The sequence below is a fragment of the Indolivaga macrotermitis genome (assembly GCF_900128985.1).
GTDB classification, from domain to species: Bacteria; Bacteroidota; Bacteroidia; order Bacteroidales; family Dysgonomonadaceae; genus Dysgonomonas_A; species Dysgonomonas_A macrotermitis.
On sequence record NZ_FQUC01000005.1, the window covers coordinates 115,343 to 173,013 of the forward strand.

The following is a 57,671-nucleotide window of genomic DNA, read 5'->3' on the forward strand; positions in this document are numbered from 1 at the left end:
TTACAATATTCTACAGATAGGTCGTCTCTAACAGATCCACCCGGTTGTATTACTGCCGTAACACCTTCGTTTCCTGCTATTTCTACACAATCGGGGAAAGGGAAAAACGCATCCGATGCCATAACCGCGCCATGTAAGTCAAACCCGAAGGCATGAGCCTTGTCTATAGCCTGTCTTAAAGCATCTACCCTTGAAGTTTGTCCGGTACCTGACGCTAATAGCTGATTGTTCTTTACCAGAATAATCGCATTAGACTTTGTATGTTTTACTAACTTGTTTGCAAAAAGCAAATCAGTTAATTCACTACCTTGCAGTTGCCGATTAGTCGCTAATTTCAGATCCGATTCTGTTTGGATACTCAAATCTTTATCTTGAACCAAAACACCATTCAACAGAGAACGGAATTGCTTGGTTTCGGTTAGTTCTTTCTTCTGTACTAAGATAATACGATTTTTCTTCTGTTCCAAAATTTCCAGAGCATCGGCATCATAAGCCGGAGCAATGATAATTTCGAAGAAGATTGTATTTATCTCTTCGGCTGCAGCTTTGTCTATTTTTCTGTTTGTTACGATTATACCACCGTAAGCCGAAACAGGGTCTGCCGCTAAAGCATCTTTCCATGCATCCAAAACAGTACTTCTGGTCGCAATACCACAAGCATTATTATGTTTCAGTATAGCTAATGTAGGTTCTCTGAATTCGCCGATTAGAGAAACAGCTGCATCTACATCCAGCAAATTATTGTATGAAATTTCACGTCCGTGCAATTGTTCGAACAATGCATCGAAATCTCCATAGTATGCACCCTTCTGATGTGGGTTTTCACCATAACGCAAAGATTTCAAGTTATCTTCTGTTTTGCGGAAAGCCGACTTTTCTTCACCATCCATATAAGTGAATATTGCAGAGTCATATGCCGACGATACAGCAAATGCTTCCTTTGCAAACCATTTACGGTCTTCTATATTGGATACACCTTCTTTTTCATCCAATAATTGGGCTAATGCCGGATATTGTTTTTTTGAAGGTACTATCACTACATCATTAAAGTTTTTGGCTGCGGCTCTTATCAGAGATATTCCACCAATGTCTATCTTTTCGATAATATCTTCGTCTGAAGCTCCCGAAGCTACAGTTTCTTCAAATGGATAAAGGTCTACAATAACCAGATCTATATCCAGAATATTATAGGCTTTTTTAGTTTTTACATCTTCCTGTAAATCACGTCTGTTCAGAATACCTCCGAATATTTTCGGGTGTAATGTTTTTACACGTCCTCCGAATATGGAAGGATATTCAGTCAGTGCTTCCACGGCGGTACATTCGAACCCTAAAGACTCTATAAATTCGCGGGTTCCTCCGGTTGAGACAAACTGAACACCGAGACTATTCAATTTTTTAAGAATTTCATCCAATCCATCCTTATGAAAGACAGAGACTAAAGCAGTTTTGATTTTTCTAGAAGAAGGCATAATAAGTTACAGAAAGTATATTAATTGTATTTTTTATTTAGTTATCTACAAAGTGATGCATTTCATATAGCAACTAACTAAGTATAAACCTTATATAATTGTATAGCTTTTACGGCTCACAAAGGTATAAAATCTATTTATATAGTGGGTTTTATTAACTAAAGATTTTTTTGATTTTTAGGGTTGTTTATGAAATAAAATGCTCTTACAGTATATTCTACTGCAAGAGCCATTTTTATGACGTAGAGTTTTTCTCTTAAAAGTCTTTCACTTCCCAACCTAATGCACTGGCACCTAGTACTGCTGCATCGCTTTCTTTCAATTCGGACATCAACAGTTTTACTTTGTTTCTGAATATCGGCAACATGCTTTCTTCCATATGGCGTTTTACCGGATTGAAAATCAAACTGCCGGCCTTAGTAAGGCCTCCGAACAGGATAATCGCCTCAGGACTTGAGAATGCAACAAAATCGGCAAACGCTTCTCCTAACAACTGACCTGTGTATTCGAATATTTCTTTAGCTAAAGCATCACCTTGCTGAGCAGCTTCTGCCACATCTTTAGAAGTTATGTCTTCTATATTGATATTACGAAGAATACTTTCATCTTTACGTGAAGCTAAAAACTCTTTAGCTGTACGGGCAACACCTGTAGCAGATGTATATGTTTCAAGACACCCTTTACGCCCACAACCACACAAGCGTCCGTTAGTACGGCGGATAGTAGTATGACCAAGCTCTCCGGCAAAACCATCGTGTCCATATACTAACTGACCGTTAACAACTATACCGCTACCGACACCGGTACCCAGTGTGATTACTATAAAATCTTTCATACCACGGGCTGCGCCATATGTCATCTCACCGATAGCAGCTGCATTGGCATCATTGGTAATGGCTACGGGCACTTTCAGGCGATCCGATAACATCTGAGCTAAAGGAATCAAGCCTTTCCATGGTAAGTTCGGTGCAAATTCGATACATCCTGTAAAAAAGTTTGCATTGGGTGCACCTACCCCGATACCTTTTATATTAGCGATACCACCAACTTGATCTATAACTTCCTGAACGGCCGCTGAAAGGGCTGTTACATATTCGTTTATTTCTTTATGTGCAGCTGTTTTAATAGAGCCCTGGGCTATAATGTGCCCTCTCTTATCAACTACACCAAAGACAGAATTAGTGCCGCCGATATCAATACCAATCGCATATGGTTTCTCCATGATAATTTTATATATTATAATTCAACAATGACTAGTTTCGATCTATGAACAAGAATTACTTATTATATTATACCGGATTTCATAATAGTAGGAAATTGTAAAACCCGGCTCTTTTTATAAAAGCATACAAATATAAATTTTTATTTGCTATAATTAAAGCTTTAATGTCATAGAAATGTGTATGTTTTTACTCTTTGAAGTATGTATTTAACACTTTTTTGGCAGCAACAAACGAACTGATCTGCGAATTTAAAACTTGTTGCTCACATATTTTCAGTTCATTCTGTATCTCCGGGTTATTGTAAAATTTAGATTTTAACTGTTCATTTATTGTTTCATACATCCAATATTTGGACTGTTCGTTGCGCCGGTGTTCAAAATATCCGTTTTTACGGGTAAACTCGACATAGTCGCCAACCATATTCCAAATCTCTTTAATACCCGTACCATAATACCCCGAGTAAAGTAATACTTTAGGTGACCATCCCGATTCGGGTAAAGGAAACAGATGTAAAGCATTTCTGAAATGTGCCTGAGCCAATTTGGCTTTTTCTATATTATCACCGTCAGCTTTATTTATAATAATACCGTCAGCCATTTCCATAATTCCACGTTTGATACCTTGCAGTTCGTCTCCTGTTCCTGCCAATTGTATCAACAGGAAAAAGTCGACCATAGAATGCACGGCTGTTTCGGACTGCCCTACTCCCACGGTTTCTATTATAATCTTATTGAATCCGGCTGCTTCACATAGAATAATCGTTTCCCTTGTTTTCCGGGCAACACCACCTAATGATCCTGCTGATGGCGAAGGGCGTATAAACGCATTCTTGGCAACACTCAATCGCTCCATACGGGTCTTATCACCCAGTATACTTCCTTTCGACACCTCACTCGAAGGGTCAATAGCCAGTACTGCTAGTTTTTCTTCCGGATTGTTATCCAAAAGATACATACCAAATGAATCTATTGAGGTACTTTTTCCGGCTCCGGGTACACCTGTCAAACCAACACGTAACGAGTTACCCGAATACGGCAAGCATTTTTCTATTATTTCCTGAGCTGTTGCCTGATGTTCGAACTTCGCACTTTCGACAAGGGTCACAGCCTGACTCAGTAAGGAGATATCGCCTTTGACAATTCCTTCGACGTATTCACTTACTGTATATATTTTCTTTTTGAAGCGTTTAAAGTCCTTTAAATAAGGATTTACCATAGGCTTATCCGATGTTCCTTCGTTTACTTGTAACGAGTGGAACCGGCAATCATTTTCGGGATGTTCCATACTAAATTAATATTAATAAGTAACGATATACAAAAGGGTTCAAACCCTACTTATATGTAAAGATAGGATAAAAATAAAAAAGACTGAAAAAGTTTGCACCTTATTCAGCCTTTTTAAATATGTTTTACCGTAATTACTTGCGAGGCAATACTTCTCCTTTTATAGACAAGGTGTATACCTGATCAGCTTCGTTTGTAAATACTGTTATGCGTTTGTCGAAACTACCTACACGGCCTGTAGTAGAATAACTCACCTTAATAGTACCTTTTTTACCGGGTAATACAGGATCTTTGGTATAAGATGGTGTAGTACATCCGCAAGTTGTTCTGATATCCTGAATAATCAAAGGTTTGTCGCCTGTGTTTGTAAATTGGAATTCAGTAGAAGCCGAACCAACTTCTTCTGCAATTTTACCAAAATCGTGTGTTAATGATACGAATTTAGCATCACCGTTTTTTTGGGCCATTAAACAAGTGATACTTACCACCATGGCTATCAATAACAAGCTCATTTTTTTCATAATTGTCTTCTTAATTAGTTAGAGTACTGCACAAAGTTATAAATAATAGATTAAGCAATACATTTTTTAAATATTATTTAGATATATATCTTGTTTATAAACTTCTTTATAAATAGTATTCTTTACCTTTTCGAAATCGGTCGGGAAATTTAAGTCCCTGTATGTAAGCATCAACATCGGTATACTATCATATCCTTCCACATAGGGCGGCTGGGCATATTCCATATCCCATATCTCGAAACCAAGCTTTTCATAGAATCTGTATCTCCGGGCGGCAAAGTCAGATGACCCAGGCAATTCTATTTCGCCAACCAATGGTTGTTTTGTTCCGGCTATAAGTGCCTGCATAGCTTTACTGCCCGATCCACTATTCCGTTGCTCGGGACTGATGGCAAAGTGCTCTATAAATAAAAACGAATTTAAATCCCAAATTGTTACAAACCCTACACGAACTTCTTCTTCGTTCACTAACAGAAAAACCGAAAACCGTTTGTCTTCGTCCATAACGTGGTGCATCTCAAGCACGGGACGCCGTTCGTTAGCCGGAAAACTTTCGATATACAGTTTCTCCACAAATTCCAAATCCGATTTATTTTCAATAGTTACTTTTCGTAAAATCATGTTCTATCTATTTTAATCTATTTGAAAGTAAGTTTTTACACTTACCCGAATAAAAAGTGAGTTTTTAATTCGAATGCTGACCAGCGGATGAAGATAGTATAACTTCTTTCATCGACCCGTCGTCACACTTGATAATACGTCCCTGAAACCGTTGGACAATAGCATAATTATGTGTAGACATTATCACGGTTGTTCCCTTTTGCGATATCTCATGCAATAGTTTTACTATCTGGGTACCTGTTTCGGGATCTAAGTTGCCGGTAGGCTCATCAGCTAGAATCAAGTCAGGCGAATTGAGCAGAGCACGTGCTATTACTATACGCTGTTGCTCACCACCCGAAAGTTCATGAGGCATCTTGTAACCTTTGTTTTGCATACCTACTTGCGTAAGTACTTCTCGTATACGGTTATTTATAGCATCCTGACTATCCCAACCTGTTGCTTTAAGCACAAATTCAAGATTTTTTTCAGCGGAACGGTCTATCAGAAGCTGAAAGTCCTGAAATACAATTCCGATCTTTCTTCTGAGGAATGGTATTTCTTTCCGCTTCATATTATTGAGGCAATAGTCGAGAATATATCCGGTACCCCCATCAAGAGGTACTTCATGATACAGGCTTTTCAAAAAAGTACTTTTACCTGATCCTACTTTCCCGATCAGATAAACAAAATCTCCGGACGAAATCTGAACATTCAGGTTTTGTAATATCTGATTTCCGTCGCGGCTAAGCCCTACTTCCTTATAATCGACAATGATGCCCATAACCGTTTATTTTTTATGTCTTTTTTGCAATTCGCGAGACAAATCTTCGATGCTCAACCCTTTTGATGTAAGCAATACAATAAGGTGGTATAACATATCAGCCGATTCATAGATCAGACGGTCATCCGTACCGTTACAAGCTTCGATAACCGATTCGATGGCTTCTTCGCCTACTTTTTGAGCCATACGGTTTACCCCCGATTGAAATAGGGATGTGGTGTAAGATCCTTCCGGCATTTCTTTATAGCGTTTTTCTATAAAATGCTGCAGATACTTAAAGAATAACACATCTTCTTTGTTCTTTTCATCAAAACAGGTATCACTGCCGGTATGACAAACAGGTCCTACAGGATTTACCTTTATAAGAAGCGTATCGCGGTCACAATCCTCTTTTATACTTACCACATTCAGATAGTTGCCACTCTCCTCTCCTTTTGTCCAAAGTCGTTGTTTGGTACGGCTGAAAAATGTCACCTTTCCCAATTCCTGGGTTTTAGCTAAAGCTTCTTCATTCATATAGCCCAACATCAACACTTTAGATGTTTCATTGTCCTGTATGATGGCGGGAATCAATCCTCCTGTTTTTTCAAAATCCAAATTCATCGGTTTCTCTGTTATATACGATATTATTGTATCTATCGTAGATTCGTCTTTTAGTAAACAACTTATATTATAAAAAGATCAGTCGCAGCCGAAAAAAGCTCGGCTATTACTTCCTCTATCTGACACTAATTCCTTCAGTACGAAGGTACTGTTTTAAATCTTTAATTGCAATTTCTCCAAAATGAAATACACTGGCTGCCAAAGCGGCATCTGCCTTCCCTTGGGTAAATGTATCTCTGAAGTGCTCCATAGTTCCGGCTCCTCCTGATGCTATAACCGGAATATTGAGGGACTCCGATAAACGGCATAAGGCTTCGTTCGCATACCCTTGTTTCACTCCGTCATGATCCATACTGGTAAACAATATTTCACCGGCACCACGATCTTCGGCTTCTTTAGCCCATGTAAACAAATCTTTATCTGTAACATTACGTCCTCCACTGGTGTAACACATCCATTTGCCATTATCAAAACGGGCATCTATGGCACACACGCATACCTGCGAACCAAAATTGGTTGCAATATCATTAATTATCTGAGGATTGCGCAAGGCTGTAGAGTTAACCGAGACTTTATCTGCTCCGGCTCCCAGTAAACGGGCTACATCGGACAGTTCGTTAATTCCGCCGCCTACAGTAAAAGGAATACTGATATTCAAAGCGATACGTTCTACCAGATCGGTAAAAGTTTTTCGACCTTCGTGTGTCGCGGTTATATCCAGAAAAACGAGCTCATCGGCACCTTCTGCACTATACTTTTTAGCTAATTCAACAGGGTCACCTGCATTTCTGAGATTAACGAAATTGATACCCTTAACGGTAGTGCCATCTTTAATATCAAGACAAGGTATTATTCTTTTTGCTAGCATTATTCTAAGTCCATTGTTAAACGTATCATATGAATACATTCTATCCCGTTTTCAAATATGGGTTCGGGGCAGTACTTTCTGAAAAAGTTATAATCGACAGATGTAATTGCAAAGCCGCATTTCTGATATAAAGCCAATTGTCCTATTCCGGCATTGCCTGTGCCTACTTCCATTGTTTTATATCCCCTGCTGCGGGCAACTTCAATACTATGATAAACTAACTTCTTCCCATAGCCTTTTCCCTGATATTTCTCATCAACAGCCAGATTTACCAGTTCAATAGTAAAGGGTCGTGTCGGTAAAAGAACATATTCGCCTATAGCTTCATTATCTGAATATCCAACGAAGCAATCTCCTCTGTTCAGGTAATCTTCAACAGCTTCTTTATTCGGATCCGCCAATGATAGCAAATCATAAGGAATCTTTCCGGTTGTTTTGTCTAAGATTTTAATATCCATCCTGGAAGGAGTATTATCGATCCTGCAATTCTGCCAGTTCTTTTAATGTTATCTTATTTTCGTAGATAGCTTTCCCCATAATAATAGCAGGAACACCTGCCGCTTCCAGATTCAGTATATCCTGTTTGCACGACACTCCGCCACTTGCGATCAGGTAAACCCCTGGAATATGTTCCAGAATCTTTTTATATAGTTCAACAGCTGGCCCTCCCAACATACCGTCTTTGGATATATCGGTACAGACTACCTTTTGTACTCCGTATTGTATATAATTAGAAATGTAGGGAACAACAGCCAGACTGGTTGCTTCCTGCCATCCTGATACCGCTATCTGGTTATTCTTGCTATCGGCTCCCAGTATGATTTTATCGCCACCGTATTTATTTACCCACGATACAAACAATTTGCGGTTCTTTGCCGCAACACTACCTCCTGTAACCATGGCCGCACCTGCAGCAAATGCAATATCGATATCTTCGTCGCTCTGAATACCACCGCCAAAATCTATAACCAAAGATGTATGTGTGGCGATATCTTCTAACACTTTATGATTGATAACATGCTTGGCTTTAGCTCCATCGAGATCTACAAGATGCACACGGTGGATACCGGCATCCTCAAATTGCTTAGCAACTTCGAGAGGATTTTCGTTATAAATAGTTTTTGTATTATAATCTCCCTGAGACAGCCTCACGCATTTACCATCGATAATGTCGATAGCCGGAATTATTTCTATCATAACTTTAAGAAATTAGTTAATATCTGTTCGCCTACACTTCCACTCTTTTCGGGGTGAAACTGTGTTGCGTAAAAATTATCTTTGTGTAGCGCAGCACTAAACGGTAAAACATAATCCGTTACGGCTGTGGTATATATGTTAAGCGGCACATAATAACTATGCACAAAATATACATATTGGTTCTCGAGCGACGGATCAAACAGAGGTAATTTTACATCCTGTATTGTATTCCAACCCATATGTGGAATTTTGTCTTCATGCCTTTCGGGAATAAACCGTTTCACTCCGGTATCAAAAACACCAAGGCAATCGGTATCTGCTTCTTCCGAATGTTTGCACATAAGTTGCATACCCAGACATATACCTAAAACAGGCTGTTTTAAGTTCCGGATCAAAGTATCCAAGCCGTTTTCATGCAAATATTTCATGGTTGTACCAGCTTCTCCCACTCCCGGAAATATCACCTTGTTGGCACTCTCTATCAGTTTTTTGTCGTCTGTTACAGTAGCTTCTACTCCGAGCCGTTTCATTGCCGAATCGACTGAGAATATATTGCCTGCATTGTATTTTATAATAACAACACTCATTATTTCAAAAGATTATCTATCACCTTCACCATTTCATTAAACTCCTCCGGATCATATAATCTGGTAAGCATTACTATTTTGCCATCCTTACCGATTATAACATTACGGGTAATACCTGCATCCTTTTCGGCATACAGTTCGAATATTCCGGCTTTCGGGTCTAAACCGATAGGATACGTTACTCCTGTTTTCTTAGCAAAAGCCAATACTGTTTCAGCCGGTTCATCCCTGTCAATACCATAAAGGGCAAATTCGGGATTCGATTTATGCTTCTGCCATATATCAGATTCGATAAAAGGCATTTCCTTGCGGCATACGCCACACCAACTCGCCGTAAACTGAAGCATTACTACTTTGCCCCGCAAGTCCGAAAGTTTCATTACCGAACCATCAGGCATCGACATAGTAAAGTCAGGTGCTGCATCTCCTACTTTAACCAGATACTTGCGGTCTCCGGTAGTATCCTGTGCGAAAGTATTGCCCAGCACAGCCAGTAAGAAAACGGATATAAAAATGATATGTTTCATTAAAGACTTCTCTTGATTAAGTAATTCCTGAATATAAAGGCAAAAGGCAAAGCCGATAAAGCCCCTAGGGCATCTGCCAGAAAATCGAACCAGTCTCCCGAACGTGGCGGAAAGTAATAGTGTTGTATAATCTCTATCAAACCACCGTATAGTATCGGAAAAGCAAAAGCAAATACCAATAGTTTCAGCATATTGATATGTCCTCTTTTCGCATGGATATAATTAAAAGCTGTTGCTCCGGACAATCCCATATACATCAGAAAATGTACTATCTTATCAGTTGGTATCAGAAATTCGAATCCGACATCCGGTATGTCATTCGGTGGAATCAGACAACATAAATATAAGATAACAAGCGATATAATAACCGGAACACTAGCGTATCTTAATATTAACTGAAACTTCATTGATTACCTTTTGTACAATTATAACACAAAGATGCTACAAATTATTGATATTTACGTATAATAAATAGCAGTTTTCATTTCGAATAATTGTATTTTTGCACTTCCGGAAATCACTTGAACAATCCGGAACAGCAATTCATTTATGAAACAACAGGCCTGGATAATTAAACTTCATTGCATTACCTGAACAGGTTATCTCCAATACCGGCAGGTATGCATCTCCATGTGAGTCCGGCTTTCATTCCCCGAACTATTTTACGCCCTTTTTTGTTAATGGAGCATACTTGTTGAGTTAATGTTCAACTTAAAACACTTTGTAAAATAAAGAACCCGTAAGTATGTTGTCCGAAAATAGCACCGAATCCGATATATCTCCCAAATTGCCATGGCTGGCAGCGATGGCGATGTTTATGCAGTCGCTGGATGGTACAATTTTGAACACAGCTTTGCCTACTATCGCCCTCGATCTGAACCACTCTCAATTGTCGATGCAGGCGGTTGTGGTAAGTTACGCACTTACCCTGGCTCTGTTGATACCTGTCAGCGGATGGCTTTCGGACAAATACGGAACAAAACGGATATTCTCTATAGCAGTATTCCTTTTCACCCTCGGATCTTTTACCTGTGCTATATCATCTACGTTTAACGAACTGGTTGCGTCGCGTGTCTTACAGGCTATCGGCGGATCGATGATGGTACCCGTATCACGCTTAGCTTTATTATATGCATATCCTAAGAATAAACTGCTGGCAGTGATGAATTTTGTCACCATGCCGGGACTCGTAGGCCCATTAATCGGACCTGTATTGGGTGGGTGGATCGTAGATATAGCTTCATGGCACTGGATTTTCCTCATTAATATACCTATAGGTATCACCGGACTGATATTTGCTCAATATGTAATGCCTAACTTTACCCGTCTGGGCAAGCGCTTCGACCTGATAGGGTTTATCCTCTTTTCCGTCGGTCTCATTTCACTGTCATTGGTACTGGAGGTAGGCGGAGGCGAAACTATCGACTGGGGAGCCCTCGCTGTAATCTTATCCATAGCCGTAGTTTTCGGAGCATTATATATATGGTATGCAAGACGTGTAAATTATCCGATCATCAACCTGAGCCTTTTTAAGATCAGAACATTACGTATCGGTTTGATCGGAAACCTGTGTACACGTTTGGGAATAGGAAGCTTGCCCTTTCTTTTGCCCCAAATGTTACAAATAGCATTCCTCCGGAGTTCTACCGAATCGGGAATGATCATGATGGCATCTGCTATAGCCACTATATTCGCCAAGTCTCAGGTAGTGCCTCTGGTCAAGAGATTCGGCTATAAAAAGGTCTTGATATCCAATACTGTTATATTGGCTGTTGTTATATCTATGTTTGCCTTGCCGGACAAAACAACTCCCATATTCCTGCTGATACCTGTACTGTTAGTATATGGGTGTGTTAACTCGATACAGATGTCGACAATGAATACGATTGCACTCGCCGATCTCACACCCGATGTTGCCAGTGGAGGTAACAGCCTCTTAGCGATTATGCAACAGCTATCGATCAGCTTCGGCGTATCTGTTGGGGCATTGATTCTCCGGTCTACCGAATCTGCATCATGGCTTACAGGAGGAGAAATAGGCATGTCGTTTAAGGCTACTTTTGTAATACTGGGCGGTATGACCTTATTATCCGCCTTAATCTTCACCCAGTTAAAAAGCTCAGACGGTGACGACATTTCGGGACATAAATAAGACTTGCTCAACCTTGGAAGGTGACAAAAAGGTGACACCACTGTAACGTTTGTCACGTTGAGTTTTATTTGTGTATCAATATTTTATGTATTAAAAAGTGACAAGTGACACTCATTTTGCATTTTTTTATTTACCATTCCCGTGCATTCATTCTATAGTATAGATAAATCTGTTTGTCAACCGGCATACACTTATATCCGGTATAAAAAGAAAAAGTGTACCTTTGATTTCAATTCGATAATATACAAAATTGAATGGCAAAACAAGACTGGAAGCCCGGAACTATGATCTATCCCTTACCTGCGGTAATGGTAAGTTGCGGCAGTACCCCCGATGAGTATAATATTATAACTATCAGCTGGACAGGTACAATCTGCACCAATCCTCCGATGTGTTATATATCGGTTCGTCCCGAAAGACATTCGTACGGGATCATCAAGAAAAACATGGAATTTGTTATCAACATTACGACTCAACAGATCGCTTATGCAACCGATTGGTGTGGAGTAAAATCGGGTCGTGATTTCGATAAGTTTAAAGAAATGAATTTAACACCTGCAAAGGCCTCTGTAGTTAATGCACCTATTATAGACCAATCACCTCTTTGTATCGAATGCCGGGTAAAAGAAATAATACCGTTGGGGTCGCATCACATGTTTATTGCGGATGTGGTAAATGTGAAAGCTGATGACCAATATATCGATCCCGAAACAGGCAAATTCGATTTAGCCGGATCGGGGATACTGACTTATGTACATGGTGGCTATTACGAACTGGCACAGAAAACGGGTCACTTCGGCTGGTCGGTCAGAAAAGACAAAAAAGGAAAATCAAAAAAGTAAGTGATAAGATCAACAAATATATCGCAAATAATTATCGCTCAACTTTGAAATATATTAGAAAATAAATTAATTAAGGGGGACTAAAAATCCCCCCTTTTCTCTATTTCAGCGTAAAGACCACATTGACGAATGCGTCATAATTAGGTCGGCTGTTCACCGTATAACTCATCACCCCCGCCTCACTAATGCCCGTCACCGTAATACACGGATCGCAGTACGTAACATAATAATTCAATTGAGAACCATTGAAAAACGGAATCGTAGCCGGCGCACTCGTACTCTTCACCTTCGGAGAATTAAACCCCGTATAATACACATTATAAAGATTAATAGACTGAGTCCCCACCAATAAACTCCCCGAACCATCCGAAGTCGGGATATTCACCGAAGGCATATACAGGAAATGCCTGTTATATAAAGTAAGGCAGGTCCATGAAAAAGTACCCGGATTAGAAGGCGTATCCTTATACTGAGAAACACACCTATAATCCATATCGTATACCATTAAGCCCGAAGCCGGACTTGCAATAGCCAGTTTCTGAGAAGTATTCATCCGTGGAATAAGCAATCCCCTATCGTTATCATACGCATTAATATCCAACACTGACGAACTGCTGGGATTATTCGTATTCACCCCTATCTGAGCCGATATAGATGGATAATATAAACTAATACAGGCAATAATTATAATCAAATATTTCATATTTATTCATTTTCATATGTTTACAAAAGTCATTGTTGTTTCGAGTTAAGAAGTTCCGAACGTGTCATCCGGTTACTTTTGAGGGTACAATATATGACATTAGCTTCCATACTGATTACTTTCGCTTTTGTACCATCTGCCTTATAAGGTGTTACAGTAATTACATACGATCCGGCACCGACATAAGTATGTTGCTGTTCGTACTCTGTCTGGGATAGAGATACAGTCTGACTCACCACGGCGCTTCCGTCTCCGAAATCCCATTCGAGACGAACAGGTGCGTTTCCACCCGATAAATCTATCTCCACTCCGTATGTACGCAGGTGGGCAGCACAGGCAAAAGGCTTCGATTGTGGTTTAATCCGGATAAAACCGGCGGGAAAACTGGGTAGTCCCAGATACGCTTCTTTAATTAAATAATCCGGAAAATACTTCATAACAGTTCCTCCGGCATTGGGATTTGTTATCACATACAAATCTTTGGTCGAAACAACAGCACCTCCGGCAGCAGGCCTGTAACACCTGATTCCGTACAACCGGCCGTCTATTCCGGCTTTTATATTACTGGGTCCGAGAGCGAGAAATGTCGATGCAACACCACTTCTCAGCCCTGCCCATGTATTCCGATATATCTGGGGTGTATTGTAAGCCGATGTAACATATATATAATTTCCATCGGGCGAAAAAGCGGCACCGTAAGTAGTGGTAACAGCCGATATTGTTTGAGTTTGAACACCCGAAATTAACCCTGTGGCAGGGTCGAACACTGCCGATATAACTTGTTGCCCCGACCAGTTAACGGCAAGCAGCTTTGTATAATCCGGCGACACAACTAATTCCCCCAGATTATTGCCCGTACCTGTGTAAATGATACCTGTATTTGTAATTGTTTGATGGGGAGTCGACGAGATACCAGATGCTGTAACCGCATAAACGGAAAATGTTTGGGCGGTTCTGTGCAACAGCCAATAATCTTCGCCATTGTCATTGGGTACTGCTGCAATGTTTTCTCCGACACTTCCTGATTTTATTACAATGTTTTTAGAGGTGGACATAACATCTCCGAGCCCTCCATTCAGACTCATATCTACAATCGAATACCTGATACCATAAGCTGTACTTCCCTGAACAGGCACAGTTACAACATAATACTGGGTCAGGCTTCTGGGTCTGGGGATAACGATTCCCGATTGGGTAGCCGACGGGTCTCCCATCAAGCCCGAGCCGTTGGGCATTATCGCTCCGTTTTTATTATACACAGTAATACCATCCGAGGCAAATAAGAGTTCTCCGTCGTAAGTAGATACGGTAAAACACCCCTCATATGTATTTACATATCCGGTAATTGCCTGAGGCATGCCGGTCAATACCGTGGCGTCACTCGCCGTAGCACTACTCAACGAATTAAAATTCAGCCCGGCATTAAATCCGAAGTGCCACCAGCTGGTTTCCTTCTGAGCATAAGAATTTATCGAAAAGCCTATTAATAGAAGGCATACATATATCAGTTTCTTCATTATTTATTTCTGCTTAATTGGATAATAAAAAGCTCTGTGACCTTACTTAAGTACAAACACCACCGTCATAAACGAATCATAATCCGACTCCACCTTAATATCATACGTCATCACCCCATTATCATTAATGGAGATATTCTCCATCACATCCGTATCATAGTTGGTAATATAATAATACAAATCCGTCCGGTTCGTAAAGTAAGGAATATTCACCGGAGCCGAAGGATTCTTAGTCGGAGCCGTAAACTGAGTCAGATACTCATTGTAAAGATCGATAGTCTTGCCTGTCACTACAGTTGAAGCATCCACCGCAATAGTCGGCATATAAAAAAAGCCATTCTGTGCATCTTTCTGTGATAGGCACACCCAAGCCGGAGAAGCAGTAGTCCCTGCATTCTGCGCAATACAACGCAGAGTTGTGTCATATACCAATAAACCTTCAGCGGGAGAGGTTATAGCCGATTTCTGCACAGTCGTCATTCTCGGAATCAGAATCCCCTTTTCCGTACTGACAATATCCATAGCTGCAGAAGCATTGGGTGTACTTGTGTTTATACCTACCTGAGCCTGTAAAGTTGCCATGCCTGAAATACACAGTAGAATCATAAAATACTTTTTCATTGTTATCTGAGTTTGAGTTGGGGTCGCAGACCCTTTTGTTGTTTTTAAGGTCGCAGACCTATTTGTTGTTTTTATTAAGAGTAATTGTTTCCGAATGTATTCGTTGTAGTAGCAAAGTTCTGCACTGCCCGATAATGTGTACTTTATCACAAAGGTCACAAAGAAGGCACAAAGCGCACTATCTTGTATTTTAGTAGAAAGGATAAAGCTGAACCTTGCCCCAACAGGATATCGTAAAATCCCTTTGTCTCTTTGCGCCTTTGCGTTTAAAATATTATCTATTAAATAATTAATACTAAAACAATAAAGCAGCAAAGTGCATACACTGCACCCTGCTGCCTGTAATAGTTGGCCAAAGCATAACCTGTTACCCGAAATAGTATTCGAACGACAACAAAACAACAATGATCCTACCGGACACAGCCTGCCCGGCCAACTTATTTGGAAATGGATATATACGACAAAGCAAACGAAGACATAAAAAAATGTCCCGTTATTTTGACACAATAGAAAATTTTGTTTAGTTAACGCCCTGTGATGCGTCTGTGTGTGTGTGTGTCTCTCTCTCTCTCTCTCTCTCTCTCTCTAATATTTCAGCACACAAAGACAAATCTAAACTGTTAAAATTTAGAGGGTTGTTTATGTTTTTATGTGTGAAAATATTGGTCATTCCTTATTGGTAAAGGGTTGTTTGATGGGGCAAATATAGGAATTTATTTGATATCAGGTAATATAAACACAAAAACTTGTTAAAAAAAGGAGATGATATTACTCACCTCCCTTTATTCTGTTTTGCTATCCGTATCTTTTTTCTCAAGCAATTCTTCTATCTCAGAATCCTTGATCAATTTAACATTGGTCAACAAGAAACGCTTGTCTACAAAATCGCCCATATCATTACATTCCTTTATAGCCTCTTCCGTATAAGAACGTGGATCGTGCTTAAGATCACACAAGAGGAATACCTTTAGATAATTACCTTTAAAATCAATACTTTCCACCTCGATTTCACTAGCTTCGTACGCAAACTTCAATTCTTTCAGAATTGTTTCTTTCTGGAAATCGGTAAAAGGTGTACGGTCTTTAGAGGCAATTACCGAAAAATAGCGTAATTTCCCGTCACGTCCTCCCAATCCGGTAGACACAAAGAATTGTTTTTCGCCTGACAAATCGGCATCCAGCAGTATCTTACTTTCAGTAAGAGCTAAGGCAGACCAGTTTGCCAGTTCGGGTTCCAAAGGGCTGCTATGATAAGTCTCTATAGCCCTGTATGCAGCTACATCGGCAATTATTGCCAATGCCGACAAATAATACCGTTTGTCTTCGATATTAACATTCGGCGTAAACAGGCGGCCTATCATATAATTACGATCGGGTTGCATACTCGTATCCTGAGACTGTACATATTTTGAATACTGAAAATATTTCATTTGCTCTTCAACAGGCACAATCTCATTCAGCATATGCATATTAGCTTTCATATCACCCGACGCATCTTTCAACTGATTCAGTATTTTATCAAATTTATCCATGGTTCAACTCTCTTTTGGCAAAAGTCTGACTTTGCCGGGTTTATTGTGGATATTGTTCAAAAACCGTACCAACGATCATCAATTTCATTGATAAGGACAATCCCAGAGTATATCTCCATCGATAAAGATGGAGACCCGAAACCTTCATCTTTCTATACCCACAGATATAGGTATATATAGGTTTAACACGGAAAAAGCAAAAAAGTATCGCAAAAAGATCGAAATATTTAGTTAAAAAGATAATTTTATGCAAACAATGCCTTATTTTGGGCTGTTTCATCCTTCAGAACAAATAATACCCTATGAATATATGAAACCTATATTTGAACCTATAGATCTTGACAAATGGGAACGCCGTAAATATTTCGACTATTTTTACCATAAGATCAAGACTAAATACAACCTGACCAAAAATATAGATATCACCCGGCTGATAGAAGTTAAAGAAGAAAAAGGAATAAAGATATACCCTACTCTATTATATCTTATCACACGGGCGGTTAACCGTAACAAAGAATTTCGCATAAGCTTCAATTCCGAAGGTGTTCTGGGTATATGGAACTATGTGAATCCGGCATATACTATTTTTCATGATGATGATAAAACCTTTTCGGATGTATGGAGCGAATACAGCGAGAACTTTGCCGTGTTCTACGCAAATATTCTCACCGATATGGAAACTTATAAAGATGTAAAAGAAATAAAAGCCCGTCCCGACCAGCCTGCCAATTTCTGCCTGATATCGTCCTTACCTTGGCTTAGCTTCGATGGTTTCGGACAGGATACATTTACCGAATCATCGTTACTGTTCCCGTTTATCCGCTTCGGAAAATATTTCGAACAAGATGGTAGAATTTTATTACCTTTGGCTGTCTTTATCAATCATGCCGTAGCCGATGGATATCATACCTGCAAGCTGATCAACGATATACAGTATCTGTCTGACCATGCCGAAGAATGGCTGACCATATGACAGGCTATTACTCTTAATTTATAATAATAACCAAAAGTAATTTTTCAAACAACACATACAAATTATGGGATTATTTGATTTTTTCAAAAAGAAAAAAAACACAGAACAAGTTAAGCCTGAGTCTGAAAGATCAACTTTAGCTATGGCGATGCCAATGTTTAGTGATGGTAAAAGTTTTGATATGAATAAGGTTGTAGAACATTTACAATCTTTCTGGCAACTTTCGGTGACTGACTTTTCAGGAGATAGTAACGAAACTGCTGTTTTCAATGTGGACGGACACTTGGTAGCTTTGGCAGATATGCTTGTGCCTATCCCACTGGAAGAACTTAATGAAATTATCAGATTTACCTATTTATGGAAAAATGCCGGAGAAGAGACAAGCCGCCATACCGGCCATGCATTAGTAACGGTAATGGGTAATAATGGTACAGAAGTTGAAAGGCGTACCCTACTGAGTAAATTACTCTGTTCGATAATGCTTACCACACCCGAATGTATCGGTATATATCAGGGAAACGAGACATTACTACTTCAGCGTGATTTCTACCTGGCGGCTGTAGAAGATTTACAAAACAATCGGATACCTGTTCCGGCATGGATATATATCGGTTTAAGAGGAACGGACAAAGGCATTGACGCCTATACGTTCGGGATGAAGAGTTTCAACAAGCCCGAATTTGAAGTAATAGGTACCCCACTCGATCACGATCAACTGTATACGCTGATACTGAGTATCGTTTCTTATACTCTGGGTAATGACGTAACCTTTGGTAATGGAGATACATTCAGTCTTTCGGAAAATGCCAGTATGAGAATTACAGCATCCAAAGGCAGATATATAGACGATATCACATTGAAACTGGATATGTAAATATATATGTGGGGAAAGAAAGCACCTGTCCATTTCTTAATAGCCTTTCTTCTGTTTTATCTTATGTCTTCTTGCGGATACCGTAAGACCGAAAAGGATAAATATCCTGATATGCCCGTATTTCCTAATATGGAAGGAGGTTCTGTAAAAATGGATACAATCCCTTTCCGTAATATTTCGTTATCAGAAATAGTTTATAATGACAAATATTACTTTGTACCCTATTATACAGACTATAATCATTCGGGTATGGCAATTGTAGATGGAGTCCTGAGCCTGATAAGTAATTGGTCTTACGATAATTCTAACTTCACATATTTAACAGACACTTTGGGTTCGGTTATTGCGATTGACAGGATAAACGAAACGGCATCTAAATACGAAGCACCTTATAACGAGGCTACAGATATTCCTTTTCTCAAAATGGATAAGCTGCGTGAAAGGCTGGGAGAAAAGTATAATTCATTTCTCGAAGATGCCAAAAGAGCAGATTCTTCTTATGTAAATACAGATAACATCTTAGATAGTATATACATGGCGCATCTGCTAGAAAAGCATAAAGGATACACACCATACCTACTTACCGGCGGATCGTATGATTATCCACCTTGTATTATTTTTGTAGATAAAAAAGAGCCGGAAAAACAACTTTTAGCAGAGATTCCGCCATATAGTATAGAACCCGAAGAATGGAATATACGTACATACCCTCTATTGAAAAAGAGGCTGATAGATTTACCAGATACAGAAAACCCATCTTTGGTTAACTTCGATGATGCAGTACTCGAAAACCGTTTCGGAGGGAGCGGAAATCATTTCGTTGCCGATATATCATTCCGGCAATCAGGATATCAATATTACAAACTAACGGAAAACGGAAAAGAACACTTGTTCAAGATTTATCACACCAATTTAAATTTCAGCGTCTTGCAGGAAATCAAAAATCCGTTTAACAATCAGGTATTATTTATCAACAATGAAAATAACAACCTTTATCTGATACGTAAAAACTAATATATTCTTTTATTCTTTCTCCGCCGGAAGTTGAATATTCCCCAGCATTTCTATCTGAGACAGGTCGTAAGGCGTTTCCTGATACAGGTAATAATTCATCCAGTTGTTAAACAACAGGTTACCATGACCCGTCCAGCGCGAGATAGGTTTCTCTGCCGGATTATCGTGCCTGTAATAATGCTTTGGGATATCTATCTCAGCACCTTTTTCCTTGTCTCTCTGATATTCGTTATGTAGAGTATAAAGCGAGTATTCGGAATGCCCTGTCACATAAAATTCACGTCCGCCACGCCCCACAACAATATAAACACCTGCTTCGTCCGATTCGGATAATATTTTCAGGTCTTTGTGTTTTTCAATATCTTCTTTACGCACTTCGGTATGACGGCTGTGCGGAGCATAAAACTCATCGTCGAAACCTCTGAACAGCGGAAAACTGCGGTCGTTGATCGTATGTTTAAATACACCGAATGTTTTTTCGGGTAACAGATGCTTCTTCACCCCATAAAAACGGTACAAAGCAGCCTGAGCCGCCCAACATATATAGAATGTAGAAGTTACATGTACTTTTGCCCAATCGAAAACCGAAGCCACTTCGTCCCAATAGCTAACCTCTTCATACTCCATCATTTCTACAGGCGCACCTGTAACGATCAAACCATCGTAGTTCTGATCTTTTACCTCATGGAATTCTTTGTAGAAAGCATCCATATGTTCGATAGGAGTATTTTTGGACTGATGTCCCGATAGCTTCAGGAAATCGACTTCTATTTGTAATGGAGAGTTCGATAATAAACGTACCAAATCTGTTTCGGCTGCAATTTTTATAGGCATCAGATTAAGTATCAAAACCTTCAAAGGTCTGATATCTTGTTCTTTTGCTCGAAGCTGAGACATCACAAAGATATTCTCCTTCTTCAGTATTTCTATCGCAGGCAGATTATCGGGTAGCGTTACAGGCATATCAATTATTCTAATTTTTTCTTAAGTGTCGAAATGTAAAGTTACAAAAATCAGAATGAAAAATATATACTTCTAAATAAAAATCTATATTTGTGGGAAACAACCTGTAAGAAACAACACCATAAACGATATGAGAAAGCTATTGCTCTTCATTTTTTTAGCTTCATCTGCCTACACATTTGCACAACCTCAAAAGATGTTGCCTAAAGAGATACGATGTGCAGATTTCGTATTAAAATACGAGTACGACGATATGAACAGAATAATAAAAATAACCACCGGATCAGATGGTAAAACTGTTGTAGACTCAATTGTATATGTGCGAACAGAGATAACACCGGGCATATTCTATTCATCTTACAAGATATACGGATACGAAGAAAGCGGAAAAGGCGATCAATACCAGCGAAAAGACAAAGACCCATACGAGTATAAACACGGAAAAGTAAAAAAAGGAGTTGACTATTTATCGTCAGATGACAATGGTATACAATTCGATTATGTATTGGATACAACCATGAGGCCACAGCAAAAAGCCGGACGTTACTGGGACAGGTATTGCGACTGTTATAAGAATGCTAAGTACTTCTATGATAAGCAGGGCAACCTGACCTTACTTACCTCTGAAAAAAACAGCAACCGCGAGGAAATGGCTGATTGGGAGAAGTCCCTGTTCGATGCCGAAATCAGTTATGACCAGCGTAACGGTATCTTCGCTAATATCAATCCACAGTCGTTATGGATATTAAGCGAACCCACAGAGCAATTTTATCCTTATCTGCACCTTTACAATAATGTTTCTAAATTGAGAAAAGATATTAATGAAGATGAAGATATAAACAGCCCCGTTAAGGTCGATTATCTGTATACTTACGACAGTAGAAATTATCCCGAAAAAATCCGGCAGATTATAATAAACGACGAAAATGAGGAAACAGGAAATATTTACACCATTACATATCAAAAGGCACAACAACTGCCTGCCGCACCCAAACCTTTAGCCGAACCGGTTGTATCGTCCAAAAAGCTATTGCCGGAAAAAATATTCACCGAAGGCTTCTCTCTGTCATATACTTATGACAACAAAAACCGGATTACATCTATAAAACAAACAGTATCGGGTGAAGTAGAGAAACACGACAGCATTACTTATTTTCCGGATCATATGGGAATGGTTGTCATAGATTTAACAGACAATGAGGTTTCAAGTATCATGAAATACACTTCTCATAAAGGGAATACTTACGGAATGGAATCCGAAGACGGTACTATAGAATATACTTTCACTCCTTCGGGAAAATTAGAATGGATGATCTCGAAAGATGCCGGTTATAACGAAGAAACCTCTATAGACCCTCCTGTAATGATCGGGTATGTGTATGACGAAAAAGGAAATCTGATAGATATGGATTTACCTAACAATGCTTCGGGCGACAGGGTAAACCGAAGCCTGCAAATGCTTGAATACTGGAACTTAAACTACGATAACAAAAACGGTATATTTAAGCATGTCAGTCACGAAAGCTTTCCTTTTCTGTTCGATATGGGCAATATCCTGCCTTGCTATTATTTCTTTGGCAACAATTTGAGATCGATAACCGAAGGTGATAGTGTTATAACACATTTCTTCTACAAATACAATGAATATGATTATCCGTCGATACTCAGATCAGGAGAAGCCAGCATATCAATAAGCTACGTAGAAGCAAACTCTCATTGAAGCACAATAAAATAAAAAAGGCAGGGGTATTATTCACAAACAATACCCCTGCACTATATTATTAAACCTTTGACCTACCTTCTCAGGCGTACATAATCAACCTGATGATTTTCACTCTTATGAAGAATCAGGCTTGCACGTTCGCGTGTAGGTAATATATTCTTCCGTAAATTCTTACGGTTTATTTCGCGCCATACACCTTTAGCCATTTGGGTGGCACCAACATCGGTCAGTTGCGTAAAATTATAGAAATACGAATCGGGATTGGCAAATGCTCCCTGCCTGAACTTCAGGAAACGCGATATATACCATTCTTCCAGAAGGTCTTCTTCGGCATCTACATAAATAGAAAAGTTCAGATAATCAGACAAAAACACACGGGGCTTGCTTTGCGGATAATCCATACCGCTCTGCAAAACATTAAGACCTTCGATAATAAGTATATCGGGCTGCCGAATTACCTCATATTCATCGGGAACCACATCATAGATCAGATGCGAATACTTAGGTGCTATCACTTCAGGCTTCCCCGATTTCACATCACTCACAAATTGCAGTAAACGATGAATATCATACGATTGCGGGAATCCTTTTTTCAGCATCAAACCATTCTCTTCCAATACTGTATTCGGATAAAGGAAACCATCTGTAGTGATAAGCGCCACTTTCGTATCTTCTTTCCAACGGCTCATCAAAGCCTGCAAAACACGGGATGTAGTACTTTTCCCGACCGAGACACTTCCGGCAACACCAATGATAAACGGTATCTTACTGGGTTTCTGATTCAGGAATTTCATCATAGCCGCCTGCCTGCTGGTTGTAGCAGTTACGTAATAGTACAATAAACGGGTAAGGGGTAAATAAATATCACGTATCTCGTCGATAGACAACTCGTCGTTGATACCTTTCAGTTTGTCTACTTCTTCGGGGGTCAGAGTCATAGGCTCCGACTCACGCAATGCCGCCCATTGCTGCCTGTCGAAAAGCATATAAGGGCTAAGGGGTGAGGTTTCCATTCTTCTTTATTACTCTATTGCGGCAAACCACAATAAATATTTAGACAACAAATGTACAAAAAAGGGTAGACAAAATTGCCGTACCCTTCCCTGTTTTATATATCAAAGCCTTTTTCTTCTTACTTTTTGGCACCTATCCATGTGGCTTTCCGCCAGATACCTTCGAGAGGACCATGACGGTGGTTTTTCATCCACCAGCAGGCAAAAGCATATTGGATAAAGAATAATGCAATACCTACAAAGAACGATGCTGTAATGCTCAGCTTATCGTGCAAGCCAAATCCCCAGTTATAAAATAACAATGATCCCATTATCGATTGGGTAATATAGCAGGTAAGGCTCATCATTCCGTAAGGAGCCAGTTTACCCAGCAGGTTGTGCAGGCTTGTCAGATAATAAGCTGTGATGATTGTAGATACAATGAAGAACATAAAGCATAGATTAGACCACGATTTGATAGTCGTTACCATTGGGGTAAGTATAGCCTTATTTTCTATAAAATCAGGCAGCATATTAACCAAACCGTACAACGGGAAGAAACAAATAATAGATATTACCAGTGTCTTCTTCCAGAATCTGAGATTCGCATCGGTTTTCTTCAATAAACCTGTACGTCCTATAAGCATACCTATCATAAACATAGCTGCCGTTTGGAATACCCTGCCGAATTCCCATGCGTATGTAAGTGAGGCCAATTGCCCGTCATACAGATTCATTCTGACAGTTTCGAAGAAAGTACCGTCCTTCTGAACCACAAAAGCCTGCTCAAAATAATACATGGCAAGGCTTTCGCCCGGTACAAAATCGGGATGCGTTAGCGCATATATCAGTTTATACCATTCGACCGGTTGAAGCATACATATAGTAAGTATCACAAATACAGCCTTATTAGACAACCGCGAAACAGGTATAAGCGCAAAACCTACGATCGAATACAATACCAATACTTCGCCTGTGAAAAACATGGCATTGATATTACCCCATATAAATAATAACACCAACCTCCATGCAAAACGAAGCCGGAAATCATTTCCCTTCAATGTCTGATTATTATCCTGAATAAAGAAACTGAATCCGAAAAGCAAAGCAAAGATGGCATATCCTTTGCCTGAAAAAGCAAAGAATACCGAATCCCAGATAGCTGTATCAAAGAATTTCAGCCATTCGTTTTCTACTGTCGGAAATGAATAAAAATTGAAGTGTTCAATGGTGTGTATAAGAAGTATCGCCATTATGGAAAATCCCCTCAGTACATCAGCCACATCAATACGGTTCGATTCGCTCATGGATTTGTATGGTATTTTAGAGTTAACAAAAAATTAAACTTCTGCAAAAATAAGATATTTATCAGAATAGCCTAAATATAGGCGATTTATTCATAAAAAAGAGCAGAAATGCTTCATTATACATACGACACTTCTGCTCTTGATTATTTATCTTTCGCCGGACATCCTCCGGTTTTTATTGAATGGTGAAACTACAGTTCAGGTTATCGTCCCCTACTGTTGCACCCATCTTCCTGTAAAAATTGATTGCCGATTCGTTCCAGTTAAGTACCTGCCAGTTAAGATACTTCACCTTTTTGTGCTTTGCATAATCAATCAGCCCGCAAACGAGCATTGTTCCGACCGAACTGCGACGATATTCGTCTTTTACATAAAGGTCATCGAGATAGATGGACTTTCCGCTCCATGTATGGAACAGAGTCGAGAATAAGGCATAACCGACAATCTCATCTTTCGAGTTTTCGGCTATCAGGCAGGTAAAATAATCCATCTGTTGCTTAAACTCATCGGGGGTGGTTTTCACCTTTTCTATCTTACCGAGGTAAGTGGCAAATTCTTTGACCAGATTAAATACTGTGGGCAGGTCTTCTACCGTTGCTTTTCTTATTTTGATATCCATGTTCTATAAATTTTATCAGTGTTGTTTACCTAAATAAAGCTATACTTTTTAGAAAGAAATAAAAACAAAAAAATAGTTGGATAAAGCAAAAAGAGATTAAACCTGTAAACAAGCTTAATCTCTTTCGTATAAAGAAGAGCCGTACCGATGGAATATGACGAAACTCCGTAAAACAGGATTTGAGTGCCCCGCCCCCTTTGTAATTCACTGCGCATAAAGCAACCCCGAAGGGTGTGACCCGCCATTAGAAACGGTGAGCTTGTCTCGGAATTTGTTATTAATTGATGAGTTTCCCAATCGACCGATACGACCCCGTATTTTTGCAGGAGGCTCTCCTCCCCGTTTGGTCTTATTTCTTAGTTCAAAATTAGATTATAGAAATGAAAAAAGCAAGATTTAAAGCCATATTTTACTTTCCATGGATTAAAATTTCTAAAATACGATCTCCAACCGATCAAAACGATAGATTTTATTCTTCCTCTCTTCGTCCTTATATACAATTATCCAGTAAATTTCTTTTTGTCTCAGATACTGTTCGTCCACATCGTACCGTTTGAGGATCATGTAATCGTCACAAACCTTGCTCCAACCATATTTTTGTATATTATCCTGATCTATAAAGAATACGGAAACCTTACTGTTTTTAATATCCTTATCAAAATAGTATTGGCAGCGGTCGATTTTAAGTTAGTCGTTGTTAGTCAGTTCAATATAATGTTGTTATAAATATACCTGAATGTTGCCGTAGATATATAAATAAAAATGAATAGAAAAAAAGCGGACAAAAAAAAGCAGACTATATCAAATAATATAATCTGCTTTTCTATAAAAATCGTACTGAAAGATAAAGACGAAACTCCGTGTAACAGGATTTGAGTGCTCCGCCCCTTTGTAATTCACTTGTGCCCTGAAGCATCCCCGGAGGGTGTGACCCGCCATTGGAAACGGTAAGCTTGTCTCGGAATTTATCTATTCATTGATGAGTTTCCTAATCGACCAGTACGACCTATATCTTTAATGGAGACTCTTCTCCTCGATTTCCTTAACTTGTATAGTCAAATATATAGCTTGAATTTGAAATATCCAAATATTTTCGAGGAAAAAATTTCCCCCATATAGTCCCCCAATATTTATTTATCTAATTTACAAGTATTTAAAATCATCACTTCGTTTTCTCGGTTACATGACAATGACAGCTTGAGCATCCGCAGGCTGTTTTGCCCTTGTTCTTCCCAAAGAAAAAAGAATATACTTTATACCCGATCCATCCTAAAACACATAGACCAATAACGGCAACTATTATTTCCTGTACCATAACTTTACTATATAAACAGTTACAAATTCATTAACAATAAGACAGGCTGTTTCGTTCAGTATTCCGTCAGAGCAACAAACTTCCTATCTGGAATACAAGGAATGACAAAACCCATGCCAAAATTGAAGTATATGCAATACTGAACATTCCCCATTTCCATGAGCCCGATTCTTCTTTGATCGCAGCAATCGTTGCCACGCAAGGGAAATATATCAGTACAAACAGTAATAAACTGGCTACAACGAGTGGTGTAAACGTAGGTGCGCCACTGGCATCGGTACTTGCCAACAGGCGGTCTTGCAACGAACCTTCGTCTTCGTCGGCATTACCTGTATAAAGAACACCGAGTGTACTTACCACTACTTCTTTGGCTGCACTGCCTGTCAGCAGAGCAACGCTTATACGCCAGTCGAATCCTAAAGGACGCATCACCGGTTCGATAAACTTACCGATACGCCCGATATAAGAGCTCTCGGTATGGTCTATATTTTTCAGTGATTCTATTTCGGCTATCTGCTCATCTTTTTGCACTTCCGATATACTGTTCGATTCGAACTGTTGTTCTACCTGTGCAATACGGGCATCGAGGCTTTCGACTGTATTTTCGTTTTGCGGAAAATATCCCAGAAACCAGATGGCAATAGAAGCTATAAGGATAATACCCCCCATCTTGCGAAGGTACTGGCGCGATTTATCCCACATATGGATAAGTACCGATTTCACTGTCGGCATACGGTAAGGAGGCAATTCCATAACAAATGGAGCGTCTTCTCCTGCAAACAGGTATCGTTTGAATATCCGTGCCGAGATTACCGCCAATAATATACCTGTAGCATACAATCCGAACAGGACCAGTCCGGCATATGATTTGAAAAATACTCCTGCAAATAACAGATATACCGGAAGGCGCGCGCTACACGACATAAACGGATTTACCAGCATGGTTATCATACGGCTGTTGCGGCTCTCTATCGTACGGGTTGCCAGTATAGCAGGTACATTACAGCCGAATCCCATAATGAGAGGGATAAACGACTTGCCATGCAAGCCCATCTTATGCATGATCTTGTCCATAATGAAGGCTGCCCGTGCCATGTATCCCGAATCTTCCATAAAGGATATAAAGGCGTACAGGATAACGATATTGGGTAAGAATACGATAACGCCCCCTACTCCTCCGATAATACCATCTACAATGAGATCTTTGAGCATACCGTCGGGCATATATACGGATATAAATCCTCCGATCCATTCCACACCTGCTTCGATCCATTCCATAGGATACCCTCCGAGGCGGAATGTACATTCGAACATGATCCACATGAATATGAAAAATAGCGGAAAACCGAGGTATTTATTCGTTACCACAGCATCTATAATACGTGTAGTATCCGACTCTTTCAGTTTTTCTTTATATGTCTCTTTCAGTCCTCCTGCAACAAAACCGTAACGGGCGTTGGTTATTGCCGATTCGGTATCTTCGTTCAGGGTACTTTCTATATTTTTTACTTCGTGAGCCGTAATACTCAGAATCTCATCCGCCAGCTTGTAGTTTTCGGTCACGAAGGCTGTTACATCCCTGTCTTTCTCCAATAGTTTGATAGACAGGTAACGTGTGGGGAATATATCCTGCCGGTTGCCTTCTTTGTCGACAGCTATATTCAGGCGGCTGATAGAGTTCTCTATCGTATTGCCATAATATATCTTGATGTGCCGCACTATCGGCTCGCGATCTTCATGAATACGGATAACGGCATCGAACAGGTCTTTGATACCCATTCCCGAACGGCAAACGGTAGGGATGATAGGTATACCGAGCGACCGAGCCAGTTTTTCGTGGTCAAACTCACTGCCGCTGGCCTGTAGCTCGTCATACATATTGAGGTCGATAACCATCGGTACACTCATGTCGATAAGCTCGGTTGTAAGGTACAGGTTACGCTCAAGGTTGGATGCCGCAACGACATTGATCACCACATCGGGCTTTTCTTCTACCAGATACCGGCGCACATACAACTCCTCAGGGGTATATGCCGATATAGAATAGGTTCCGGGCAAGTCGATTATCTTGATCTGATAATCGCCGTGCTTGAATTTACCCTCTTTCGAGTCGACTGTTACTCCACCATAGTTTCCGACATGCTCATGGCCGCCCGAAGCTATATTGAAAAGCGAAGTTTTTCCTGCATTAGGATTACCGACCAACGCAACGGTTATTTTTTTTGTATTGCCGGGTTCTTTCTTATGAAAAGAATCGTCGTCCCCGTAACTCTTTTCGAAGGAAAATTCTTCTTCGTGGGTCTTTTTTTTCTGTAAATCTTTGGGATAGATTACTTCTATGAGGTGAGCTTCGCTGCGCCGCAACGAAACTTCGTAATCCATTATTTTATATTTGATAGGGTCTTTAAGAGGGGCGTTAAGTATTACTTTAATCACCTTGCCTTTGATAAATCCCATCTCGAGGATTCTTTTTCTGAAAGCACCACTGCCATTGACTTTGACTATAACACCCAGTTCGCCGGTCTTTAAGTCTGATAATAACATATTTCTACTATCGGATTCAGATCCGAAACGCCTCTTTGCCGAAGGTCTCAGAACTTATTTGTTTGTTACTACTCTATGAAATACAAAGATGCTTATTTTTGACGAGAATAGCACCTTTATTTAGAATTATTTTAAATTATTATACTGATAATACGCATCGGATAATACAACCTTACGCAGTATCTTCGAGCTTGTCCCTTACTTTATTGTGATGAAGAATCCAGCCGCCGATAGCTCCGAAAACGCAACCTAACATTATATCGAAAAAACGGATGTAGATAGATTGTTCGGCACTTTGCCCTGCATGCGCTCCTTCGGCAAGGAAGATAGTGAGTGCCGTAATGAAAATAACGGCTACGCCATATTGTCTTACTACCAGAACTTCTACAATAAACTGTAATAATATGATACTGATACAAATAGCCAGTCCCGGCATATCCAATCCGAGTAAGAACCAGGCAAATCCGGCTCCGATAAATGTACCTACCACACGGTTGATTCCCCTCTCCCATATATGACGGCGTGTAGCGCCCTGCATCACAGCTGCACACGATACGGGAACCCAGTAAGGATTTTCCAGTTTCAGTATCGTTGCCAGCATCAACGACCCACCGACAAACAAAGCCAATATCAGAGACTCTCCCACATCGATACGTTTTGCTTTCTCAAAAACAATGGTTTCGTCCGACATCGTATAGTTTTTCATTGTCAACAAACTGTACACCATAGCAAGCATACAGGTCGATATAGTACCAAGGGTCACAACACCTACCCGTTCGGGGATAGTAGCCATATCGAATTTCTGGCAGATAGCTAAAGCAGCGATCAAAATAAAGAAAAAATTACCGGGAGCCTTGAACCTGAAATACCGTATAACCAGATTGAGCAGAAATACATAAGCCGCAAAAAAAACAGGAGCCAGCCAGATATTAAAAGATGCGACAGACCCGATAAAATAAGAAAGGATAAATACAAATGAGCATATCATCAGGTTGATCATCCTTTGGGCTACAGCCGTAAACGAGAGATAAAGAATAAGTAAGCCCGATGTACTGGCCAGTATGCTATTGGGTAAACTATCCAGCGCATAACCCAAGAGTAACGGTATCCCGACCGAAGCTCCGGCGAGTATAGGAATATGCCAATGCCTCTCCGATTCACGGAAAGCGAATACCGACAAAATGTCTTTTCTGATGTTCTTTCTTATTTTCAACTCCGTAGATTTTTTTTCAGGGTGCAAAGGTACTAAAATATACCGTTCATTGCCTCAAACTTTCGCCCCGAAACAGTATACGGGTTGTACAAGATTTAATCCTGTCGAGTACCCTGTCTCCGTATTGCCGGCTGATTTGCTCGACTGTAAGATTTGACGAAACGACGACGAGTTTGCCTTGTTTTTCGGCAGCATCCATTATTTCGGCAAAAGCAAGACGACGTTCGCCATAATTAACTATCATTTCTTCGGTTCCGATATCGTCGAGACAGAGTATATTTTTCGCCAAAACTTCATCCAGCTTACTATTCATCCTGCAAACATCATAAACACCGGCTACTTTACCCATATAGGATAAAAGAACCGCAGGGATAACATAGCGTGTAATCAGGCTTTTACCCCGTCCGCAGTTACCATAGAGAAAAAGCCCTTTGCCCTTATTATCGCTGAGCCAATCTGCCACTTTTTCGTATTCGGGCAGCCATTGGAGCTGTTCTCCGGTGAGTGACAAAAAATATCCGAGATACTGTTTCAATACATTCCGGGCATCCTCTATCCGGAAGTGAAACCGCTCGGCCGGTAATGGCATTTTATGCAGACGCATCTGTGAGGTCAGCTGTTCAAAACTGGCAATATGTTGTACTGTTGGCATAGTTTGCATAATTATGTTTCGGTTTATTCTTCGGTTCCATCTGTATCCGCAGCCAGTTGGTGAAATGTCTTTTTGCGTTTCTTAAAGAGACATTCGCCGCCCCTTCGTTCTGTAACTTTACAAAAAACAGTTTGAGGTACCGTATCAAAGCATCTTTATTCTCTATCTTTTTATTAAAAATCAGACTATCAGTGTAGTACGAATCGTTTAACAACGTATTCATTGTCTCTAAGAGTACTTCCGATACAACATAATTTGTATTATCCACTTCAACAGATGCCGTGAGGCAGCCGCTTGTTTTAGTATCCTTTACTTTACTCTTGTTTACTTTAGTTTCTTTTACTTTACTTTGTGTATTACGGGAGTCATTAACCGGGTTATTGACGGAAGAAACGAGGTAAATGTCGTTCAAAACCACTTCTTTCCGTTTCTGGGTAGCAGCTATATATCGTGCCTGAATCGCTTCTGATGTGAGAATGCGATGTCTCACATACATCTTTTCGTCAAAGAAGCCCACTTCTACCGCCTTCTTTATTACCAGTGTTACCGTATCTTCGTTTATCCCTAAAGTATCAGCCACACAAAATGCCAGATCGTCATCCCATGTGATATAATATCCCTTGTCCCTGTATATCTGACAGAGCAGCCCGATAAGTATCGAATACGAATCGGAGCCATACGTTTTAGCTATCTTCCGCACCTTTATATCCTGAAAAATATCTACATCGAGAGGGAAGTAATCGAGTCCGCTTTTAAGAGGTCGTGCCATATTATAAAGTTTTCAGTGTTAATTTTTAAGTTTTTTTAGGTATTTATGAAACTTTTTTGTAAATTGAAACGTTATTCAAATATAGGATATCAAAGTTGTAAAATTTAAGCTAAGTATTCGGGTCACAGGGGATTATAAATTTGTTCTGATATCATACTATTATAACCGTTTACTTATAGATAAAAAAGGAAAATCATAATGGAGCTTTTTTGACATCTTTATTTGAAAAGTAATTACCTTAATAGAAATACAGTATGAAAAAAATACTGTTTTTAATACTAATAACAGCTTTCTTTTCGTGTGCCAAAGACGATTACAAAGGGGATAATGCATCCACTCCGATCATCCTGAAATTTGCCCCCGAAAACGAAAAAGCATTCTCCGACAACGGCAACAACCTGTATGCCGTACAGATTTATGCGACTACCCTATCGTCGGACAATTATATACCATATGCTTACGGATTATTCGATAACGAATCGGATATTAAGATTAGCCTGCCCGAAGATATAGAGTACAAAATAGAATCGACTATCGTAACCGATGGCAAAACGCTTATAAGACACGACAGCCTCGCATATTACGAACCATTTATTTTGAACAACAATACTCCTGCCGAACTTACCAATAAGTTTACGGTAAGTAATCTGGTCTATTTCCCGAACTTACAGGTGAGCAAAGCACAGCTGACAGCCGAAAAAGATTCTGTTTCGGACAGCAGGACATTCACTGCACCATCAGTCGACCGTTATTATGGCGAATTGGCAGAATTCGATCCCGAGATAAATACCACAGCCGAAATAAATATGGAACGTATGGTATTCGGGTTGCAGCTTACGATCAACAATATGACCCGTTCGGACGTAACCCTGATACTGGAAGGCACGCCCGATTCGCTGGTTGTAAAAGGTGGACAAAGCTCTACGATAGACCGCATTTATACACTGCCTGATTTCAGACCGGGAAAAACACTCGATCCTTTATCCATAAGGGTATACCACAAGGATTCTGATGTACAGGTCGAAGGTCAGGGCGAATTTTTCATTAAGAAACGCGCCCGCGATATTATAACCCTTACCGTATCGAAAACCGACAAAACAAAAGCCGACTACAAGTACGAAATAGAACGGAAATCCGATTTCTACTAAGCATTCTCTTGCTGTATATTTAATAAAATGAAATATACTTTTGCCTCGATTTATCAGACAGGTATAAACTGGTGTACAGGTGTACCTAAAGAAATATCCTGATCCGCACCCTACCTGTAAAAATTTCCGCTACTGCCTAATATCGATTATATTCTATATATTTGCCGGAACAACATTTTTTCACTTTAAGATAAACACTCAACTCTAATGGTTTACGGATACTATTACAGATGTATTGCCCGCCAATACTTTAAGGATGCCGAAGGTTACCCTATGGCTTTAGAAATACATTGCAAGCTCAATCATATTATGTTTATCCCGATGTGGCCGGGAGGTAAATTGGCACTTGTCAAATCCGAGATCACAGGCGGACAATATTCACCCGACGCTTACGGCATGGAAGATGACGCTATCCGCTTGCTGAATTCTACTTCGGCTCCCTGGTATTCGTATATCGGCACTGTTTTACTATTGGGATTCATCGGTCTGTTTGCATCCCTTATCTTCTCGTCGGAAAAGGAGAAAACAGGTAAACTCGAAAGACAACTGGATAAATTATATGCCGGACAAATATTGGTGTATAAGACGGATGGAGATAAATATACCAGTTGCTATGTAGATTCGGTTTCGTCCGACAGTGTATGGGTATACCAGAATAAGATGGAGAGCAACAAAAGAAGTGTATCGAACATCGAACATCCCGAGAACTATTCGACTGAAAGAAGCACATACAGCCGCAAGGAACTGGAAGATATGCTGGCAAACGAAACCCTGATAAGAATCGAATACGGCAGCTCTGCATACATATTAAAGGATGTGGATTTCAGTACTGTAAAAGACTGTGTACTGTATTACGAACTACCCGACGGCAACTACTCGTCGGTGAAGGTAGATTCCGTTTCGGGCGATCTGGTATATGTGAGAAAAAACAGGACGACTATGGACAGAAAGGATAACTTCAAGGAAATAAACAAGCCCGAAAATTACAGTGATACTACTTCGGTAATGTTATACAGGGATATAGACCAGATGACACGAAGGGAGATTATCTATTCGATACATATAGATTAACAGAACACATATATCGTAACAGCCATATTATAACCGGATGAAACAACTACTGATATTGTTATTCTTATTGTGTGCTGCTGTTACTGTCAGGTCGCAGAAGACTATCGAGGGCGACACTACAACATGGTACAGGCATACTAAACATCTGTTTGCCAAGTTGGGATGCAAAGACCTTTTGGAATCGGGAGACGAATTCAATTTCAGGATGCAATATTTCGGTCAGGTAATAGATATCCGGAAAAATCAGGATACAATCAGTGGATTTGTAATAGACTACATCTTTAAGCTAGGCAAAAAAGGGAAAACAATATCAACCAAAACCAGTATTGCAGATTCGCTTGCAATACAATGTTACCAGCTTATCAACAATTCGGGGATACTCGATATAGAAACAGATAAGAAGATTGAAGGCTGGCAGCAAGGGTACGACGGTATAATATATTCGATAGAATATGCCGGTAAAGACAATTATCAGTACAATAAATACTGGACACCTCAAGCGCAAAGCTCTACACTAAATGAGGCGGTAATTGTAAATAAATTTGTTGATAATATATCTGCTATATTGAATTTAAAAGAGAGATATGCCGAATTCAGAAATAATATAGCTCGTCATGGAAACGGCACTTACACCAATGGTGGTATGTCGATGCTTCGTATCATTTCCGAAAATTACGAAGCCGGATATTCAGGTTCAGTAAAATATCCAATCGGATATATACTCAGGGTGGGTGTTGAACATATAGGAAGCCTGAAAACAAATCTGGGATTCAGAGTAGAACACCAGTTTGATGGACAAGGTAATTATGACTTTTCGGGTTCAGCTATAAAAAGCAATTTATTCATCCGCAAAACAAAAGGAATAAACGACTTTATATATTATACCTACCGGCAAAGAAAACACGAAGATTTAATGGACGGCACCAAATTTCGGAACCATACAACTTTGTACGGAGTCAACCTGAAATATACATCACTGGCAGCAGGTGTCGAATTTTCAGAAGGGGAAAAATCACAAACAGGATTCAGTATGTATATGAGCCGGTACCTTCCACTTATTCGCTCTTCCGTTACAGGAAAGGCATCTGTTTTCGATAACCGATTCGATTACCGGATTGACCTGTCCCGTTTTTTCAGTTTAGGGAATAAATCATTCAGAAGTTTCAATTCCGGTATATATTACGAATATTTTGCACGGCACGGAAATATAGGATGGTCTGTATGCGTACCATTTTAACACTACAATAAAGCTGTTATCAGATACCCAACTCTTTACAGTAGATTTCCCAATTATTAAACAGGGCCTCCATTGAAGGGAGTACAATATCTGCTCCGGCATCCCACAGCACTTTTTCGTCCAATGGCCCGGTATTGATAGCTATGGTAAATAATCCGGCAGCCACAGCAGCTTCTACTCCCATAGGAGCATTTTCGACTACAATAGCCTGATTCGGTTTCAGGTTTCCGCCTTTTTCAAGTCCCATAAGGTAAGGTTCGGGGTGAGGTTTTCCATTTTTCACATCAAAAGCGGTTACCATTTTGTCTCGTTCAAATATTCCGGGGAAGTTATTATCCAGATTATCGAGTAACGATGGTTGTCCCGATCCGGTAACAAGCACACGTTCCAAACCTTTGGCTTTTACAGCTTTCAGTAAATCTCCGGCATAAGGGATCAGTTCGCCATCGTTATACAATGCAAACAATTCGGACTTACGCTTATAGATACGTTGCTTCTCTTCTTCCGTAGCATGTTTTCCAGTATTACGTTCTATCACAAGGTCGATAGTATTATACCCTACCCGTCCTTCGTGCAGAAAATACTCTTCGTATGTAGAATCGAATTTCTCTTCATCCATCGATTGTTTCCACGCTTTTGCATGGTATTTCATCGAATCGTAAAGTACACCATCCATATCGAACAGTACGGCTTTCATATCGAAGTTAGTATAATTATGCTTTTGAAGATATTTTTTAAATGCTGATATCATAAAATTGCCTTTTACCTTTTTATGGGTGCAAAGGTACGGCTTTCGGAAGATAGTTACAAATCGGAAAGCATTTGTGTTCATTACCGGAAATCTATATATTTGCCCAAATACAAATCTTATCATATGAAACATCATTTTGCGGATTTTTTGGATAGAACCGGTAACTATTGGACAATTATCCCTAATAATGAACGGTTTATTTACAGTTTGGATGACGAGGTTACAGATAAAAATTCCATCAGAATAATAACAATAGGTAAGAATGATAGGCACTGGAAACTCATATTTGAATTTCCCAATTTAGAAGAGCTGACTTTACACGAACCCAGTAAGGAGCAATTAGAGGCTATAAGTAGTTTAACCCAATTGAAACGGTTGAGAATTACGCATGCCAGACCTAAAAACATAGAATTTATTGAATCTCTTGAAAATATAGAAGAACTGGTTTTTGAATATGTTTCGGGATTTTCAGACTTATCGCCACTGAATAAGCTGAAAAAATTAAGATCATTACATCTTGAGTGCCTCAGAAGGGTACACGATTTTAGCGGATTAGCCGGAATAGATACATTAAAATATCTGTATATCAACGGAACATTAGACTGGAATCAACCAATTGCTAATTTTACTTTTCTGGAAGGTTTACCAAACCTCGAAGTACTTAAATTAATATGGATTACCAATAAATCGGATTATCCGGCACTTATTCCGATCTTGAAACTGAAACATCTGAAAACGATACATATACCTGATAGTGCATTCACTGCCAAAGAATACGCTTTTTTAGAAGTGGCATTACCCGGTGTAGATGGAGCGGTTTATGAACCTTACTCAGAATATATCAGCGGAACATATTATTTTCTAGGAAAGGGTTCGGGTTATGTAAAATGCAGTAGCCCATTTGCTGAAGAGAAATGTGATAAATTTATACAGGAATACGAAATAATGAAACAACAGGCCATATCTATTATAGAAAAGAACCTATAATACTATATTACAGGTTCTCTTTATTTCATTATTATCAATTAATATCACTTAAAAAGCAAAGGCACAAATTCGGTCAGGTATATCCGCCAGTTTTTCCAGATATGCCCGCCGTCAGACTCCACATATGTATATTTATAACCGGCCTGATCGAGTTTACTTCTGTATTCGGTATTTGCTTTATAAAGGAAATCGTCTTTACCAATAGCAATCCAGTATAGTTTCGGATTGTTTGCGAACTGGATTCTCAGTTTACCATCCATATCTGCATAGACAGGCGATTGTACCTTATCTTTAGTTGTATTGTTATCAGCAGGTAAAATTGCCGCGGAGAATAGCCCTACATAATCGAACATATCGGGATACTGCTTCGATATATGCAACGAATGGAATCCACCCATCGACAGTCCGGCAATAGCACGCCCTTGTTTAGCTTTAATAGTACGGTAATTAGAGTCGATAAAGTTTACAATATCAGGAAAACTCTCTTCCATCGTTCCATCCATAGTCTTAGGTAAAATAAATTGGGGCTTGTATAAACCAAGAGACGATTCTCCGGGAGCAGCTTCCTGCACCACATTTCCGTTCGACATCACCACGATCATAGGTTGTACTTTGCCCTGTGCTATCAGGTTATCAAGTATTTGCGTTGCACGTCCTAAAGTAGTCCAAGCTTCTTCGTCGCCACCCATTCCGTGCAGAAGATAAAATACAGGATACTCTTTACCTGAAGTTTCGTATCCGGCGGGGGTATAAACAGTTATCCGCCTGTCCATTTTCAGCGTAGGGCTGTTATACCAACGTTTCGATACTGTTCCGTGCGGTACTTCGTTCACTTTATAGAGATCGCCTTGCCCGCCCCCGATCAGGAATATGTTTGTCAACGAAGCAACATCCCTTACGAGATACATATTATTGGGGTCGAATGTTTTAATCCCGTCTATTATAAGCGAATACGAATACAGTTCGGATGCCAGAGGCTGCGGTGTCGTATATTCCCATACTCCGTTAGCCCCTTCGACCAGATCAACCGCAAGTGGTGCTTCTACCTCACCGAAAGGCGTGGTTTGTTTTCCCGTGGGGAGAAAATCGCCCGTCAGTTGTACTTTGGCTTTTAAAGGATTCAGCACCCTGAATGTTACTGTATTATCGGGATGTATCTCCGGCGATATTATATCCTGTGCACCCCATAAAGCTTGCTGCCCGAAAGCGATTGCCGATTGCATAAATGCAACAAGCAATATCAGTGGTAATTTCTTTTTCATAAAGCTGGTTCTTGATTTTAAAACAAGCTCTAAATTAATACAAATCTCCTATTTGATATTCAAGTGCACTGTTCTTTTTTCATAATATTGAACTTTTGCCGATAAAGCAATACTTTCATTACTTCCAAAGCTGGGACGATATTGTTCCTGAATATATATAGGTGTTGACTTCCGCAACGGAAGTATTTCAAATCTTAATATTTTGATTCTGTTATTATGCGGGTTATTTTCCATAACTTCATTAGAGAAAAACCAGTTTAATCCAACTTCAAAGTCTTTTCCATTGTAGAAGTTATCGGTAAGTAATTTATCATCAGAGTATATACGGGCAACATCACCCAGATAAGGCAATTTGAGGTAGATATCCCTGCTAACATCATATTCGATACCAATCTGAAACACTTCTGCATTTGCAAAATCTTTGTCCTTAGGGGCTTCGACTAGCTTTGCTCCACCCATAGTTATTGAACGGAGAGGCCCGGCAGCCTTTATCCTGCTTCCTGTTATTTTAGGTAATTCCGCCGGAGGAAGGCTATCGCTGTAAGTGAAGAAAATACCGTCTTTGGAAGCAGTCAGCTCTTTTGTTTTTGTATTTACCGATCCGAAACCGGGATATACCGATACCGAAACTTTATCATCCGTGGTTGTTAAATTCAATGATGATCCGTTATAAGTCAGTTCATTATCAGAGATAAAAACATACTCTTTATCCGCCAGCTTACCTTTCCATAACTGCAATGATGTCGTGTCATCAAGCACCACAATATCCGTTACCATACCTTCGGAGTCTGTTATGCTTATTGCAATATCGCGACCGGGTTTAATATTATTCAGATATAGCTTTCCGTCTTTCTGCTGAATATCTACGGATGCTTTATTAATCGTTGTATTCTGTTCGTCGAAAACAAACTGAACAGGTATATCGGCTATTTGTGTAAAAAATAAAGTCTGTTTATTAACCTTACGTTCATCCAGTTTTGTAATAAGCTGTGCAGTAGCATAACTCAGATTGGCTCCACCTAATTTCAGGTTGAAAGGCATTATAAAGCTGGTATTCATCGGAATGGTTATGGGTGTTTCGGGAAAAGTCAGAGTCTTATCCGGTAGTTCAACAACAAACCTTATATCCTTCTTCTGACCCATCTCTTTCAGCCTTTCATAATTATTGACGAAAACATAACCGCTATTCCCGTCACTCCTTACACTCCAGCGTAATTGCCAGGTGCTGTCCTGCGGAAAATTAGGAGTCATCAATGCAAGGCTACTCCCGAAATCTGCCAGAAACATATGCATCCTGCGCAACAGATGGTAATGCGGATTTATCTGCCCGAACTCTCCTAACGGAGCCTGAAAATCGTATGATTTGACAGGCAGATCGTTGTAATTAGTCATTTTACTATCCTGTACTTCGTTCAGATTGGTTAGTTTCCCGTCGGGATTGGTACCTCCGTGGTACATATAATATCCGGGAAGGTTACTACCCGACCCTACTTTAACCAAAGCCATCGCATAAATATCCATCGGCGCGATATTGATACGGCGGTGATAGCTTGGCATCATTCCGCCCCCCAACTCACAAGTGAAATAAGGATAACCGAAGTCTTCGGGATTGTCTTCTCCCGACTGTTTGGGCAGTTGCTCGGTAGCTATCACTGTCGAATTGCGGAACGAGCGAAACAGATACGCCTTGCGGTAATCGCCGGGCATTTCGTCCAGCGACCTGTCCCAAAAACCATCGGAATAGTCACCATATAAAGGTATTATCTCGCCGAATGTAGCAGGGCTTCCGAGTTTAGGCCATCCTGTGCGGGTATACATCGGTACATCGAAACCCAGTTCGCGAACCATATTTTTCAGATCCATAAGGTGTTCCCAGCGTCCCCGGTATTCGTTTTCGAGCTGAACGCCCATTATCGGCCCTCCGTCTTTCCAGTACAAGCCTTCGGTTTGCTTATATATTTCGTTAAACCAAACCCTTAACTTAGCCATATATTCGGCATTGCTGTTGCGTAGCTTCAGTCCGCTGTCGACCAGCCATTCGGGTAAACCTCCATTTCGGCATTCGCCATGACACCACGGACCAACTCTCAGCACCAACGGAAATTCTAGTTCTTTACACAATTCTATAAATTTACGGAGGTTGCGTTGCCCCTGCCAGTTATAAACGCCTTCTTCTTCCTCGTGATGAATCCAGAATATGTAAGATGCCACAATAGTTATACCACCGGCTTTCATTTTCAGCAGTTCTGTCCTCCACCGTTTTTCGGGTACACGGCTAAAATGGAATTCGCCCATCACCGGAATGACAGGAGTATTATTGACAAGCATACTTTGCGAATCGAAAGTAAGTGTTTCGCCCTTCGGACTTGTCGCCGTTCCCATATGGAACATATCGCTGCCTTTGGCATAGCGGGGCTTTTCTATTTTTACATACACATCCGAAGCATTTAAGGATATAGAAACTAAGAGCCCGGTCAACACACAAATTGCAAACTTTTTCATAGTAGCATCAGGTTATATATTTTTTGCAGTTATCTTTCAGATAAAGATAATGATTTTAACATACCGCTATACCAGTCTGAACATTTTTATAGTATAATGTACACAATCACATTAGATGTAGGGGCATATTGCATACTCATAAAGCAAAAAACAGGCAATCGGGCATATGCAATACATCCCAACAAGGACCACATATAGCCCCTTCGAACTACGCTTACTTGTCAAGTATTTTTACTAACTTCACCCCCTAAATTTGAAAAGAAAACAAAAGATAAGATTATGAATATATCTGAACTGAAAAGCGACAACTTCTTCCTGCTGGCAGGGCCTTGTGTTGTCGAAGGAGAAGAAATGGCACTCAATATTGCCGAAAAAATAATGAATATTACTTCACGCTTGGGTATCCCCTACGTATTTAAAGGATCGTACCGTAAAGCTAACCGTTCACGGGTAGATTCTTTTACAGGTATCGGTGACGAAAAAGCGTTGAAAATACTCCGTAAAGTACATGAGACCTTCGGGATACCGACAGTGACTGATATACACGAAGCCCACGAAGCTGCAATGGCTGCCGAATATGTAGACGTATTACAGATTCCAGCTTTTCTTTGCCGTCAGACCGATTTGTTAATAGCTGCTGCTAAAACCGGTAAAATGGTGAATATCAAGAAAGGACAATTCCTTGCACCTTCGGCTATGAAATTTGCCGCCCAGAAGATTATCGATTCGGGTAATAACAATGTAACGCTTACCGAACGTGGCGTATCATTCGGATACGGTGATCTGGTAGTCGATTTCAGAGGAATCCCCGAAATGCAGGAAATGGGTTATCCGGTGGTTCTGGATGCTACACACTGTTTACAAAAGCCCAATCAGGCATCGGGTGTAACAGGCGGTCAGCCAAAGCTGATCGAAACCATGTGTAAAGCCGGTATTGCCGTAGGTGTAGACGGTTTGTTTATCGAAACACATCCCGACCCATCAGTCGCTAAATCGGACGGAGCAAATATGCTTCCGTTGAATCAGTTAGATGATCTGCTGACAAAACTGGTACGTATCAAGGAAGCGATCAGATAATGGAATTAAACTATAAACTGATACTGGCGTCGAACTCGCCACGGAGAAAAGAGTTATTATCGGGACTCGATATTAATTACGAAGTGGTAGTAATTCCCGGTATCGACGAGTCATATCCCGATACTATCGAAAAACGTCAGGTGGCACAGTATATTGCCCAGAAAAAGGCTGCGGCTTATGGCGACTACCTCAAAGAAAATACATTGGTTATCACAGCCGATACAGTTGTTATTCTGGATAATAAAATATTCGGGAAACCTGCGAACGAAGTTGCTGCAAAGCAGATGCTGCGCGAATTATCGGGACATACACATCAGGTAATCACTGGTGTTTGCCTTACTTCTGCCGAAAAACAGCATTCATTCAGTGTTATATCCGAAGTAAGATTTTGCACATTGTCGGAGTCAGAAATCGACTATTACGTCACCCGTTATCAGCCAATGGACAAAGCCGGAGCATACGGTATACAGGAGTGGATAGGCTATGTAGGTGTAGAGTTTATCTCAGGATCGTATTATAATGTTATGGGCTTACCTATACAACGGTTATACAGGGAATTAAAGAATTTTTGAGAAAAAGAATCTCCATCCTTAAATAAAGAAAAAATAGTTCCGGTAATTGAATAGTTACCGGATTTATTTTTATAATTGCAGATCTCTTTATTATAAGCAAGATAATAAAGAACCATAGTAGTAAAGCCAAAAAACAACACTCTAATTCTATCCTACACTATGAAAAGAACTGTAACCCTCTCATTACTGATCTTATTTGCAGGTATAAACAAAGGTATAGCACAGAAACAAGATTCGATCAACGAACCTAAATCTTTTGTAAATCTGGGTTTTATAGGATATTGGTCTACCAATGGAGACGATACGGATAAAACAACCAATAATATATCCATAGCCCTCATATATGCCGATATTTACCGGGTAAACGGATTATCCATATCCCCATTTAGTAAAATCGAGAAAATGAACGGGCTACAACTGGGAGTATCTCAAGGAGCAGCGGAGATGAACGGGGTTCAAATAGGTGTCGGTAATGGAGCCGGAAGACTGAAAGGTATACAAATAGGTATGTTTAATGTTATAGGCGAAAAGTCGGGAGGTGTACAACTAGGACTGGTAAATTCCCGAAAATCAGGCGGACTGCAAATAGGTTTTGTCAACTTAGCAGATGAGAACGACTACCCTATCGGTTTGGTAAATATCATCAAGAATGGCGATATGTACGTAGGACTGATGACCGACGAGATGAGCAGTGCCACAGCTACTTTCCGTTCCGGTGGTAAATATCTGTACGGAATTGCGGGATTCGGGCATAATTTCGCATCATCACTCAACCATTGGATACTCGAAGGAGGTATCGGTGTACACGTACCTGTAATACCCAACCGGCTCAGAATAGACAGCGAAATTACGGCCACCTTGATAACTAAATTCTACGGGCGTATCCATTGGGGAGATCCGGAGGAAGCAGAAAAGAAAGCCGAAGAGTATAACTATAAGGAAGCATCGCGCTATACTGTCCGTATACTACCCACATACCGTTTCGGAAAACGGATAGAACTGTTCGGAGGCCCTTCCCTTAATTATTTACAGTCGCATTGTATGGAAAACACCAAGATATTTCCGTCTAACTATATGTGGCGCAAATTCACATCCTCTTCGTTGAAACAAATTTACTGGGGATGGACTATCGGAGTACAGTATAAATTATAGAATATGAGCCTGAAAAGAATAACCTTAGTTATTTTATATATAATCGGCACAATCTTTATTATCGGCGGAATTTCCGGATTTATTTATATCGAAAAGGAAGAAGAAGGATATATACCGACAACAGCCACAGTTGAGAATGTAAGACGGTTTGAAGAGAAATACCCGACAAAAACTCTCTCGGGTTATGTTATCACTATCGACTACGTAATAGATGACCAGATATACGAAACCCGTTTCGAGACATCCCGCTCTTCCATGACTAAAAGCGACATAATACCGATTATGTACCATACCCAAAATCCATTCGATATACGCAGACCCGGGCACGAAAGAATTATATGCCTAATAAGTATATGCATCGGATTTATTACAGTAATAATCAACAGCTTTATTATACACTCTCTGGTAAAAAAGTCTTAATCTATATATCCGCTCTCCTTACTATATGGAAAATCCTGTAATTTTTACTCTATAAATAAAGTAGAAATAATAAAGAACTTTATTTATGGCGAAATTAATTGCGTTTCTGGCGTCAATGACTCTGTTTCTTTTTGCATTTTCACAAGAAAGTAAGACTATTCATGTGATGGTTGCCCTATGTGACAATCAGTATCAGGGAATAGTAAAAGTACCTAAAGCTATTGGCAACGGGCAAGACCCCGATAATAATCTTTACTGGGGATGCGGCTACGGAATCCGCACTTACTTTAAGAAAGGAGCCGACTGGAAGCTAATCAAACAATACAAAATGCAGGGCAATATAATGGAACGTATTGTTTTCAAACACCATACCCAACCTTACTATCTGGTAGCCGATGCCTATAATGGTAAGTATATTAAACAGTGCACAATAGATTACCTCAATTCTCTTTCCGGTAAACATACGGATACCATACATATAAATAAAGAAGTAGTAAAGATACAAGGTCACTCGTCTCTTCTGGCCTATATCGGTCATAATGGATTGATGGACTTCTCATTACCCGACACATTCAAAAACACCGATGGAAAGAAACGCGATGCCATCATCCTCGCTTGTGTCAGCAAACAGTATTTCGCCCCATATTTGAAATCCGCTAACGCCTCTCCCCTTATCTGGACGACTAATCTGATGTGCCCCGAAGCATACACCTTATACGATGCCATCAATACCTATATAAAAGGCGGTACTCAGGCTCAGGTACAAAACAGCGCCGCAGCAGCTTATTCCAAGTATCAAAAGTGCAGTGTAGGTGCTGCCAAACGACTGTTAGTTACAGGTTGGTAGAATCCTTGACCATCGCTGTAAACATTGTATTCTATTTACTTACTTATCAGGTTTTTATAGACTATTGAATCGAGGAAAGCTTCTCTCCGGTGTTTCGAGATAGGTATTTCATGGTCGTTTATATACAGTCTTCCTCCCGAAATTGATTCTATCCGGCTTATATTGACCAGATAAGAATTATGTACCCTGTAGAATTGATCTTTAGGCAGAATTTCCTCCAAAGAAACCATTGTCTGGTGGATAACAAACGTTTTTTCCTTCAAGTAAAGTTTAATATAATTCTGCATCGCCTGTACATACAATATATCATTCCAGTTAATCCTGTGAAAAGAATCTCCTTGCCTGATATACATATCTATTGTCTTGTCCAGTTCATTTTTCTCCACCAAAAGGCGCGACTTATATAAATCCAGAGCCTTTTGTGTTGCCTGAAGAAAACGCTTAAAGGTATAAGGTTTCAGTAAATAATCTACAACATTCAACCGGAACCCTTCCAATGCAAATTCTGAATAAGCAGTCGTTAAAATAGTCATCGGTGGATTTTGTAATGTCTCTAACAGTTCCAATCCTGATAAACGAGGCATATTTATATCCAGAAACATCAAATCTATCTCCTTATTTTTCAACACCTCCATTGCTTCTAATGCAGATAAGCAAGTATCAACGATTTCAAATGAGCCAATCTCTTTTAAAAAATCGACAATTCCATCAATAGCATTTTCTTCGTCATCAACAATCAGGCATTTCAATTTTATGTTATCCGGTTGTTGGGGTATTATATGTGCCATAATCTTATAGTTTAATTGAGAGAAATATTGAATATGATATTTCCGTGTCATTTATAACCAGCTTATACCTATTATGATAAAGTATATCCAGTCGTTTACCGATGTTTTCCAGTCCGATTCCCGACTCCTCTTTTTTTTCGTAGATAACATTATCTGCATATTTAGAGTTTTCAACAGTCAACGCTACTTCCCTGTTTTCTTCTTTTAAATGAATATAAACATATCCCTTATCCGATTTAGAACGGGACACATGCTTGAAAGCGTTTTCAACAAAAGTAATAAGCATCAAAGGAGCAATTGTTACATTAAAATCCTCTATCTCCCACAAATATTTTATATCAAGGCTATTCTTCCATCTGATTTTCTCAACTTCAATAAAGTCTTTGAGAAATTCCACCTCCTGATTGATACTTACATAATCCTTTCTGCCATTATATAACTGATACCTAAGAATATGGGTATATTGAACAAGAACGGATGAAGCTAACTCCGGTTCTTTCCTTATTAGTATATTGATGTGATTTAACACATTAAACATAAAATGAGGGTTTATCTGAGCCTGAAGTATTTGCAGGCTCGATTCCGCCAGTTCCTTTTGTAACCGGATATTTTGTTCGAAGAAACTTAATCCACAGAAACTAAGATTAATCAGCAAAGAAGTAAGCAGCCCATTCAGAAATTCATTCCACGAATTATTCCATCTTCCCATAAATTCAGAAGGAGAAAATAAGCCAATGGTTTCCAATTGATTGAATAGATATACGATTACCGGGATAAGAGCAGAATATATCAGAGTGAAAATAAAAAACTGGATAATAAATTTGACCATGTTCTTGCTTTCCATAGCCCTTCTCAGCAATCGCCGGCTAAGGTAAGTTGTAAACGGATATGCCGTCACAACTATACTTGTTGCTAACAAGAAACCTTCAAAGGTATTCATTGATTCCATATACTGAACTCCCAGTACTGCAAATATCAATACCCAGATCAATATAAAGAATCCATTGTAGTTTTTTATATAACTATATTTCATACTGCAAAGGTAAGCTATTAGTTTATAGAATTATTACCAACCATCAAAGGCAAAAAGCCAACCATCAAAAACATTTCTCCAAAGATGGGAATATACTCACTTTTGCTTCAAAAAAAATCTAAAAACAAAATTATGAGACTATTATTAATTTGCCTGTTTGTAAATATCGCCTGTGTACAAATACACTCACAAATAACATTTAAAACCGAATATTTCGGAAAATCGCAATATCGTATAACGGAAAACGATACAGACGAAAAAGTGGGTAACAGCAAAGGTTCTGCAATGGTCTATCAGGGCGATATCAATATACCTTTGTCTACGAAGCTCGACGAGAATAATCGTCCGACAATGTGGGCTATAAGTGCAGGAGGATCTTATACTAAGCTTGATAATAAAAACTTTACAGAGCCTTTGGTCATTGATGAAATTATGAATCTGGGACTAAGCCTCAATCATCTGCGTCCCATAGGTGACAGATGGTCTATGATGATAGGTATAGGTGGCGGAATTTATATGCCGAATACCAGATTCTCCCAAATCAGGTTCAAAAATGTATTGGGGAGTGGAGGCGTTGTCTTTATCTATCATCTGAAGCCCAATCTGGAACTGGGTGGTGGTATTGCCATTAATAATTCGTTTGGCTATCCGATGGCATTTCCGGCTCTGTATCTCAACTGGACTACCAAAGGACAATTTGCCGTTAAGATTTCGATGATGAAAGGTCTTGATATATCAGCCGGATACAATTTTAGCAGGTATTTGAGCCTGAATTTTATTGCTGAAATGAACGGGCAGATGGCTTTATTTGAGCAGGACGGTAAAGATAAGATATTCAGCCATCAATATATCATAACAGGGCTTCGTCCCGAAATAAAGATAGGAAAACACATTTCCATCCCTATAACGGCTGGTATTAGCGCCATACGTCCGACTGAAATTACAAACAGGAGTTTAAAAAGTATGTTTCAGGATAGAGGATATTATTTTCAGGTAGCCCCCTATGCCTCGGCAGGCTTACGAGTCGGATTTTAATAGAAGTAAGAAGTAGCAGTCAAATAAATCAATGGAACTAAAACTATCCGCAGTTATAGTTCCATTGATTATTATATATAGCCCAACTATTATATCTGTTAAATTTATTATTAATTTTTTATTACACTGCATGGGAATAATCTAAGAATATCAGCTGGAAAAAGACAAAATTTGTACCTTTACGCCTCCAATATATAAATTATATTCAAATAGGGAATATCGAATATGAAGACAGCAATTATAACAATCGGCGACGAAATACTTATCGGTCAGATTGTTGATACCAATACCGCCTGGATGGCGCAAAAACTTACCAATGCAGGATTTGAAGTCACCGAAAAAATATCAATTGGCGACAATGCACAGCAAATAAAAGACACCATATCAGACGTTTTTACCCGTGTAGACGTTATTCTTACCACAGGAGGATTAGGACCCACCAAAGACGATATAACAAAGAAAACGCTTTGTGAATATTATGGAACAGACTTGATCTTTGATGACTCGGTACTCGAAAATATCCGCAATGTATTTCCCGGTTCGTCAACACTTAACCCGTTGACGCACGATCAGGCATACGTTCCCAGAGATTGTACGGTTATTCAAAACCGAGTAGGCACAGCTCCCATCACATGGTTCGACCGCAATGACAAAGTGCTCGTTTCGATGCCGGGTGTCCCTTACGAGATGAGATATAATATGGAGAATGAGATCATTCCCCGCCTGCAAGCCAAATACAGTGCCGAAGCTTATGTAAATAAAGTATTCATTGTAGGAGGATATACCGAGTCGGCTCTGGCCATACATCTTACCGATTGGGAAAACGAACTACCCGAAGGTTTCGGGCTCGCATACCTTCCTTCACCGGGCATGATGAAACTCCGCTTGTATGTAAAAGGAGAGAAACGCAGGGAAGAATTAGAGCATGAAACTGAAAAATTACGCCGTCTTCTTGGTACAGCTATCTATGCCGAAAAAGACATTCCGTTCGAGAAGATATTAAGCGAACACTTATTACGTAAAGGGCTGACTGTGGGGACTGCGGAAAGTTGTACAGGTGGAAATATAGCACACCTCATTACTTCCATTTCGGGGTCATCACAATATTTCAAGGGAGGTATTGTGTCATATTCGAACGAAGCAAAGTGCAACATTTTGCAGGTTTCGTCGTCTAATATAGAAAGGGATGGCGCTGTGAGTTCTTCTGTTGTGACCGAAATGGCGCAAGGAGCTCAGAAAGTACTTAATGTAGATTGTGCTATGGCAGTATCAGGCATCGCCGGACCCGATGGCGGTACAGACGAAAAACCAGTAGGAACGGTTTGGATAGCAACAGCCGTTGGTGACAGGGTTATCTCCAGAAAATACCAGATGGGAAAATTTCGTGAGATGAATATAATCCGGGCAAGTAATACAGCCATTTTACAGTTGCTGGAAATGTTAAGAGAATAAATATTAATAAGAAAGAACAACATTCAAATAATAATTTAAGTTTATGAAACGGACACAGAACTTCTATCTGACCATAATCGCATTATTGACAATTGTATTCAGTAGTTGTGGAAGCGACGACGATAACCGCTCGTCCTATACCCTCACTTCAATATGCGAAACTAAAGTACCTATCAAGGGATATGCTGATCAGACCGTTGTTGCAACAGATCCTACGGTAGTATTACTCGACGATATGCTGAAAGGTAAAGATTATGTAAAACCTATAATTAAAGGTGAATTATTTGCTACAAGCGGCACTGCGCTCGAAATAGTAGGTTTGAAAGAAGGAGTTTCGCTTAAAAGCTTCAAAATTACTATCAACGATGTCAGTAAGACATTTACCGAAGTAAAAAGTAGTGACCCAAACCTATACACAACTGAAATGATCAGTTTTATGCAGGAAACATTCGCAAGGATGATTACCCGTCAGAAACTGGTTATTTCGATATCTTTTACACCAACACAAACAATCACCGAAGCAGACAATGTGTATCTAAAAATCGCTTATAACGGGCGTTTTACCTATTTGAAATGACCTTTTTAATGAAAAAAACAGATTTTTTATTGAATTATGTAAACATTGAGGCAATATGATTGTTCTAGTACTAAAGAATTAATTAAAACCCACAATGGCAAAGAAGTTATACATTTTTGCAACTTTATTTATATTGAGTTTAACACACACATTGTTAGCTCAAAATAAAAATTTATATGATTTTAAGGTAAAAGATATTGACGGAAAAGCTTTCGACCTTTCATCTCTTAAAGGCAAGAAAGTCTTAATCGTGAATGTTGCTTCTAAGTGTGGGCTGACACCTCAGTATGCTCAATTAGAAGAACTATATCAAAAATACAAAGATCAGGGATTGGTTATCTTAGGCTTCCCCAGCAACGACTTCAAGGAGCAGGAGCCCGGAACAAATGCAGAGATCAAAGAGTTTTGTACACTTAATTACGGCGTTACTTTCCCCATCATGGATAAAGTAAAAGTAGTTGGAGAAAACAAGATACCATTATATCAATGGTTGACTGAGAAAAAACAAAACGGCAAATTCGATGCAGAAGTTCAATGGAACTTTCAAAAGTTCATGATAAATGCCGATGGCAGCCTTGCCGGCTATGTCCTACCCAAAGGTAGTCCGTTAAGTTCAGAAATAATAGACTGGATAGAAAAACCATAATAAATAATATTTTAACAAAAAATTAGACATTTACAGATTTCTGTAGTATCTTCGCCCCGCGAATGAAAATCAGGGATTTCATTGTAAAATTAGAACAGAATGATTATGAAAAAATTTTACCTATTCGCATTTAGCGCTGTATTAGCTCTATCTGCCAATGCTCAAGAAAAAGCATTAAAACAATATGGATTCGGCGACAATTGGTTTATCCAAGGTCAAGCCGGGGGATCTTATACATTTAGCGAAAACTCAAGCAAAGCTGACCTTTTCGATGTTGTAACTCCACACGTAGCAGTATCAGTTGGTAAGCACTTCTCTCCTATCGCCGGAGCTCGTTTACAAGTTGGTGGCTGGGAAAGCAAGAGTTATCTTGGCGAAGTAGCTGATAAGACATACAAATACAAGTATTTGCAAGCTAATACGGATGTATTATTAAATCTGACTAACTTATTCTCTACATACCAAGGGGACAGAGCTTTCAATCTTTATGGTATCATGGGATTAGGATTCGTTCATACATTTGCTGATAGAGATGTAAAAGAAGCTTCAATCAAAACGCATAACAATATTGTTCCGCGTGTAGGTCTTCAAGCTGATTTCCGTTTGACTGAAAGCTTAAGCCTGAACGTCGAAGCAACAGGTAACCTTATGGCTGACCGATTCAATGGTAACGTTGGAGGTCGTTCTCATGATGGTACACTTAATGCATTGTTAGGTTTGACTTACCGCTTTACTAAAGGAGGTTTCCAAACTGTTGATGTTATCGATCCTAGTGAGTTGACTGCTTTGAATGATAAAGTAAATGAGCAACAATCTCAATTGAGAAACAAAGACAGACAAATACAAGAATACAAAGCTTCTATCGCTGGTCTTGAAAGACAATTGGCTGAAAAACCAGTTGAAGTTGTGACTAAAGGCGAAAGCGAAGTTATCCTGAATGCTGTTGTTGTATTCCGTATCGGTAGCGCTAAACTTGAACAAAATCAAGATATCAACATCTACAATGCAGCTAAATATCTGCAAGAAAACAAAGATGTTAACGTAACTGTTACAGGTTATGCTGATAAGAGCACAGGTACAGCTGCTATTAACCAAAGATTGTCAGAACAAAGAGCTAAAGCCGTTGCTGATGTCTTGGTTAACAAATATGGTATCGAACGTAGCCGTATCACTACTGAAGCAAGTGGCGACAAAGTTCAACCATTCCAAATCGATTCTTGGAACCGTGTAGTTATCTTCACTGCTAAATAATTTAGCCAGTAAGATAATAGATATAACAAAAACAGCCACCTCAAAATTGGGGTGGCTGTCTTTATTTATATAAAGGCCGATTGTAATCAGAAAAAAAATAGTAGTGTATTATCTTCCATAAGTTTACGTCTATATCAGAAGATACAAACTTAAGGTAATACACTACTATTCTTCAAAATGCGATAAAAAAATCAGAGACCAATCTGAGCCTTAATAAAAGCTTCTGCATCATTCTCCGTCTTAAAAAAGAGGATCTGATTGTGCTCTACAGGGAATTTACCCAAAGCAATCCGGATAATTTTTTTTACTTTACCGAAAGTACTCAATTCGCTGGAAGTCAAACTTCCAACCCCATCTTCAATCTCTTCGATCTTTATTCTCTGAATAACTAATCTTTGAGGATTTACACTGTATAAAGTGTCTCCTACTTTTAAATTCACTAAAGCTCCCATAGTAGTTCATATTAAGGTGTATCTATAAAACACACAGGCGATTCATAAAGTTTTTATAAAGTATCTATTTAACATAAAATAAATCTATTAAGTCATTTTTATAGCAAAACTAAGTATCTTTACCCTTCATAAAAACTACAGTATGCGATTGTTTTTTCTATTCTTCATTATACTACAAATATTGACGTTATCAGCAAGCTATGCTCAAATATCAGCAGGTCGGATATCTGATTTCGTAACAAACGAAGACATTGAATTTGTTGAAATTGGTATTTTAAATCATAATTCAGGAACTATTTCTGATATCGACGGGCGGTATCAAATAGATATGTCAGGTATAAATCCGGATGACACTCTCCGTTTTTCGCATACAGCATACAAAACAATTGACTTTAAAGTATCCGAGTATCTGTCTACAATAGACAAAGACATCAAACTGACTCCTAAAAATGACGAGATTGAAACAATTGTAGTGAATCACCGGAACTTCAGGCAACAAACACTGGGTAACAATTTTAAAGGTGATAAATATCAGGGAGGGTTTATTCAAAATGTCAAGGGATTTGAATGCGGTGTTCTTTTGAAAATAGAAAAACGTGCTATCTTACAGAAATTAATAATGAATATTTCGGACTGTGCTTACGAGAACATATACTTCAGGGTAAATGTTTATAAAGAAACCGGTAAGAATGAGTTTCAAAACATACTTGGTCAGCCCATATATTTACAACAGAAGATGACCGGAGATGAGAAAGAATTAGTAGTAGACCTATCACCCTATTTTGTACACGTAGAAGGTAATACACTCATTACACTACAGCATATAGCCAATATAGGAATGGGACAATTATTATTCGCGGGAAGCCCGAAAGGTTCAACCAGCTATTACCGCACATCGAGTCAGGGCAGATGGACTAAAGCCCCGATGAAACTCTCTTTCAGAGTAGAAGCAATGGTCGAAAAATGAAATATTGAACAAAAAAGAATAAAGTAATCATGAGATTAGGTGGAAGAAGAACCAGCGATAATGTGGATGACCGCAGAGGTAAAGGCAGCGTGGGAAAAGGAACTTTAGGTATCGGAGGTGTTATTATCGTGGGGATAATAGTATGGTTGATGGGAGGTAATCCGATGGATGTTGCCCAACAGTTCTTAAATAATGGAGTCGGAACAGAAACAGCTTACACTCCGTCGCCACAAGAGGAAGAAGCTGCAACATTTGCCAAGACTATTCTAGCCGGAACCGAAGATATCTGGACTGAAATATTTGCCCAAAACGGATTAAAATATGTACCTCCACGCATGGTACTTTTCAGTAATGCAACCCGTTCGGGCTGCGGTAATGCATCTTCATCTACCGGCCCATTTTATTGTCCGGTTGACCAGACATTATATATAGACCTTTCTTTCTTCGATCAGATGAAAGATCAACTAAATGCCGGAGGAGACTTTGCTTATGCGTATGTGATAGCTCACGAAGTAGGGCATCATGTGCAAAACCTGCTCGGAACTATTGATAAAGTACATAACCAGCAGCAACGAATGAGCCAGAAAGATGCTAATCAACTAAATGTAAGGTTAGAACTTCAAGCTGATTTTTATGCAGGAGTATGGGCTAACCATGATAACAAAAGGTTCGGTTCAATTGAAGACGGAGACATTGAAGAAGGTCTTAATGCTGCCTCTCAAATAGGTGACGACCGCCTGCAGATGGAGGCTCAGGGCTACACAGTGCCGGATTCTTTCAATCACGGTACATCGGCTCAACGCAACAGATGGCTGAAGAAAGGGCTCGATACAGGAGATATGTCAGCCGGAGATACATTTTCGGTACCTCAAAGCCAGCTGTAGTAATTTGACAACAAAACCTGTGTAATAAAACTCCATTTACAACTTAAAAACTATTACAGATTGCTTTATCCAAATTTATAGCCTAACTTTGCACATCTTTTTTGGATATGACTTAGCAATGGAACGGCAAAAGACTACATTTTCTATACTAATACTATTGGGTATCACACATATGTTTAATGACACCTTACAAAACATGGTGCAAGCTGTGTACCCGATGATAAAGGATTCATTAGCACTCAATTTCAGTCAGATAGGTATTATAACATTGGTCTATCAGATGTCGTCATCCATCTTCCAACCTATCATTGGCGCATATACCGACCGGAAACCACAGCCTTATTCCCTGCCTATAGGCATGCTATTTACAATGAGTGGGATTCTGGCATTAGCTTTCGCCTCCGATTTTGTCCATGTCCTGATCGCCGTATTCGTTGCCGGAGTCGGTTCATCCGTATTTCATCCCGAAGCCAGTCGATTGGCACATATTGCTTCCGGAGGAAAACACGGGCTTGCACAATCTATCTTTCAGGTAGGTGGAAACTTTGGCGGATCGCTTGGTCCATTGCTGGCAGCTTTATTTATCGCTCCATACGGACGGCAAAATATCGGATGGTTTGCAATTTTTGCCCTTATATGTATAATGTTTATGTTATACATCAGCCGTTGGTACAAAGGTATACTACTTCGTTTCAATATGAATCCGGAAACAAAACATACCAATACCGCACAATCTTTACAGCCTCTGGGTTCTCAACGCAAGACGATATTTACGTTGGGCATACTCTTAGTGTTAATTTTCTCTAAATATGTATATATGGCAAGTCTGACCAGCTATTATACATTTTATCTGATCGAAAAATTCGGTATTACGATCAAACAATCCCAGCTTTATCTATTTGCCTTCTTGTTTGCCGTCGCTTTAGGTACTTTCTTTGGTGGACCTATCGGCGATCGGTTCGGACGCAAATATGTCATATGGTTTTCCATACTTGGCACAGCACCATTTGCTTTATTGATGCCACATGTAGGGCTTGCAGGAACCTGCATGCTAAGTATTGTGATCGGATTGATATTATCGTCTGCATTTTCTGCAATTCTGGTCTATGCACAAGAACTGGTACCCGGCAAAGAAGGCCTTATCGGAGGGCTCTTCTTTGGCTTAGCATTCGGCATAGCCGGTATCGCATCCGCTATTTTCGGTAAAATAGCAGATACACACGGCATTGAGTATGTATATCATATAGCTGCCTTCATGCCTTTATTAGGACTTATTGCCGGATTTTTGCCTAATCTTAAAAGAAGATAAATAAGTATTTATATATATACTTATTATTATATTAGCACCCATTTTACACTTAGAGAACGACAACATTGATTAAAGCACGAAAAATAGAGCTACTCGCTCCTGCCAAAAATCTGGATTGCGGCATGGAAGCAATAAATCACGGAGCAGACGCAGTTTATATAGGAGCACCCAAATTCGGTGCACGATCTGCCGCCGGAAATTCTCTCGAAGATATTCAGGCGTTGATTCAGTACGCGCATCAGTTTGATGCCCGGGTCTACGTTGCACTTAACACCATACTCAGTGATAGTGAACTATCCGAAACAGAAGGACTTATATGGAAGTTATATAAAATAGGAGCCGACGCTATCATTATTCAGGATATGGGAATACTGATGCTCGACCTGCCTCCTATCCCACTCCATGCCAGTACACAAAACGACAACCGGACTATCGAAAAAATACAATTTATGGCGGATGCCGGTTTTTCACAGGTGGTGTTAGCCCGCGAACTCACTGTTCAGGAAATTAAAAACATAGCATCCAACACATCATCCGTTGTTTTGGAAGCCTTCGTACATGGAGCACTATGTGTATGCTACAGCGGACAATGCTACTTAAGTGAAGCCATAGCAAACCGGAGCGCAAATAAAGGAGCATGCGCACAATTTTGCCGGTTGCCATATACTTTGACCAATGCCGATGGAGAAACGATAATACCGAAGAAACATTTGCTATCCATGAAAGATCTTAATCTATCGGAACAACTTGAGGAGATAATAGATGCAGGTGTCAATTCCTTAAAGATAGAAGGGCGGCTGAAAGATATGTCCTATGTGAAAAATGTAGTAGCTTATTACCGCATTAAATTAGACGAAATATTAAGTCGCCGAGAAGAGTATATTCGGGCGTCAGCCGGAACATGTACATATACATTCGAGCCACACCTCGATAAAAGTTTCAATAGAGGGTATACCGAATATTTCTTTAATGGGCGGAGATCGGACATGTGGTCATTGGATACACCGAAATCAATCGGAGAGCCTATCGGAAAGGTTAAAGAAGTATTTGATAAATTTTTCACCTTATCCGGTACAAAGAAATTAAATAATGGCGACGGATTATGTTTTATGGGACATAATCAAAAAGAGTTGCAAGGAATAAGAGTAAACCGCATTGATGGAGAAAAAGTATTTCCTGCTGAAAATCATTTACAGCTCAAGAAGGGCACTTTCATGTACCGGAACTATGATCATGAATTCGAAAAAGTGCTTAGCAAGAAATCGGCTGAACGCAAGATAGATGCAACTATTTTACTGAAAGACACCGAAAAGGGATTCTATTTATGTATAGAAGATGAAACGGGAATAACCGCCGACATAGAATTTGGCTCAGAAAAGACACCGGCCGACAAAGAACAGCATTCTAATATAGTAAACAATCTACAAAAAACAGGAAATACAATATTCCGTATTACTAGAATAGATATTGAATTCTCTAATAATTGGTTTATACCCTCTTCACAGTTATCCGAATGGAGACGAAGCTTATTAAGCAACCTTCTGATAAAAAGAGTAGCATCGCATATTATTGAGCCTGTTGTACATACTCCGACAAAACACCAGTTTCCGGTTAAAGAAATAACTTATCTGGGAAACGTCATGAACGAGAAAAGCCGTCGGTTTTATGAACTTCACCAAGCTAATGTTACACAAATGGCTTTCGAAAAGAAAAGGATAGACAATGTACCTTTAATGTTTACCCGGCACTGCATCAAGCAATCTTTGGGGTATTGCCCCAAGGAAAGTGCTACACGGATGCCTTACAAAGAACCATTATATTTATTATACAATGATACCCGTTTGAGATTGGAGTTCGATTGCAAAATTTGTGAAATGAAAGTGTATCACTGTACCACCACTAATAACTAAACGAGTCTGAGAGATAATAAAATAAGAAGAGTCTGTAACTATTAAAGTTTACAGACTCTTTATTATATAAGATAAAATTATCCTTATCCCTTATTTATTATATTAATCAGGCTTCTGCTGGTTCAGTATCAATGGCTTTCCATACGAAAGCAGCAATAACCGCACCTAAAAACGGAGCTACAATAAATAACCATAGTTGAGATAAAGCTTCTCCACCTTGAAACAAAGCCGGCCCGATACTACGAGCAGGGTTAACTGATGTTCCTGTAATAGGAATACAAACAATGTGAATCAGCACCAATGCCAAACCAATTGCCAAACCTGCAAAATTATTGGCAGCACCTTTTGATG

Annotated in this window: 57 protein-coding genes (2 of these 57 running past the window's edge); 25 read left to right on the top strand and 32 right to left on the bottom strand. The window is 39.6% G+C overall.

Annotation, left to right across the window (positions count from 1 at the left end):
- From purH to BUC12_RS08750, 13 genes are all read right to left on the bottom strand, one after another.
- On the bottom strand, nt 1-1,472 hold the 5' portion of the coding sequence (purH, locus tag BUC12_RS08690) for a bifunctional phosphoribosylaminoimidazolecarboxamide formyltransferase/IMP cyclohydrolase (protein ID WP_062182422.1). 52 nt of this gene lie to the left of the window's left edge; 1,472 of the gene's 1,524 nt are visible here — the first part of the coding sequence; its start codon is at nt 1,470-1,472; the stop codon falls past the left edge of the window.
- A 256-nt stretch (nt 1,473-1,728) separates the two neighbouring features.
- Nucleotides 1,729-2,694: an ROK family protein gene (locus BUC12_RS08695; RefSeq protein WP_062182419.1), complete on the bottom strand. Its 966-nt coding sequence runs from the start codon at nt 2,692-2,694 to the stop codon at nt 1,729-1,731.
- A 187-nt stretch (nt 2,695-2,881) separates the two neighbouring features.
- Nucleotides 2,882-3,979: a methylmalonyl Co-A mutase-associated GTPase MeaB gene (meaB, locus tag BUC12_RS08700; protein WP_062182416.1), complete on the bottom strand. Its 1,098-nt coding sequence runs from the start codon at nt 3,977-3,979 to the stop codon at nt 2,882-2,884.
- A gap of 133 nt (nt 3,980-4,112) precedes the next feature.
- Nucleotides 4,113-4,499 carry a DUF1573 domain-containing protein gene (locus BUC12_RS08705; protein ID WP_062182413.1) on the bottom strand — a complete coding sequence of 129 codons (387 nt, stop codon included), beginning with the start codon at nt 4,497-4,499 and terminating at the stop codon, nt 4,113-4,115.
- Between the two features lie 66 nt (nt 4,500-4,565).
- Entirely contained in the window at nt 4,566-5,120 is a 555-nt protein-coding gene (locus BUC12_RS08710; RefSeq protein WP_062182410.1) for a GNAT family N-acetyltransferase, read from the bottom strand.
- Nucleotides 5,121-5,184: 64 nt separating this feature from the next.
- Nucleotides 5,185-5,883 (bottom strand): cell division ATP-binding protein FtsE, encoded by a 699-nt coding sequence (locus tag BUC12_RS08715; protein WP_062182408.1) that lies wholly within the window; start codon nt 5,881-5,883, stop codon nt 5,185-5,187.
- Between the two features lie 6 nt (nt 5,884-5,889).
- A complete protein-coding gene (hisIE, locus tag BUC12_RS08720; protein WP_062182405.1) occupies nt 5,890-6,486 on the bottom strand; it encodes a bifunctional phosphoribosyl-AMP cyclohydrolase/phosphoribosyl-ATP diphosphatase HisIE in 597 nt (198 codons plus the stop codon).
- A 115-nt stretch (nt 6,487-6,601) separates the two neighbouring features.
- The gene (gene hisF / locus BUC12_RS08725; RefSeq protein WP_062182402.1) at nt 6,602-7,354 is read right to left on the bottom strand and encodes an imidazole glycerol phosphate synthase subunit HisF; all 753 of its coding nucleotides are present in this window, start codon (nt 7,352-7,354) and stop codon (nt 6,602-6,604) included.
- Complete coding sequence (locus BUC12_RS08730) at nt 7,354-7,812, bottom strand: GNAT family N-acetyltransferase (protein ID WP_062182400.1); 459 nt, start codon at nt 7,810-7,812, stop codon at nt 7,354-7,356. The genes hisF and BUC12_RS08730 overlap by 1 nt, the downstream gene beginning before the upstream one ends.
- A gap of 13 nt (nt 7,813-7,825) precedes the next feature.
- Nucleotides 7,826-8,551 carry a 1-(5-phosphoribosyl)-5-[(5-phosphoribosylamino)methylideneamino]imidazole-4-carboxamide isomerase gene (hisA, locus tag BUC12_RS08735; protein ID WP_062182397.1) on the bottom strand — a complete coding sequence of 242 codons (726 nt, stop codon included), beginning with the start codon at nt 8,549-8,551 and terminating at the stop codon, nt 7,826-7,828.
- A complete protein-coding gene (gene hisH / locus BUC12_RS08740) occupies nt 8,548-9,138 on the bottom strand; it encodes an imidazole glycerol phosphate synthase subunit HisH (RefSeq protein WP_062182395.1) in 591 nt (196 codons plus the stop codon). Before hisH ends, hisA begins: the two co-directional genes overlap by 4 nt.
- Complete coding sequence (locus tag BUC12_RS08745; protein WP_062182392.1) at nt 9,138-9,665, bottom strand: TlpA family protein disulfide reductase; 528 nt, start codon at nt 9,663-9,665, stop codon at nt 9,138-9,140. The genes hisH and BUC12_RS08745 overlap by 1 nt, the downstream gene beginning before the upstream one ends.
- Entirely contained in the window at nt 9,665-10,072 is a 408-nt protein-coding gene (locus BUC12_RS08750) for a VanZ family protein (RefSeq protein WP_062182388.1), read from the bottom strand. The genes BUC12_RS08745 and BUC12_RS08750 overlap by 1 nt, the downstream gene beginning before the upstream one ends.
- Before the next feature lie 338 nt (nt 10,073-10,410).
- Here BUC12_RS08750 and BUC12_RS08755 point away from each other — a divergent pair, with 338 nt between their 5' ends.
- Together BUC12_RS08755 and BUC12_RS08760 are read left to right on the top strand one after the other, a co-directional pair.
- On the top strand, nt 10,411-11,817 hold the full coding sequence (locus BUC12_RS08755; RefSeq protein ID WP_062182385.1) for a DHA2 family efflux MFS transporter permease subunit: 1,407 nt from the start codon (nt 10,411-10,413) through the stop codon (nt 11,815-11,817).
- Between the two features lie 254 nt (nt 11,818-12,071).
- Entirely contained in the window at nt 12,072-12,659 is a 588-nt protein-coding gene (locus tag BUC12_RS08760) for a flavin reductase family protein (RefSeq protein ID WP_062182381.1), read from the top strand.
- Between the two features lie 100 nt (nt 12,660-12,759).
- On the opposite strand, the gene BUC12_RS08765 is transcribed toward BUC12_RS08760, so the two are convergent.
- The 3 genes from BUC12_RS08765 to BUC12_RS08775 are packed head-to-tail and all read right to left on the bottom strand — an operon-like array spanning nt 12,760 to nt 15,500.
- Entirely contained in the window at nt 12,760-13,362 is a 603-nt protein-coding gene (locus BUC12_RS08765) for a hypothetical protein (RefSeq protein WP_062182378.1), read from the bottom strand.
- Between the two features lie 29 nt (nt 13,363-13,391).
- The gene (locus tag BUC12_RS08770) at nt 13,392-14,879 is read right to left on the bottom strand and encodes a PKD domain-containing protein (RefSeq protein WP_062182375.1); all 1,488 of its coding nucleotides are present in this window, start codon (nt 14,877-14,879) and stop codon (nt 13,392-13,394) included.
- 42 nt (nt 14,880-14,921) lie between these two features.
- Entirely contained in the window at nt 14,922-15,500 is a 579-nt protein-coding gene (locus BUC12_RS08775) for a hypothetical protein (RefSeq protein ID WP_070808612.1), read from the bottom strand.
- A 316-nt stretch (nt 15,501-15,816) separates the two neighbouring features.
- Here BUC12_RS08775 and BUC12_RS20035 point away from each other — a divergent pair, with 316 nt between their 5' ends.
- Complete coding sequence (locus BUC12_RS20035; RefSeq protein WP_175552620.1) at nt 15,817-15,981, top strand: hypothetical protein; 165 nt, start codon at nt 15,817-15,819, stop codon at nt 15,979-15,981.
- A 301-nt stretch (nt 15,982-16,282) separates the two neighbouring features.
- Here the strand turns inward: BUC12_RS20035 and BUC12_RS08780 are convergent, their stop codons facing one another.
- Nucleotides 16,283-17,032 carry a hypothetical protein gene (locus BUC12_RS08780; RefSeq protein ID WP_062180657.1) on the bottom strand — a complete coding sequence of 250 codons (750 nt, stop codon included), beginning with the start codon at nt 17,030-17,032 and terminating at the stop codon, nt 16,283-16,285.
- 310 nt (nt 17,033-17,342) lie between these two features.
- On the opposite strand from BUC12_RS08780, the gene BUC12_RS08785 reads away from it, so the two are divergent.
- The 3 genes from BUC12_RS08785 (at nt 17,343) to BUC12_RS08795 (ending at nt 19,893) form a co-directional block, all read left to right on the top strand.
- A complete protein-coding gene (locus BUC12_RS08785; RefSeq protein WP_062180676.1) occupies nt 17,343-18,005 on the top strand; it encodes a CatA-like O-acetyltransferase in 663 nt (220 codons plus the stop codon).
- A 64-nt stretch (nt 18,006-18,069) separates the two neighbouring features.
- Complete coding sequence (locus BUC12_RS08790) at nt 18,070-18,879, top strand: DUF4261 domain-containing protein (protein WP_062180655.1); 810 nt, start codon at nt 18,070-18,072, stop codon at nt 18,877-18,879.
- A gap of 6 nt (nt 18,880-18,885) precedes the next feature.
- Complete coding sequence (locus BUC12_RS08795) at nt 18,886-19,893, top strand: hypothetical protein (protein WP_062180651.1); 1,008 nt, start codon at nt 18,886-18,888, stop codon at nt 19,891-19,893.
- 9 nt (nt 19,894-19,902) lie between these two features.
- Here the strand turns inward: BUC12_RS08795 and metA are convergent, their stop codons facing one another.
- Entirely contained in the window at nt 19,903-20,856 is a 954-nt protein-coding gene (gene metA, locus BUC12_RS08800; protein WP_062180648.1) for a homoserine O-acetyltransferase MetA, read from the bottom strand.
- 130 nt (nt 20,857-20,986) lie between these two features.
- Between metA and BUC12_RS08805 the strand changes: the two genes are divergently transcribed.
- On the top strand, nt 20,987-22,576 hold the full coding sequence (locus BUC12_RS08805) for a hypothetical protein (protein ID WP_062180645.1): 1,590 nt from the start codon (nt 20,987-20,989) through the stop codon (nt 22,574-22,576).
- A 74-nt stretch (nt 22,577-22,650) separates the two neighbouring features.
- Here BUC12_RS08805 and coaA read toward each other — a convergent pair whose 3' ends face one another.
- The 7 genes from coaA to BUC12_RS08840 all read right to left on the bottom strand — a co-directional run bounded on the left by coaA (nt 22,651) and on the right by BUC12_RS08840 (nt 31,990).
- A complete protein-coding gene (gene coaA, locus BUC12_RS08810) occupies nt 22,651-23,592 on the bottom strand; it encodes a type I pantothenate kinase (protein WP_062180643.1) in 942 nt (313 codons plus the stop codon).
- Between the two features lie 119 nt (nt 23,593-23,711).
- Nucleotides 23,712-24,878 carry a DUF418 domain-containing protein gene (locus tag BUC12_RS08815; RefSeq protein ID WP_062180640.1) on the bottom strand — a complete coding sequence of 389 codons (1,167 nt, stop codon included), beginning with the start codon at nt 24,876-24,878 and terminating at the stop codon, nt 23,712-23,714.
- Nucleotides 24,879-25,053: 175 nt separating this feature from the next.
- Nucleotides 25,054-25,497 (bottom strand): GNAT family N-acetyltransferase, encoded by a 444-nt coding sequence (locus tag BUC12_RS08820; protein ID WP_062180637.1) that lies wholly within the window; start codon nt 25,495-25,497, stop codon nt 25,054-25,056.
- Nucleotides 25,498-26,878: 1,381 nt separating this feature from the next.
- Nucleotides 26,879-29,356 (bottom strand): ferrous iron transport protein B, encoded by a 2,478-nt coding sequence (feoB, locus tag BUC12_RS08825; protein ID WP_062180634.1) that lies wholly within the window; start codon nt 29,354-29,356, stop codon nt 26,879-26,881.
- Nucleotides 29,357-29,528: 172 nt separating this feature from the next.
- On the bottom strand, nt 29,529-30,569 hold the full coding sequence (locus tag BUC12_RS08830; protein ID WP_062180631.1) for an FUSC family protein: 1,041 nt from the start codon (nt 30,567-30,569) through the stop codon (nt 29,529-29,531).
- Nucleotides 30,570-30,615: 46 nt separating this feature from the next.
- A complete protein-coding gene (locus tag BUC12_RS08835) occupies nt 30,616-31,221 on the bottom strand; it encodes a hypothetical protein (RefSeq protein WP_062180628.1) in 606 nt (201 codons plus the stop codon).
- A complete protein-coding gene (locus BUC12_RS08840) occupies nt 31,190-31,990 on the bottom strand; it encodes a DUF4373 domain-containing protein (protein WP_062180625.1) in 801 nt (266 codons plus the stop codon). The genes BUC12_RS08835 and BUC12_RS08840 overlap by 32 nt, the downstream gene beginning before the upstream one ends.
- A gap of 254 nt (nt 31,991-32,244) precedes the next feature.
- On the opposite strand from BUC12_RS08840, the gene BUC12_RS08845 reads away from it, so the two are divergent.
- From BUC12_RS08845 to BUC12_RS08855, 3 genes are all read left to right on the top strand, one after another.
- Nucleotides 32,245-33,138, top strand: a complete 894-nt coding sequence (locus BUC12_RS08845) for a hypothetical protein (protein WP_062180623.1) — start codon at nt 32,245-32,247, stop codon at nt 33,136-33,138.
- Nucleotides 33,139-33,345: 207 nt separating this feature from the next.
- Nucleotides 33,346-34,209: a hypothetical protein gene (locus tag BUC12_RS08850; protein ID WP_062180618.1), complete on the top strand. Its 864-nt coding sequence runs from the start codon at nt 33,346-33,348 to the stop codon at nt 34,207-34,209.
- A gap of 37 nt (nt 34,210-34,246) precedes the next feature.
- On the top strand, nt 34,247-35,446 hold the full coding sequence (locus BUC12_RS08855) for a hypothetical protein (protein WP_062180614.1): 1,200 nt from the start codon (nt 34,247-34,249) through the stop codon (nt 35,444-35,446).
- A gap of 19 nt (nt 35,447-35,465) precedes the next feature.
- Here BUC12_RS08855 and BUC12_RS08860 read toward each other — a convergent pair whose 3' ends face one another.
- The gene (locus BUC12_RS08860) at nt 35,466-36,197 is read right to left on the bottom strand and encodes an HAD-IA family hydrolase (RefSeq protein WP_062180611.1); all 732 of its coding nucleotides are present in this window, start codon (nt 36,195-36,197) and stop codon (nt 35,466-35,468) included.
- 123 nt (nt 36,198-36,320) lie between these two features.
- On the opposite strand from BUC12_RS08860, the gene BUC12_RS08865 reads away from it, so the two are divergent.
- Nucleotides 36,321-37,184: a leucine-rich repeat domain-containing protein gene (locus BUC12_RS08865; RefSeq protein ID WP_062180673.1), complete on the top strand. Its 864-nt coding sequence runs from the start codon at nt 36,321-36,323 to the stop codon at nt 37,182-37,184.
- Between the two features lie 44 nt (nt 37,185-37,228).
- On the opposite strand, the gene BUC12_RS08870 is transcribed toward BUC12_RS08865, so the two are convergent.
- Both BUC12_RS08870 and BUC12_RS08875 read right to left on the bottom strand, forming a co-directional pair.
- The gene (locus BUC12_RS08870; RefSeq protein WP_062180608.1) at nt 37,229-38,446 is read right to left on the bottom strand and encodes an esterase; all 1,218 of its coding nucleotides are present in this window, start codon (nt 38,444-38,446) and stop codon (nt 37,229-37,231) included.
- 48 nt (nt 38,447-38,494) lie between these two features.
- A complete protein-coding gene (locus BUC12_RS08875) occupies nt 38,495-40,948 on the bottom strand; it encodes a beta-galactosidase (protein WP_062180605.1) in 2,454 nt (817 codons plus the stop codon).
- A gap of 279 nt (nt 40,949-41,227) precedes the next feature.
- Between BUC12_RS08875 and kdsA the strand changes: the two genes are divergently transcribed.
- The 5 genes from kdsA (at nt 41,228) to BUC12_RS08900 (ending at nt 45,016) form a co-directional block, all read left to right on the top strand.
- Nucleotides 41,228-42,025, top strand: coding sequence for a 3-deoxy-8-phosphooctulonate synthase (gene kdsA, locus BUC12_RS08880; RefSeq protein WP_062180601.1), 798 nt, complete (start codon nt 41,228-41,230; stop codon nt 42,023-42,025).
- The gene (locus tag BUC12_RS08885) at nt 42,025-42,597 is read left to right on the top strand and encodes a Maf-like protein (RefSeq protein ID WP_062180598.1); all 573 of its coding nucleotides are present in this window, start codon (nt 42,025-42,027) and stop codon (nt 42,595-42,597) included. The genes kdsA and BUC12_RS08885 overlap by 1 nt, the downstream gene beginning before the upstream one ends.
- 159 nt (nt 42,598-42,756) lie before the next feature.
- Nucleotides 42,757-43,749 (top strand): hypothetical protein, encoded by a 993-nt coding sequence (locus BUC12_RS08890; protein WP_062180594.1) that lies wholly within the window; start codon nt 42,757-42,759, stop codon nt 43,747-43,749.
- Between the two features lie 3 nt (nt 43,750-43,752).
- The gene (locus BUC12_RS08895) at nt 43,753-44,169 is read left to right on the top strand and encodes a hypothetical protein (RefSeq protein WP_062180591.1); all 417 of its coding nucleotides are present in this window, start codon (nt 43,753-43,755) and stop codon (nt 44,167-44,169) included.
- 85 nt (nt 44,170-44,254) lie between these two features.
- A complete protein-coding gene (locus BUC12_RS08900) occupies nt 44,255-45,016 on the top strand; it encodes a hypothetical protein (RefSeq protein ID WP_062180588.1) in 762 nt (253 codons plus the stop codon).
- A gap of 35 nt (nt 45,017-45,051) precedes the next feature.
- On the opposite strand, the gene BUC12_RS08905 is transcribed toward BUC12_RS08900, so the two are convergent.
- Together BUC12_RS08905 and BUC12_RS08910 are read right to left on the bottom strand one after the other, a co-directional pair.
- Nucleotides 45,052-45,804, bottom strand: coding sequence for a LytR/AlgR family response regulator transcription factor (locus BUC12_RS08905; RefSeq protein WP_062180669.1), 753 nt, complete (start codon nt 45,802-45,804; stop codon nt 45,052-45,054).
- 4 nt (nt 45,805-45,808) lie between these two features.
- Nucleotides 45,809-46,837 (bottom strand): sensor histidine kinase, encoded by a 1,029-nt coding sequence (locus BUC12_RS08910; protein WP_062180585.1) that lies wholly within the window; start codon nt 46,835-46,837, stop codon nt 45,809-45,811.
- 132 nt (nt 46,838-46,969) lie between these two features.
- Here BUC12_RS08910 and BUC12_RS08915 point away from each other — a divergent pair, with 132 nt between their 5' ends.
- The 5 genes from BUC12_RS08915 to BUC12_RS08935 all read left to right on the top strand — a co-directional run bounded on the left by BUC12_RS08915 (nt 46,970) and on the right by BUC12_RS08935 (nt 51,798).
- Nucleotides 46,970-47,872, top strand: coding sequence for a DUF6268 family outer membrane beta-barrel protein (locus tag BUC12_RS08915; protein WP_062180666.1), 903 nt, complete (start codon nt 46,970-46,972; stop codon nt 47,870-47,872).
- A gap of 225 nt (nt 47,873-48,097) precedes the next feature.
- Entirely contained in the window at nt 48,098-49,324 is a 1,227-nt protein-coding gene (locus BUC12_RS08920) for a CinA family nicotinamide mononucleotide deamidase-related protein (protein WP_062180582.1), read from the top strand.
- Between the two features lie 43 nt (nt 49,325-49,367).
- Entirely contained in the window at nt 49,368-49,901 is a 534-nt protein-coding gene (locus tag BUC12_RS08925; RefSeq protein WP_062180579.1) for a hypothetical protein, read from the top strand.
- Between the two features lie 94 nt (nt 49,902-49,995).
- Nucleotides 49,996-50,547 (top strand): glutathione peroxidase, encoded by a 552-nt coding sequence (locus BUC12_RS08930; protein WP_062180577.1) that lies wholly within the window; start codon nt 49,996-49,998, stop codon nt 50,545-50,547.
- 105 nt (nt 50,548-50,652) lie between these two features.
- Entirely contained in the window at nt 50,653-51,798 is a 1,146-nt protein-coding gene (locus BUC12_RS08935) for an OmpA family protein (protein WP_062180663.1), read from the top strand.
- 191 nt (nt 51,799-51,989) lie between these two features.
- Here the strand turns inward: BUC12_RS08935 and BUC12_RS08940 are convergent, their stop codons facing one another.
- Nucleotides 51,990-52,250, bottom strand: a complete 261-nt coding sequence (locus BUC12_RS08940) for a hypothetical protein (protein WP_062180574.1) — start codon at nt 52,248-52,250, stop codon at nt 51,990-51,992.
- Nucleotides 52,251-52,392: 142 nt separating this feature from the next.
- Between BUC12_RS08940 and BUC12_RS08945 the strand changes: the two genes are divergently transcribed.
- The 4 genes from BUC12_RS08945 to BUC12_RS08960 all read left to right on the top strand — a co-directional run bounded on the left by BUC12_RS08945 (nt 52,393) and on the right by BUC12_RS08960 (nt 57,320).
- Entirely contained in the window at nt 52,393-53,217 is an 825-nt protein-coding gene (locus BUC12_RS08945; protein WP_062180570.1) for a carboxypeptidase-like regulatory domain-containing protein, read from the top strand.
- Nucleotides 53,218-53,246: 29 nt separating this feature from the next.
- Nucleotides 53,247-54,101, top strand: a complete 855-nt coding sequence (gene ypfJ / locus BUC12_RS08950; protein WP_062180567.1) for a KPN_02809 family neutral zinc metallopeptidase — start codon at nt 53,247-53,249, stop codon at nt 54,099-54,101.
- A gap of 118 nt (nt 54,102-54,219) precedes the next feature.
- Complete coding sequence (locus tag BUC12_RS08955) at nt 54,220-55,410, top strand: MFS transporter (RefSeq protein WP_062180564.1); 1,191 nt, start codon at nt 54,220-54,222, stop codon at nt 55,408-55,410.
- 65 nt (nt 55,411-55,475) lie between these two features.
- Nucleotides 55,476-57,320 carry a peptidase U32 family protein gene (locus BUC12_RS08960; protein ID WP_062180561.1) on the top strand — a complete coding sequence of 615 codons (1,845 nt, stop codon included), beginning with the start codon at nt 55,476-55,478 and terminating at the stop codon, nt 57,318-57,320.
- A 106-nt stretch (nt 57,321-57,426) separates the two neighbouring features.
- Here BUC12_RS08960 and BUC12_RS08965 read toward each other — a convergent pair whose 3' ends face one another.
- Nucleotides 57,427-57,671, bottom strand: the final stretch of a protein-coding gene (locus tag BUC12_RS08965) for an MIP family channel protein (protein WP_062180558.1). Its footprint extends 427 nt past the window's final position; the window shows 245 of its 672 coding nt (coding positions 428-672); its start codon lies beyond the right edge, outside the window — the gene reads right to left on this strand; the stop codon is at nt 57,427-57,429.

Bases quoted from the DNA above. Each gene is read 5' to 3' on its own strand.
- BUC12_RS08765 (WP_062182378.1), bottom strand. From the start codon at position 13,362: ATGAAATATTTGATTATAATTATTGCCTGTATTAGTTTATATTATCCA.
- BUC12_RS08695 (WP_062182419.1), bottom strand. From the start codon at position 2,694: ATGGAGAAACCATATGCGATTGGTATTGATATCGGCGGCACTAATTCT.
- BUC12_RS08705 (WP_062182413.1), bottom strand. From the start codon at position 4,499: ATGAAAAAAATGAGCTTGTTATTGATAGCCATGGTGGTAAGTATCACT.
- BUC12_RS08945 (WP_062180570.1), top strand. From the start codon at position 52,393: ATGCGATTGTTTTTTCTATTCTTCATTATACTACAAATATTGACGTTA.
- BUC12_RS08715 (WP_062182408.1), bottom strand. From the start codon at position 5,883: ATGGGCATCATTGTCGATTATAAGGAAGTAGGGCTTAGCCGCGACGGA.
- BUC12_RS08885 (WP_062180598.1), top strand. From the start codon at position 42,025: ATGGAATTAAACTATAAACTGATACTGGCGTCGAACTCGCCACGGAGA.
- hisF (WP_062182402.1), bottom strand. From the start codon at position 7,354: ATGCTAGCAAAAAGAATAATACCTTGTCTTGATATTAAAGATGGCACT.
- BUC12_RS08805 (WP_062180645.1), top strand. From the start codon at position 20,987: ATGAGAAAGCTATTGCTCTTCATTTTTTTAGCTTCATCTGCCTACACA.
- BUC12_RS08865 (WP_062180673.1), top strand. From the start codon at position 36,321: ATGAAACATCATTTTGCGGATTTTTTGGATAGAACCGGTAACTATTGG.
- BUC12_RS08895 (WP_062180591.1), top strand. From the start codon at position 43,753: ATGAGCCTGAAAAGAATAACCTTAGTTATTTTATATATAATCGGCACA.
- meaB (WP_062182416.1), bottom strand. From the start codon at position 3,979: ATGGAACATCCCGAAAATGATTGCCGGTTCCACTCGTTACAAGTAAAC.
- BUC12_RS08820 (WP_062180637.1), bottom strand. From the start codon at position 25,497: ATGGATATCAAAATAAGAAAAGCAACGGTAGAAGACCTGCCCACAGTA.
- hisIE (WP_062182405.1), bottom strand. From the start codon at position 6,486: ATGAATTTGGATTTTGAAAAAACAGGAGGATTGATTCCCGCCATCATA.
- BUC12_RS08930 (WP_062180577.1), top strand. From the start codon at position 49,996: ATGGCAAAGAAGTTATACATTTTTGCAACTTTATTTATATTGAGTTTA.
- BUC12_RS08770 (WP_062182375.1), bottom strand. From the start codon at position 14,879: ATGAAGAAACTGATATATGTATGCCTTCTATTAATAGGCTTTTCGATA.
- BUC12_RS08750 (WP_062182388.1), bottom strand. From the start codon at position 10,072: ATGAAGTTTCAGTTAATATTAAGATACGCTAGTGTTCCGGTTATTATA.
- BUC12_RS08755 (WP_062182385.1), top strand. From the start codon at position 10,411: ATGTTGTCCGAAAATAGCACCGAATCCGATATATCTCCCAAATTGCCA.
- BUC12_RS08905 (WP_062180669.1), bottom strand. From the start codon at position 45,804: ATGGCACATATAATACCCCAACAACCGGATAACATAAAATTGAAATGC.
- BUC12_RS08915 (WP_062180666.1), top strand. From the start codon at position 46,970: ATGAGACTATTATTAATTTGCCTGTTTGTAAATATCGCCTGTGTACAA.
- BUC12_RS08730 (WP_062182400.1), bottom strand. From the start codon at position 7,812: ATGGATATTAAAATCTTAGACAAAACAACCGGAAAGATTCCTTATGAT.
- kdsA (WP_062180601.1), top strand. From the start codon at position 41,228: ATGAATATATCTGAACTGAAAAGCGACAACTTCTTCCTGCTGGCAGGG.
- BUC12_RS08920 (WP_062180582.1), top strand. From the start codon at position 48,098: ATGAAGACAGCAATTATAACAATCGGCGACGAAATACTTATCGGTCAG.
- BUC12_RS08855 (WP_062180614.1), top strand. From the start codon at position 34,247: ATGAAACAACTACTGATATTGTTATTCTTATTGTGTGCTGCTGTTACT.
- metA (WP_062180648.1), bottom strand. From the start codon at position 20,856: ATGCCTGTAACGCTACCCGATAATCTGCCTGCGATAGAAATACTGAAG.
- BUC12_RS08890 (WP_062180594.1), top strand. From the start codon at position 42,757: ATGAAAAGAACTGTAACCCTCTCATTACTGATCTTATTTGCAGGTATA.
- coaA (WP_062180643.1), bottom strand. From the start codon at position 23,592: ATGGAAACCTCACCCCTTAGCCCTTATATGCTTTTCGACAGGCAGCAA.
- BUC12_RS08760 (WP_062182381.1), top strand. From the start codon at position 12,072: ATGGCAAAACAAGACTGGAAGCCCGGAACTATGATCTATCCCTTACCT.
- BUC12_RS08775 (WP_070808612.1), bottom strand. From the start codon at position 15,500: ATGAAAAAGTATTTTATGATTCTACTGTGTATTTCAGGCATGGCAACT.
- BUC12_RS08925 (WP_062180579.1), top strand. From the start codon at position 49,368: ATGAAACGGACACAGAACTTCTATCTGACCATAATCGCATTATTGACA.
- hisH (WP_062182395.1), bottom strand. From the start codon at position 9,138: ATGAGTGTTGTTATTATAAAATACAATGCAGGCAATATATTCTCAGTC.
- BUC12_RS08845 (WP_062180623.1), top strand. From the start codon at position 32,245: ATGAAAAAAATACTGTTTTTAATACTAATAACAGCTTTCTTTTCGTGT.
- BUC12_RS08745 (WP_062182392.1), bottom strand. From the start codon at position 9,665: ATGAAACATATCATTTTTATATCCGTTTTCTTACTGGCTGTGCTGGGC.
- BUC12_RS08870 (WP_062180608.1), bottom strand. From the start codon at position 38,446: ATGAAAAAGAAATTACCACTGATATTGCTTGTTGCATTTATGCAATCG.
- BUC12_RS08875 (WP_062180605.1), bottom strand. From the start codon at position 40,948: ATGAAAAAGTTTGCAATTTGTGTGTTGACCGGGCTCTTAGTTTCTATA.
- BUC12_RS08860 (WP_062180611.1), bottom strand. From the start codon at position 36,197: ATGATATCAGCATTTAAAAAATATCTTCAAAAGCATAATTATACTAAC.
- BUC12_RS08835 (WP_062180628.1), bottom strand. From the start codon at position 31,221: ATGCCAACAGTACAACATATTGCCAGTTTTGAACAGCTGACCTCACAG.
- BUC12_RS08955 (WP_062180564.1), top strand. From the start codon at position 54,220: ATGGAACGGCAAAAGACTACATTTTCTATACTAATACTATTGGGTATC.
- BUC12_RS08795 (WP_062180651.1), top strand. From the start codon at position 18,886: ATGTGGGGAAAGAAAGCACCTGTCCATTTCTTAATAGCCTTTCTTCTG.
- hisA (WP_062182397.1), bottom strand. From the start codon at position 8,551: ATGATAGAAATAATTCCGGCTATCGACATTATCGATGGTAAATGCGTG.
- BUC12_RS08840 (WP_062180625.1), bottom strand. From the start codon at position 31,990: ATGGCACGACCTCTTAAAAGCGGACTCGATTACTTCCCTCTCGATGTA.
- BUC12_RS08780 (WP_062180657.1), bottom strand. From the start codon at position 17,032: ATGGATAAATTTGATAAAATACTGAATCAGTTGAAAGATGCGTCGGGT.
- BUC12_RS08910 (WP_062180585.1), bottom strand. From the start codon at position 46,837: ATGAAATATAGTTATATAAAAAACTACAATGGATTCTTTATATTGATC.
- BUC12_RS08710 (WP_062182410.1), bottom strand. From the start codon at position 5,120: ATGATTTTACGAAAAGTAACTATTGAAAATAAATCGGATTTGGAATTT.
- BUC12_RS08790 (WP_062180655.1), top strand. From the start codon at position 18,070: ATGGGATTATTTGATTTTTTCAAAAAGAAAAAAAACACAGAACAAGTT.
- BUC12_RS08815 (WP_062180640.1), bottom strand. From the start codon at position 24,878: ATGAGCGAATCGAACCGTATTGATGTGGCTGATGTACTGAGGGGATTT.
- BUC12_RS08785 (WP_062180676.1), top strand. From the start codon at position 17,343: ATGAAACCTATATTTGAACCTATAGATCTTGACAAATGGGAACGCCGT.
- feoB (WP_062180634.1), bottom strand. From the start codon at position 29,356: ATGTTATTATCAGACTTAAAGACCGGCGAACTGGGTGTTATAGTCAAA.
- BUC12_RS08850 (WP_062180618.1), top strand. From the start codon at position 33,346: ATGGTTTACGGATACTATTACAGATGTATTGCCCGCCAATACTTTAAG.
- ypfJ (WP_062180567.1), top strand. From the start codon at position 53,247: ATGAGATTAGGTGGAAGAAGAACCAGCGATAATGTGGATGACCGCAGA.
- BUC12_RS08935 (WP_062180663.1), top strand. From the start codon at position 50,653: ATGAAAAAATTTTACCTATTCGCATTTAGCGCTGTATTAGCTCTATCT.
- BUC12_RS08900 (WP_062180588.1), top strand. From the start codon at position 44,255: ATGGCGAAATTAATTGCGTTTCTGGCGTCAATGACTCTGTTTCTTTTT.
- BUC12_RS08940 (WP_062180574.1), bottom strand. From the start codon at position 52,250: ATGGGAGCTTTAGTGAATTTAAAAGTAGGAGACACTTTATACAGTGTA.